Source organism: Deltaproteobacteria bacterium (genome assembly GCA_020848745.1).
Classification (GTDB): domain Bacteria; phylum Desulfobacterota; class Binatia; order UTPRO1; family UTPRO1; genus UTPRO1.
Genome location: JADLHM010000057.1, coordinates 57672 through 115342 on the forward strand (window position 1 = coordinate 57672; position 57671 = coordinate 115342).

The following is a 57671-nucleotide window of genomic DNA, read 5'->3' on the forward strand; positions in this document are numbered from 1 at the left end:
CGACCCATTGGTCGCTCCTCCTCCGCGACGAGGCGACGGGCGAGCTCGTATTCACGCTCGTCCGCGGCGAGGCTCAACCCCAGCTCCTCACGCGCCGCCTCGCGCCGGACGAAGGCATCGCGGGCTGGGTCGCCACCCAGGACGAGGCGCTCCTGATCCCCGACGTCGCCCACGACCCGCGCTTCTCCGCCCGCATGGACACGCTCTCGGGCTTCCGCACCCGCTCCGTCGTGGCGGTGCCGCTCAGGGCGCGGGCCCGCTGCATCGGCGTCCTCGAGATCGTGAATGCGCTGCACGAGCGGGTCTTCGACGCCACCGATCTCGAGATCCTGCAGAGCTACGCCGACTTCGCGGCGATCGCCATCCACAACGCCCGCACCCACGAGGCGATCGTGGAGTTCGCCAAGAACGACCCCCTGACGGGCCTGCGGAACTCCCAGTACTTCATTCGCGCCATCGAGGAGGCCATCGCGCGCGGCGAGCGCTTCGCGATCGTGTTCTTCGACATGGATCGCTTCAAGCGGCTGGTCGACACGCACGGCCACGTGCGGGGCAGCGCCGCCCTCGCGGAGGTGGGCCGGTGGCTCGGCGGCGAGCTCGCGCCCGGCGAGGTCGGCTGCCGCTTCGGCGGCGACGAGTTCGCCCTCCTCTTCGCCGGCGCCGACCGCGCCGCGGCCGACGCCCGCTGCCGCGATCTCGCGGCTCGGCTCCAAGCCCGCACGTTCCTCGCCGACGAGGGCATCCACGCGACGCTCGGCGCATCCTTCGGCGCGGCGGCGTTCCCGGTCGACGGCGACACGCCGGCCGCCCTCCTCCACCTGGCCGACGCGCGCATGTACGTCTCGAAGCGCGCCCGGCAGATGGCACGCGGCGCCGACTGACGCACGCGCCGCCGCGCTTGACCCATGACGGTGAGCCGCTAGAACCGCCGCGCATGGGCCCACCCATCGGCGTCGCCGGCCCGCGCTCGTCCGGGAACGTCCCCGCGTCCCCGAGCGTGCTCCTCGACACCTGGCGCCAGATCGTCCTCAGCGGCAACCTGCCGCGCGGGCGGCCCATGGACGCCGTCTCGCGCTGGCTCCTCATCACCCGCGCCTGCGTGTTCTCGATGACCATCACGTCGGCGCTGATCGGCGGCCTGCTCGCCGCCGCAAAAGCGCCCGCAACGCACTGGGGATGGTTCGCGCTCGCCGCCGTCGGGCTCGTGGTCGCGCACGCGACCAACAACATGATCAACGACTACTTCGACACGATCGGCGGCGTCGACACGGAGAGCTACACCCGCACGCTCTACGCGCCCCACCCGCTCTTCTCGAACCTGATCTCGCGCGAGGGGCTGATCGCGGCGATCCTCGCCTGCAACCTGGTCGACCTCGCGATCGGCCTCTATTTGATGCGGGCGCTCGGATGGCCGGTGGCCGCGTTCGCGCTCGCGGGGCTGTTCGTCAGCGTCTTCTACGTCGCGCCGCCGCTCGCGCTGAAGCGCCACGGGCTCGGGGAGCCCGGCGTGTTCGTCGTCTGGGGGCCGCTCATGATCGGCGGCTCCTACTACGTGACGTCCGGGACGCTGCCGGGATGGATCTGGCTCGCGTCGACGCCCTACGCGCTCGTGGTCACGACGGTCCTGATCGGCAAGCACATCGACAAGTACGAGCAGGACGGGAGGCGCGGCATCCGCACGCTGCCGGTGATCCTCGGCCGCGAGGCGTCGCTACGGCTGAACCAGATCCTGATGATCGCGTTCTACGCGATCATCGCGCTGCTCGTGGTCCGCGGCACGCTCGGCGCCGGCGTGCTCCTCGTCGGGTTCGCGATCCCGCGCCTCCGCATGGTGCTGCGGGCGTACAGCGAGCCGCCGCCCCCGGGGCCGCCGCCGGGATACCGCCTCTGGCCGCTCTGGTACGTGTCGCTCGCCTTCTACCACAACCGCCTCGCGGGCGGCCTCTTCGTGCTCGGACTCGTGGCGAACCTGATCTTCGGGCTGTGACCGCGTGTGCCGCGATGCGCCGGCTCGGCGGCCTGCCGCTCGGCGCGCCCGGCGCCGCCCCGGCGTGGCCGCCGCGAGCCGTCTTCGTTCGGTGTCGGCGGTGGGCAGGTCCGGGACGCCTCCTACGGTCGCCGGGGTCCAGCCACCCAGCGCGTACGGCCCGCCGCAGCCTCCCCATCTTGCGCACGACGCGCGGCGCGGCTCCCCGGAGCCATCCCGGACCTGCCCACCGCCGAGTGCGTCGCAGCACGGAGCGGGTGACGGGCGTGGACTTGCCGCGCCCCATCTGCGATCGGCCTCCCATCGCTGGCCGACGCGCGAGCGGTCGCGTAGCTTCGCCCCATGGACCTCCGGCACGGCGAGCGGCCCGGGCACCCCGACACCCCGGCGTCGGCGGCAGCCGGGATCGTCCCCGCCGGCCCGGCGCGCGCCCTCCCGCCCGCGCGTCGCAGCTACGTCGGCGCCGTGTCGCTGTGCGTCGCGGTCATCGGCGCCCTCGCGTCGCGGATCGCGCTCGCGCACGACGCCGCCGAGACGCTCCCGTGGCTTCCGATCCTCGCCGCCGGCTTCGACGCGGCGATGGTGGGCGGCATCGCCGACTGGTTCGCCGTCACCGCCCTCTTCCGCCATCCGCTCGGCATCCCGATCCCGCACACCGCGCTCATCGTCGAGCGCCGCGACAAGCTCGTCGACGGCATCGTCGCGACGGTCCAGGACGAGTGGCTGTCTCCGGAGGTGATCGGCGCCAAGCTCGCCGCGTTCGCGCCGAGCGCGGTCGTGCGCGACTGGCTCCGCGACCCCGAGCACGTCGGCCGCCTCGGCGGTCCGGTACGCGACGTGCTGCGCGGCGCCGCGCGCCTCCTCACCGAACCCGAGGTCACGGCCTTCGCCGAGCGCACGATCCGGCGCGAGCTCGGCGGGCTGCCGGTCGAAGCGGTCGGGCGCTTCCTCGCGATCGCCGACGCGAGCGCGAGCGCGCGGGCCGCCTTCACGAGCGCCGCGCTCTCGATCGCGAACCTCGCCGACCGCCCCCGCACGGCGGAGGACCTGCGCTTCTGGCTCGACCGCTCCGCCGCGACGCTCCGCGCCGGCGGCAAGCGGCTCGTACCCATGCTGCTGCGCCGGCGCCTCGTGCAGCGGAAGCTCGTGGAGGCGATCTGCAGCTACGCCTCCGCCGAGCTGCGCGCCGCGGCGGCCGACGACGCCCATCCCCTGCGCCGCACGGTCTTCGGCGCGATCCGCGGCTTCGGCGAGCGCATCGTCGCGGGCGACGAGCGGGCCCTCGCGCAAGCGGACGCGCTCCGGCGGGCATTGGTCGAGTCGTTGGACGCCGACCCGCTCGTCCGGAGCGCGCTCGCCGAGCTGCGGCGCCAGCTCGAGGAGGACCTCACGAACGACGCGAGCGCCCTCTCCGACCTCGTCGACCGGCGCTTGCGAACCACGATCGTCGACTGGCTCGACGATCCCGAGCGACGCGCCTGGTTCGACGGCTGGGTGCGCACGATGAGCCAGGATCTCCTGCGCCGGCACCATCACCAGATCGGCCGCACGGTCCGCGACTACCTCGACAAGCTGAAGGACGCGGAGCTCGTCGAGCGCATCGAGGCGCGGGTCGGCGCCGATCTCCAGTACATCCGCCTGAACGGCGCCGTCATCGGCGGCCTGGTCGGCGTGTTGCTCGCCGTGCTGCATGCCCTCTTCGGCCATTGAGACCGCCGGAGGATCGTCCCGCGGGTTCGGCGGGCAATCCTACTGGTTCAACTCGTCGAGGGTCATCGAGAAGCTCGGCGCGAACGTGTCGAGGAAGTAGCGCACCTCGGGCGCGACGAGCGCGCGGACGTCGCGCTCGAGCACCTGCGCGGCCTTCCGGAAGTCGTCGTTGCCGGCGCGGATCTCCTCGAGGCACTTGAGGTACGCCGTGAGCTTGTCGGCGGCCTTCACGAGCGCCCACTCGGCGGCGTCGGCCTCGGCGGGAAAGAGCAGCGCCGTGAAGCTCGGCGCGAGCTCGGCGGGAAGCATGCTCTTCAGCCGCTCGTTGGCGACCTTTTCGATCACGCCATGCGCGGCGCGGATTTCGGGATTGAAGTGCTTGATCGGCGCCACGACGTCGCCGGTGATGACCTCGGCCGCGTCGTGGTAGAGCGCGAGCGTCGCCGCCCGCTCCGGCCGCACGCTGCCGCCGAAGCGCGTGTTGCGGATGACGGCGAGCGCGTGTGCCAGCATGGCGACCTGGAGGCTGTGCTCCTGCAGACTCTCCACGTGGGTGTTCCGCATGAGGCCCCACCGCTTCACGAAGCGCATGCGGGCGAGATAGGCGAAGAAGTGGCTCATGCGTGGCTCCTCCTCGATCGCACGAGGCTAACCACAGCGCCCCGATGCGCGCCAGGCGCGCGACAGCGGCTGCCGCCGCCTCGCGGCCCTACCCGCTCCGCGCGTGGGCGCGGAAGAACTCGAGGATGCGCGCCGTCGCGTCGGCCGGCCAGGTGTGCCCCTGCGCGCCGGTGCAGACCACCACGTCGGCGGCGCAGCCCGCCGCGGCGCGACATCCGACGGCGGCCGTATCGCCCGCGTCCTCGGCGCAGCCGTTCGCGCGCCGCCACCACGCGGCCGCGCCGGTCGTGAGCCGCAGCGGCACCACCCGGTCGGCCGCGCCGTGGAAGAAGAGCATCGGCACCGGCGCGGGCGGCGCGCAGCCGTCGAGCGGACGGGCTCCCGCGACCGGCGCCGCCGCGGCGATCCGCCCGCCGAGCGTGCACGCCAGCAGGTTCGCGAAGAAGCCGCCGTTCGAGAATCCGGTCGCGTAGACGCGTCGCCGGTCGACGCAGCGCTCGGCTTCGAGCGCGTCGAGGAGCGCCGCCACGAAGGCGGTGTCGCGCGTGTCGCCAGGCGCAAGGTCCCAACCGCGACCGACGCCGTCGAGGAGGCGGACGTCGTCGCGGCCGTCGGCGTGCACCGCGATGTAGTCGCCGCGCGCGACCCCGGCGACGAAGCCGTCGCCCGCGCGGAGGCCGGCCGCGGAATGGCGGAAGCCGTGGAAGGCGAGAAGCACGGCGCGCGGCTGGTCCGCCGGTCCCTCCGCGGCGTCGACGAGGTAGCGGCGCTCTTCGCCGTCGACCGTGACCAGGCGCTCGACGCCGACGAGCGCCGCGGCCGCCCCGGCCCGGCACCCGACCGAAAGCTCCGCCGCGGCGCTCGCCGAAGGCGCGCGGCCATGAGCTCCGGGCGTCGTCGACGACCGGCACCCCGCGACGACCGGGACCGCCAGCACGAGCACCGACACACCGAGCAGACGGACCCACGCGAGCCACGGCGCGTCCGCGAAGCGCTCGGCCGCGAGGGCGTGGGCGCGCGGGTCGTCGCCGACGGTCGATCCGAGGAGTGTCACGCGCGGAGCGTGCTCCAGCTCGGCGGCAATTTCAACGAACGCCGCGCGCGCCCGCGCGAGCCGTACCGCCCCGACGAGTACGCGCCCGCGCGCGGCCGAGCCTCAGCCGTGCTCGAGGGCCCCCGGCCAGGCCGCGATCCCCTCGACGACGTTGTAGACGTCGGACCGGCCCCGCCACACCAGGTAGGCGGTCGCGTCGAGGGAGCGGATGCCGTGCTCACAGTGGACGACGAGCGGACCGGCGAGCCCGAGCACCTCGTCGACCCGCGCGACGAGCTCGTGCAGCGGCACGAGCCGGGCGCCCGGCAGACGGTGCGAGCGGAACTCGCCCTCCGTCCGCACATCGACGATGGAGCACGCGCGCCCCGCGGCGAGCCACGCTGCGAGCTCCGCGCAACGGAGCGGCCGCACCTCGGCGGCGCAGGCGCCGAGCTCGCCCGCGGTCGGGAGCGCTTCCGGGTCGCGGGTCGGCCGATCGCGGGGGATCACGCCCGGCTCCGAAAGACGCCGAACGCGCTCGTGTACCCGTGCAGGAACGTCCGCCCGTGCACCGGCCCGATCTCGCCGTTGCAGAAGAACCCGCCGAGCGGCACCCGTCCGAGATGGCGCTGAAAGGTCCGCGTGTCGTGGTCCGGCGTCCCGTAGAGCTGCGCGCCCCGCCCGAGACACGAGAAGATCAGCGCACCCGTCGGGCGGCCGTGCGGACGCTCGCCGTAGCGCGCCAGCACCGCGTCGAGGTCATGGGCCGACGTCGCCGCGTCGCGCAAGTGGAACTGCACGACCATCCCGGTCCTGAGCGCCGCGCCGACCGCGATCGCCCCCGACTTGCCGTCGATACCGAGGAGGTTCCGGATGAGGAAGTCGCCCTGGCGGTACGCCTCCTGCTCCTGCATCACGACCCCGAGGAAGAGCGAGTTCGCGAAGAGCTGCCGATCGCGCGGATCCGCCTCGGCGACGAGTTGCTGCAGCACCGCCAGCGCGGGCTTGCCGTCGAGCGCGTGGAGCACGTTCTGATCGGCGCGGGTCACGAACATCGGCTCGCCTATCGGCCGGCAGCCCTGCGCGACCACCGTGTCGAGCTCGAGGTTACCCATGAGCGCGACGCCCACCGCGCCCGACCGGTGGACCGCGTCGCCGAGAAAGAGCGCGTTCGCTCCCGGCTCGCGGCCGCCGCTCGCGAGGCCGCCGATCTTCGGGCTCGCCGGATACGCGGCGTCGAGACCCGCCACCAGCGTCTCCGCATCGAAGGTGAAGGGATCCGGCAGCAGCACGAAGGCGGGACGGCGGGCCGCCGCGACACCGATGGCGCGCTCCCACGCCTCGGGCGCCGCCGTCCGCGATGGCTGCTCGTCGCTCTCGAGATGGAAGGGCCACACCTCCACCCCCGGAAGCACCGCAGCCGTGAGCGACACACCCGCCTGGCGCTCGACCTCGCGCCCGCCGCCGATCACGCTCCCCGCCGAGCACCCGAGCGCGAAGCGCGGCGCCAGCGTCGCGCGCACGAGCGCCGGCAGCCGCTCGTACTCGCGTTGATGGTGCTCGGACACGAACGCGGCCACGAGATCGGCGGTCGCGCCGGCGAGGTCGGCCGCGATCGCCTCCGCGGCTTCGCGCACCGCGGCGTCGAGCGGCGTCGCCGTCGAGACCGCGGAGATCCAGCGCATGCGAGATCCCTAAGCAGAATACGCGCGAGCCGCAAGCGCGGGCGGGCTTGAGAGTCGCGAGCCGACGGCGTATGCGCCGACCATGCGGAGCGACGTCACGTTTGCGAGCGAGGGCACCACGTGCCGAGGCTGGCTCTACCTCCCTGACCATCGCGCCCCCGGCGCTCGCGCACCGGCGATCGTGATGGCGCACGGCTTCGCCGGCGTGAAGGAGATGCGCCTCGACCGCTTCGCCGAGGCGTTCGCGGCGGCCGGGCTCGCGAGCGTCGTCTTCGACTATCGCGGACTCGGCACGAGCGACGGCGAGCCGCGCCAGGACCTCGACCCGTACGCCCAGGTGCGCGACTACCGGAACGCGATCAGCTTCGCGCGCACGCGCCCCGAGATCGACCCCGGACGCATCGGCGTCTGGGGCTCGAGCTACAGCGGCGGCCACGCGCTCACGGTCGGCGCCTGGGACCGGCGCGTGCGCGCGGTCGTCGCGCAGGTGCCGCTCATCGACGCGTGGGAGTTCGTGACCCGCGGCCTCGGCCCCGCGATGCGGGACGCGCTCGTCGCCCAGCAGATCGAGGAGCGCGAGCGCGTCTACGCGGGCGGCGCGCCCGCGATGGTGCCGGTCGTCGGCGCGCCCGACGCGGCGCTCGGGACGCCCGACGCCGCCGCGTGGTTCCAGAAGGTCGCCGCCGAGGCGCCGTCGTTCCGGAACGAGGTCACGATGCGCTCGTGGGAGCGTATCCTCGAGTACTCGCCGCTGCGCTGGATCGATCGCATCGCGCCGACCCCGGTCGCCATCATCGCCGCCGAGCAGGATGCCCTCTGTCCGATCGCGCTCGCGCGCGAGGCGTTCGCGCGCGCCGGCGAGCCGAAGCGGCTCGTCGTGCTGCCCGTCGGCCACTTCGATCCGTACGAGCCGCCGTGCTTCGCCGACGCCGCCGGCGCCGCGGTCGAGTGGTTCACGGCGCATCTCGGTCGCTGACGATGGCGAAGGCGCGATCGCGTCTCCCCACCTACGGCGCCGCCGGCCGCCTCGCCCGCATCGTGCTGGGACTGATGTCCCGGCCGCACGGCTGGCCGCTCGCGGCGATCACCGCGGAGCTCGGGATCTCCGAGCGCACGCTGCTGCGCTACCTCGCCGTCTGCCGGAACGAGCTCGTCGACGCCCACGGACGCCCGATGATCGAGGTGGTCGGCCAGGGCACCGAGCGCTGCTTGAAGCTCGTCGAGCACGGACCCGCCCCCGACGTCGGCGTCTTCGAGGCGGTCTTCTTCTACTTCACCCAGACGGTGCTCACCTTCCTCGAGGGCACCGTGCTCAAGGACGGCGTCGCCGGGCTCTGGGAGCGCCTGCACCGCGGCCTTCCCGCGAGCCAGCGCACCCGCCTCGTGAACCTCGGCAAGAAGTTCTACGCAGTGCCATTCGCGGCGAAGGACTACCGCGGCCACGACGAGCAGCTCGACCTCGTCGTGCGCTGCCTCATCGACCAGCACCGCATGCGAGTCGACTACCAGGGGCTCGTCGGCGAGGGGAAGGTGCACGACTTCGACCCCTACACGCTCGTGCACTACCGGGGCGGTCTCTACCTGATCGGCTACAGCCACCGGTACCGCAAGAACATCTGGCTCGCGATCGAGCGCATCCGGACCGTGGCGAAGCTGCCCTACCGCTTCGACTACCCGGCCGGCTACAGTCCCGAGAAGTACACCGAGGGCATGTTCGGCATCATCGAGGGGCCGGAAACGACGGTCGAGCTGCTGTTGCGAGGCAAGGAGACGGCCGCCTTCCTCATGTCGCGCCGGCTGCACCCGACCCAGCGCTTCACCACGCGCTCCGACGGCACGACGCTCCTCACCATGAAGGTGCGCGGCACGACGGAGCTCTCGAGCTGGATACTCTCGCAGGCGCCGTGGGTCGAGGTGATGAAGCCGGCGACGCTGCGCGACGAGGTGGCGCGCCGGCTCCGCGAGGGCGCCAAGCTCTACGGCCGCGCGCGCGAGAGCTGAGCGCCCGGACACGGATTGGAATCGGCCGCACGGATCAGACTCCGACGCACTCGAACCCGAGAGCGCGTGCAGCTCGCGCTTGTTGCGGATCGTGGGTTGCGAAGACGAGCTCGGCGTCGTGGCGCTCGCGCCACAAGAGTGCGCTCGCCAGGTGCAGCGCGTCGAGCGTCTTCACGGGTGTCGCCATCGGGAGCGCGGCGCGCCCGAGAACGAGACGCGTCACCCGAATGCAGTCGATGGTCCGCACGATCCGCCCGAGCGCGCGGTGGAACGCGCCGACCTGGTCGTCGTCGAGCGCTCCCTCGAGGCGCAATCGGTCGAGCACCCGCCGCGCCTCGACGCTGAGTAGCTCGCTCGCGCACGCCGTCTCCCACTCGGCCCATGACGACAGGCGCCCGGGCTGGCCGAGCACGACACGCAGCACCGTGCTCGTATCGAGGTAGACGGTCATCGCGCGTCACGGTCCTCACGCAGGAGCTTTACGACGTCGACCGGCGCTTTCGGACGCACCGCTCGAAGCCGCGCGAGATCGCCGACCGGCAGCGACGCCGGTTGCACCTGGAACCCGTCGCTCTCGTCTGCTTCGTAGGGCACGAGGCGCGCGATCGGCGTCCTGCGGTCACACACGACGACCGACCGACCCTGGCGCACCTCCGCGAGGTACGCGCTCAGGTGCGTCTTGAGCTCGGATACGTTGGCCTTTTTCATGGTCTTATCATGACCAGAAATGGTCCCGACGAGCAACCTCCTCGATCTGGCTCGCCGATCGCCGCGAACCGCTCCGCTTCGAAGCGCCGCGCTTGCGCCCGCATGCACCGCCCGCGCGCCTCGAGCGGCGTCCGGCGCAAATCGCGGTTCCGAGCCTTCGCAAACGGCACATCGCGCCGCGCCTGGACCGCATGCGGGGGCTAGCGGGCCGACGCCGACAGTGCTACAGGACCTCAGCGTGACCGGTGTCGTGCCGTACGCTCCGCGCGTACGACGTGACGACCGCCGCCTCGGGCGTGGTGTGATGTAACCCCCAGCGCCGCGGTGAGAACGACTGTACCGAACGAACCTGGCCGCAGGCGTGCGACGCGCTGCCGGACGGGCGGACACCTCGAACGACGGAGGACGAACGGATGCTCGGGAAGATCCAAGAGCTGCTCGGTAGCAACGCCGATTCCTTGCTACGTCATAGCTGCACGACCATTTCGAAGGACCTGCTGCACGCGCCCGGACCCGACTTCCTCGAGCGAGTCTGGATCGATTCCGATCGCAAGCCGCCCGTCCTCCGCAATCTGCAGACGATGTTCGGCCACGGGCGGCTCGCCGGCACCGGCTATCTTTCGATCCTCCCGGTGGACCAAGGGATCGAGCACTCCGGCGGCGCGAGCTTCGCGCCGAACCCGATCTACTTCGATCCGAAGAGCATCGTGGAGCTCGCCATCGAAGGCGGCTGCAACGCGGTCGCCAGCACGCTCGGCGTGCTCGGCGCGGTCGCGAAGCGCTACGCGCACCGCGTCCCGTTCATCCTGAAGTTCAACCACAGCGAGCTCATCACGTACCCGAACAAGTTCGACCAGATCCTCTTCGCGAGCATGCAGCAGGCGTTCGACATGGGCTGCGTCGGCGTCGGCGCGACGATCTACTTCGGCTCGGACGGCGGCAGCCGCCAGCTGCAGGAGGTCGCGCGCGCCTTCGAGCGCGCCCACGAGCTCGGCATGTTCACCGTGCTCTGGTGCTACCTCCGCAACAACGCCTTCAAGACCAAGGAGGCCGACTACCACGAGTCGGCCGATCTCACCGGCCAGGCGAACCACATCGGCACGACGATCCAGGCCGACATCATCAAGCAGAAGCTTCCGACCAACAACGGCGGCTACACGGCGCTGAACTTCGGGAAGACGCACGACAAGGTCTACTCGCAGCTCACGAGCGCCCACCCGATCGATCTCTGCCGCTATCAGGTCGCGAACTGCTACATGGGCCGCAGCGGCCTCATCAACTCGGGCGGCGCGTCCGGGAAGAACGACCTCGCCGACGCGGCCTTCACCGCCGTCGTCAACAAGCGCGCCGGCGGCACCGGGCTCATCTCGGGCCGCAAGGCCTTCCAGAAGCCCATGAAGCAGGGCGTGGAGATCCTGAACACGATTCAGGACGTCTACCTCTGCAAGGAGATCGGCCTCGCCTAGGTACCGCCGACGAACCGGACGCCGATCAGGCGACCCCGAGGGAACGCCCGTCGCCGGAACGTCCGACGGTGCGCCGGAGGCGTCCGCCTCCGAGAGCTCCGCGGCCGCGCCGTCCCCGGAGCCGGCGGCCGCCGCCTTCACGACCGGCGCGGCGCTCCCGAGCGGCGGCGCGCCGATCGACGACGCGCCGGCCGCGCTCGACGCCGCCGTGCGCCCCGAGGGCGGACAACGGCCGCCCGGACCCCGCCGCCGTCGTCGCCGCGGCGGCCGCCGCACGTGCCCGAACGTCGGCGCGGGTAGCAACGGCGAGTCGCCGCCGGTCGAGACCACTGCGGGGCTCGACGCCGTCCAGGCGGCAGAGCAGCCGGCGCCCGAGGGCGCGCCGCAGAACGGCCCACAACCGGGGAGCGGCCGCCGGCGCCGCCGCCGGCGCAAGCGCCGCGGGCACGGCGCCGGCCAGCCGGGCTACGGTGCGCCGTCGAGCGCGGTCGAGGCGGCCGCGCGGCGGCTCGGGCTCCATCGCCTCTACCCCGAGCAGCAACGCATCGTCGCCGAAGCGTCGGCGGGCCGCGACGTGCTGGTGGTGCTGCCGACCGGTTACGGCAAGTCGGCCTGCTACCAGATCCCGTCGATGACGCTGGCGAAGCCCGTCGTGCTCTGCTCGCCGCTGCTGGCGCTCCTCGAGGACCAGCACACCAAGCTCCAGAAGCTCGACGTCCCGGTCATCCGCCTCGACGGCACGATCCGCGGCAGGGCGCGTAAGGCCGCCTTCGAGCGCCTCGAGGCCGGCGGTCCGATCCTCCTCATGACGACGCCCGAGACGCTCGGTTCACCCGAGCTCCTCGCGTCGCTCGGGAAGACCGGCATCGGGCTCGCCGCCGTCGACGAGGCGCACTGCATCTCGGAGTGGGGCCACGACTTCCGCCCGGCGTATCTCCGGATCGGCGAGCACCTGCGGGCGCTCGGTCGGCCGCCGATCATGGCGCTCACCGCGACCGCCACCGAAAAGGTGCGCGAGGACATCAGCCGCTTCCTCGGCCTCGACGATCCCGTGGTCGTGTCGAGCTCGCCACACCGTTCGAACCTGGCCTTCCAGGTGCTCGAATGCCAAGGCGACATGCGCTCACGCGCCCTCATCCGCTTCGTCCGCCGCCTGCACCGGCCGGGCATCGTCTACTGCACGACCACGCGCGAGGTCGACAGCGTCTACCTCGTGATGCGCCAGCTCGACATCCCGGCGCACCGCTACCACGGCAAGATGACCGCCGCGGAGCGCGTGCACGAGCAGGAGATGTACATGAAGTCGGGGCGGCGCACCGTGATGGTCGCGACGAGCGCCTTCGGCCTCGGCATCGACAAGCCCGACATCCGCTACATCATCCACTACCAGGCGCCGGCCTCGCTCGAGCAATACGTGCAGGAGGCCGGGCGCGCCGGCCGCGACGGTCGCCGCTCCGATTGCATCCTGCTCTACGACCCGTCGGACCGCGCGATCCACGAGCTCCTTCTCGGCAAGAGCCGCGTCCGCCCGGATCAGCTCTACAAGATCGGCGAGGCGCTCGCGGCGTGGGGCGGCGAGAACCGCACGCCGACGCTGGAGGCGCTGTCGATGTCGGCGGGCCTCGGTCCGCGCATCGCGCAGGCCCTCCTCGCGATCCTCGAGGAAGCCGAGCTCGTCCGTATGAGCGACGGCACGATCGAGGTGCTGCGACCGGAGACGATCGAGGAGGAGTCCCGCCACCTCGCCGGGCAGTTCGCCACCCTGCGCACACAGGACGGGAGGCGCCTCGACTCCGTCGCCGAGTACGTCCACGCGCCGGGCTGCCGCGCCGTCACCCTGCGCCGCTATTTCGGCGAATCGAACGAGCGTCCCTGCGGCCTCTGCGACGCGTGCCGCGGCGTGGCGAAGCGCCCGGCGAGCTTCTACGAGCCGGTCGTGCGCCCGCCGCGGCGCCGGCGCCGCGAGCGCGAGCGGATGGCGCGGCGCGAGCGCGGCCGGAACCGGCGCCGACGGAAGAACGTCGCGGCGCCGACGGCGGTCGCGGCGCCCCCCGTGCCCGCGCACGAGACGGTGGCAGAGCCGGCCCCGATGCTGCCCCCGCCGCTGCCGCCGATCGACCTGTAGTCCGCGCCGGTCGCGCCTGGCCTGCGCCGGTCGCGCACGACCGAGGGTCCTCGGTGACGCGATGGCGGGGCAGTCGTTTCGCTCCCGCCCCTCCGATCCCCATTCGGCTCAGAGCCGTACGAAGGTGTGCCGGCGGTGGGCTCGCGTCACCAGCCCCAGGCCGACGGCGTCGCCGATGATCTCCACGGCCAGGATGGCGTCGGGGTCGGTGAAGGAGACTTCGGGTGTTTCGCCGCGCGCCTCCAGGGCCTCCACCAGGGCGCCGCCGAGGAGGCGCTCGAGGTGGTCGGACCGGAGGATGCGGCGGTGGCCGCGGCGCTCGACACGAACGTGGAACGAGCGACCGACGAGCGCGTCGACGAACGGCGCGACCTCGGCGACGAGCTGCACGTCGACGTCGCCCGCGAGCGCGAGCGTCCGCTCGACGGGCACCACGCGCGCGAGCACCTCGGCCGCGAGGATCGCATCCCCCTCGATCCGCTCCGCGAGCGCGGCAAGGCACGCGTCGACGTCGCCGGTGCGCCCGACGAGCACCTCGGCGTACCCGGCGCGCCGGAGCTGCACGATCGGACGCACCGCCCGCACGAGATCGTGGCGCCGGCCGCCGTGCGCGGTGACGACGAGGTTCCAATCGAGGCGCGCGAACACACCGCTCCATAACCGATGCCGAGCGGGAATGCTCGCGCCGTGCCGCCGGCACCGGCGTCGGCGCGCGCCTTGACGATCCCGAGGCGAGCGGCCATGGGAGCGGACATGCCGTCTTCCGAGGTCGACGCCGACGCATCGTCCGCCTCGGGGGCGCGCCTGCGTGAACGGCTCGAACCCTATCGCCCCTGGCTCGGCTCCGCCTTCGGCATCGCCCTCTTCGGCGCGGCGCTCTGGGTTCTCCATCACGAGCTCCGCGCCTACTCGTACACCGAGGTGATCGCGGCCCTGCGCGGCCTGCCGCGATCGCGGCTCGCCCTCGGCCTCGCCTGCACCGCCGCGAGCTATCTGCTGCTCACCGGCTACGACGCGCTCGCGTGCCGGTATCTCGCGCACGCGCTTCGCTACCGGCAGATCGCGCTCGCGTCGTTCGTCGGCTACGCGTTCAGCCACAACGTCGGCGCGTCGTTCCTCGGCGGCGGCGCGATCCGCTACCGCCTGTACTCGAGCTGGGGCCTCCAGGCCGGCGAGATCGCGACGATCGTCGCCTTCAACGGCATCACGTTCTGGCTCGGATTTCTCCTGCTGACCGGCGGCGCGCTCCTCTTCGAGCCGGCGGCGGCGCTCTCGGCGCACACCTTCCCGGCCGGTACCGAGCCCGCGATCGGCGTCGTCTGCCTCGGCATCGTCGCGGCCTACGTCGGGTGGAGCGCGCTGCGCCGCACGCCGCTCCGCATCCGCGCCTTCGAACTCCGCATCCCGCCGCTCGATCTCACCTTCGTGCAGCTCACGCTCTCGACCCTCGACTGGGCGCTCGCCGCGAGCGTGCTCTACGTGGTGCTGCCGCCGTCCCCGACGCTCGGATTCCCCGCGTTCCTCGCGGCGTTCCTGCTCGCCCAGGTCGCGGGGCTCGCGAGCCATCTCCCGGCGGGGCTCGGCGTCTTCGAGACCGTGATCCTGGTCGGGCTCGCGCCGTACCTCCCGGGTCCGGCGGTCCTCGGATCGCTCGTCGCGTACCGCGTGATCTACTACCTCGTGCCGCTGCTCGCCGCCGGCGCCCTGCTCGGGGCGCACGAGCTCTGGCGGCGTACGGTGGTCCGGCGCGTCGGCGGCCTCTTCGGCCGCATCGTTCCCGAGATCGTGCCGCAGGCGCTCGCCGTGACGACGTTCCTCGGCGGCGGCGTCCTCCTCGCCTCGGGAGCCACGCCGGCGATCCACGGCCGCCTCGGCTGGCTACAGACCTTCCTGCCGCTCCCCGTCCTCGAGACGTCGCACTTCTTCGGCAGCCTGACCGGCGTCGGCCTCCTCCTGCTCGCGCGCGGCCTGCAGCACCGCCTCGACGCCGCCTACCTCGGCACGGTCGCGCTCCTCGCGGTGGGCATCGTGTTCTCGCTGCTCAAGGGCTTCGACTACGAGGAAGCGATCATCCTGACCGTGATGCTCGCGGCGCTCCTGCCGTGCCGCAAGCACTTCTATCGCCGCGCGTCGCTCCTCGACGAGTCGTTCACGGCGGGTTGGAGCCTCGCGATCGCCCTGGTCGTCCTCGGCTCGCTCTGGCTCCTGCTGCTCTCCCACCGCCACGTCGACTACTCGAGCCAGCTGTGGTGGCAGTTCGAGTTCGGCGGCAACGCGCCGCGCGCGCTGCGCGCGACGACGGCTGCGTCGGTGGTGCTGATGGCGACCGGGCTCGCCCGCCTCCTCCGCCCGGCGCCGCCGCGGTCACCGACGCCCTCCCCCGCCGACCTCGACCGCGCCGCGGCGGTGACCGCGGCGGCGCCCCGCACGTACGCGCACCTGGCGCTCCTCGGCGACAAGACCCTCCTCTTCCGCGACGACGCCCACGGCAGCCCGCGCGCCTTCATCATGTACGGCGTCGCAGGACGCAGCTGGGTGGCGTTCGGCGACCCCGTCGGACCGCCCGAGGACGCCCGCGAACTCGCGTGGCGCTTCCGCGAGCTCAGCGACGCGCACGTCGGCTGGACGGTCTTCTACGAAGTCGGCCCGGAGAACCTGCCGCTCTACCTCGACCTCGGCCTGAGCCTCCTGAAGCTCGGCGAGGAGGCGCGCGTGCCGCTCACGACGTTCGGACTCGAAGGCAGCGCGCGGAAGAGTCTGCGCCAGACCCATCGCCGCGTCGAGAAGGAGGCCGTGACGTTCGCGCTCCTCCCGGCCGAAGAGGTCCCGGCTCTACTCCCCGACCTGCGGCGCGTCTCCGACGCCTGGCTCGCCGAGAAGAGCACGCGGGAAAAGGGCTTCTCGCTCGGTTTCTTCTCGCCGGACTACCTCCGCCGTGGCCCGGTCGCCGTCGCGCGCCGCGGCGAGCGGCTCGTGGCGTTCGCCAACGTCCTCCTCGGCGGCGGTCGCGAGGAGATCTCGGTCGACCTCATGCGCTACGAGCCCGCGACGGCCCCGCCGGGGGTGATGGACTACCTCTTCCTCGAGCTCATGCTGTGGGGCCGGGACGCCGGCTACCGCTGGTTTGGCCTCGGCATGGCGCCCTTCTCGGGCTTCGACGTGCGCACGCTCGCGCCGCTCTGGAGCCGCGCCGGCGCGTTCCTCTTCCGACAGGGCGAGCACTTCTACAACTTCCAGGGTGTCCGCAAGTACAAGGACAAGTTCGATCCGGTATGGGAGCCGCGCTACCTCGCGTCGCCCGGCGGGCTCGCGCTGCCGCGCATCCTGACGAACGTCGCGGCTCTCGTCTCGGGCGGCCTCACCGGCGTGATGCGCAAGTGAGCAGCCCCCCGCCGCTCTCACGTCGGAAACCGTGCCCGTAGGTCTCGGCGAAGAGGCGTCTCGAGGTCACGCGGCGCTCGCCGCCCGCGGCGTAGCCGGGCAGACGAGCCGAACGCGCGTACCCGCACCCGGCGCCGACCGCACCTCCAGGCGGCCCCCGAGCGCGAGCGCACGCTCCTCCATGCCGACGAGCCCGAGCGCCTCGCTCGCCCGTCTCGCCTCGGGCGCGAAGCCGCAACCGTCGTCCACGATCTCGAGCTCGAGCCCGTCCGAAGCGACCGCGAGAACAATCTCGATCGTCCGCGCTCCGGCATGACGGACCGCGTTGACGAGCGCCTCCTGCGCGATGCGGTAGACGCCGATCTCGGTCTCCTCGTGGAGACGGGGGACCGGAGTGCGCACGTCGGTCGTGACCGTCGTCTCGACCGTGCTCATCCCCTCGGCGAGCGAGCAGAGGCTCTCCTCGATGCCGAGCTCGCGGAGCAACATCGGCCGGAGCTCGCGCGCGAGCTGCCGCAGGTGCTCGCCGACCTCACCGACGTAGCGGGCGGCGCGCGCGAGGTCCTCCGTCAATCCGGGCGCCGCTTCGGCCGCGCGGCGTCTGAGCGATTCGATGAGGATGCCGATGCCCACGAGCTCCTGGCACACGTCGTCGTGCAGGTCGAAGCCGAGGCGCTTGCGCTCGTCCTCGCGAATACTCGCCTGGTGCCGCGCGAGGCTGCGCAGCCGCTCCTCGCTCCGCCGGAGCTCGTCGAGAGAGGCGCGCAGCGCGTCTTCCGCCTCGCGCCGCTCGGTGACGTCGCGCACGATGCCGCGCGCGCCGATGACCCGTCCGTCGGCGTCGTGGATCGCGGAGGCGACGCACTCGAGCCAGCGCCGCCCGCGCGGACCTGGCACCCAGTAGACCAGCGGCGGGATGTCCTCCCCCGCGGCCATGCGGACGCGGAGCGCGCGCGAGTCGGGATTCTCCGCGTCCTGGGGCACCAGGGTGTCGGCGGCACGGCCGATCAGCGCCGCCGCGGGCGCGCCGTAGGCGCGGGCGAACGCCTCGTTCGCGTAGGTGATGCGGCCGTCGACGTCGTGCGCGAAGATCATGTCGCGCGCGTGATCGGCGAGGTCGCGATACGCCTCATAGGCGGCGGCGAGTCGCCGGCCGGCGGCGCGCGCGGCGGCGGCCTGCTCGAATGTCCGCGCCGTGCTGCGTGCGAGCGCCTCCGCGACGACGAGCGCGACGCCGGCCCCGAGCGCCGTCTCGATCAGGATGATCGTCGGATCGCTGAAGCGATGAATCGTCGGCACCGCCACCGCCACCGGCAGCGTGATCGCGCCGGCCGCCGCCAGGAGGGCCGCCGCCGGCCGCCAGCCCCAGGCGAACGCCCAGGACGAGCCCATGCAGATGAGCAGCACCGCGAACACCAGAATCTCGACCGAGCCGCCGACGAGCGCGAAGAAGCCCGTCGCCAGCGCCGTCAGCGCCACGCACGCGGCGAACGCGATCCGCGGCACGCGCGGTGCGCGCGGATCGGCGCGACACCAGACGATCGCCGCGACGAGCACGAACGCCTGGAGTCCCAACGACGTCGCCGCGAGCCCGAGTGTGAGCCCCTGGTGCAGGACGAGTCCGGTACGGAGGACGAAGCCGAGGCCGAGCCAGCCGACCGCGAACCACGGCAGGCTCTCGGTGATGCGCTCGCGGCGGGCCTGCGCGAGCGTCGCGTCGCTCGCCCCATCCGCGGCGATCGCCGCGAGCTCGCTCGCTGGTGCCGTCATGGCGGCTTCGCGGCGGACCGCGCCTACAACTGCGCGAGCACCGAGGCGGCGCTCGAGGCGCTCAGGCCCGTGTCGGGCTCGACGAGCAGCTTCTCGACCCGCCCGTCACGCAGGATCATCGCGTAGCGCCGCGAGCGCTGCCCCATGCCGAAGCTCGAGGCGTCGAGCCCGAGCCCGACCGCACGCGTGAAGTCGCCGTTGCCGTCGGCGAGCATGCGCACCTTGCCTCCCGCGTTGCTGCTCTTGCCCCATGCGTCCATCACGAACGCGTCGTTGACCGATACGCACACGATCTCATCGGCGCCCTTGGCCCGCAGCGCCTTCTCCTGCTCCACGAAGCCCGGGAGGTGCTTCATCGAGCAGGTGGGCGTAAACGCCCCCGGCACCGCGAACACCACCACGCGCTTGCCGCGCGAGAGCTCCGCCAACGACACCTGCGACGGCTTGCCGTCAGCCATCTCGGTGAGTTTCACGTCGGGAACCGCATCGCCTTCTTTGATCGCCATGGCGTCCTCGCTGGTCGTGAAATTGGGCGCGCCGCACGCGGCGCACCATGTCCCCATGCCAAAGGGCCGCGGCGGCTGCAACCACGGTGCGGCGACGCGCGCACCAGCGACGTGCGAGTGCGCGCCAGTTGACGCTGCCGGGCCTCGCCACCTACAAAGTCCCGTCGCTGGCCGACCGGCGACCGCGGTGCCGCCTTCGCACCTCGGAATCGAAGAAGGAGCCGACCCCTTATGTCGTTGCTGAAGCTCCTCGGATGGGCGGAAGCCGAGCCGCCCGCGGAACGCCTCGCCGCCACCATCCAGGCGCGCCTGACCGACCTCCCGCCGACGCGCGCGGAGTTCGTCGCGGCGTTCGCCGGGCTGCTCGTGCGGGTCGCGTACGTCGACCGCAGCATCTCGGAGGCCGAGCGCGCGGTCCTGGCGCCGCTCCTGGCGGCGAACGCCGGCTTGCCGGAGGCCGAGGCGGCGACCGTCATGGAGATCGTCGCGCACCGGGCGACCACCCTCGCAGGCATCAGCTACGCGTCCCTGACGCGCGCCTTCAACGCGATCGCCACCGCCGAGGAGAAGGAGCGCCTGATCGACTGCCTCTTCGCGGTCGCGACCGCCGAGGGGTCGATCTCCCTCGTCGAGGACGAGGAGGTCCGCGCCGTCGCGCGGGCTCTCTTGCTGTCCCACCGGCAACTGATCGCCGTCCGCAGCCGCTACAAGGATCAGCTCGAGGTGATCCAGGCGGCGCGCCAAGCACGCGGCGCCTGAGCGCCCATGAGCCATCCCTTCAAGTTCTACGCCGCCGAGATCTCCTACTTCTCGGCGAAGGTCCGGCCGGCCCTCCGGTACAAGGACGTCCACTACCGGGAGCTCCTTCCCGACTATCGCGGCGTGATCCTGCCGCGGACGGGCCTCGCGTTCATCCCGATCGTGATCACCCCCGAGGACGAAACGTGGCAGGACACCAGCGCGATCCTCGACACCCTGGAGGCGCGCCTCCCGGCGCCGCCGCTCTACCCGACGACGCCGGTGCAGCGCGTGGTCGCGTACCTCGTCGAGCTCTACGCCGACGAGTTCATGCTGCTGCCGGCCATGCACTACCGCTGGAGCTTCCCGGAGAGCGTCGCGAAGGCCCGCGCCGACTTCGCCTCCAACTCGCCGGACCCCGCGACGGCCGAGCGTTTCGCGGCCCGCATGCAGGGCTCGCTCCCCTTCCTCGGCGTAACGCCCGCGACCGCGCCCGCGATCGAAGCGCACCTCCGTGATCTCCTCGCCGCGCTCTCGGCGCACTTCGCCGCCCATCCGTATGTCCTCGGCGAACGCATGTCGCTCGCGGACTGCGCGCTCATGGGACCGCTCTACGCCCACCTCTACCTCGACGCCGTACCGGGGCGGCTTCTGCGCGAGACGGCGCCCGCCGTGTGCCGCTGGATCGAGCGCATGAACCACCCCGATCCCGAAGCGCCGGGCGCGTGGCTCGCGGACGACGCGCTCGCGCCGACGCTCCGACCGATCCTCTCGCTGATCGGCGCGGACGCCGTGCCGATGATCCTCGACGGCCTGCGCGCCTTCGAGACCTGGGCGGACGCGCAGCCGCCGGAGATGATCGAGCCGCCGCGCGGCGTCGGCGGCCACGAATCGAAGCTCCGCGGCGTCGCCATGCAGCGCTTCACGAGCGCCTACACGCCGTGGATGGCGCAACGCCCGCTCGATCAGTACCGCGCGCTCGACGCCGCCGCCCGCGCCGCGGTCGATCGCGCCCTCGCCGGCACCGGCTGCGCGGCGCTCCTCGGCCACGCGCCGCGGCACCGGGTCGGCAAGCGGCGCTTCACGCTGGTCCTCGAAGGCCGGGGGGGTCCGGGGTGAGCGACGGCGACCTCGGCACGTTCGACCAGGCGATCGCCGACGCGATGGTGCAGACGCACGGCGCTCCGGGCGGTCTGCCGGGGTACCTCGGCATCCGCTTCGAATCCCTCACGGCGGGACGCCTGGTCGCCACCATGGACGCGCGCCAGGACCTGCTGACGCCGCTCGGCACCCTGCACGGCGGCGTCATGGCGGGCTTCGTCGACCATGCGCTCGGCTGCGTGCTCTACCCGCTCATGCAGCGCGGGCAATGGGCCGCCACGACGGAGTTCAAGCTGAACTACCTGCGCGCCGTGAAGGCTGGAGCGCTCCGCGCCGAAGCGACCGTCCTCGCGATGGGGCGGCGCTCCGCCGTCGTGCGCGTCGAGGTGACGAACGAGGGCACGCTCGCCTGCGTCGCGCAAGGCACCCTCCTCGTCTCCGACCCCCCGCGCTCGAAATAGGACGACTCAGGGAATCAGCAGCACCTTGCCGACGTTGGCGCGGGCCTGGAGGTACGCGTGCGCGGCGGCGGCATCCGCGAGCGGGAAGGCCTTCGCGATGGTCGGACGCACCCGGCCGTCGCTGGCGTAGCCGAGGACCTTCTCCAGATACGTGCGCAGGAGCTCCCGCTCTTCCCACAGGTGGCCGAGGTTGAAGCCGAGAACGCCGCGGTTCTCGTTCATGAGGCGGACCAAGCCGAAGCGCGGCATGCGGGCGAGCTGCCAGAGCGCGGGCAGGATGCGGCGCGACGTCGCCGGCGCGAGCGACGATACGCCGTACGCGACGAGCCGGCCGAGCGGACCGAGCGCGCGGTAGCTCCGGCGGAGATGCGCGCCGCCGATCGGGTCGAGGACCACGTCGGCCCCTCTGCCGCCCGTCACGCGCTTCGTCTCGGCGACGAAGTCCTGGGTGCCGTAGTCGATCACGTGCGCGACGCCCGCCGCCCGGAGCGCGGCGTGCTTCGCCGGCGACGCGGTGCCGATGATCTCGGCGCCGTAGATGCGGCAGAGCTGCACCGCCGCGAGGCCGACGCCGCCCCCCGCGCCGTGGATCAGCACCCGGTCGCCGGCCCGCACGTTGCCGAGCACCTCGAGCATCAGGATCGCGGTGAGGTAGTTCACGGGGAGCGCCGCCCCCTCCTCGAACGAGAGGCCCGGCGGCAGCGCGGCCGCTTGCGCCTCCGGAACGACGACCAGCTCCGTGTAGCCCTTGAAGCGCGTTGGCGCGAGCACGCGGTCCCCCGCCGCGAGGCCGCTCACGCCGGCGCCGACCTCGTCGACGGTTCCCGCGACCTCGTAGCCGACGACACACGGCAGCTTCGGCGCGTCGGGATAGAGGCCCATGCGCGCCATCACGTCGGCGAAGTTCACGCCGGAGGCGGCGACCCGGATCCGCACCTCGCCCGGTCCGGCGTGCGGATCGGGAACGTCGCGGAGCTCGAGGACGTCCGGCGTGCCGACACGCGGAATCCAGACCGAGCGCATCGTCACCTCCCCCGGCTGACCGGCGGCAGTCGCAGCAGCGCGGCCGCCTCGACCCGTGTCGCCACCCGGCGCCCCGCCCGCTCCGCCATTGCGACGACGGCGCGCACCAGCTCCGCGTTTCGCGGCGTCTCCGGGCCCGCATGGTCCTCGAGCCCGACCCGCACGTGGCCGCCGCGCGCGATCGCGAGGGACGCCAGCTCCTCCCTCACGTCGCCGCCGATCACCCCGACCATCCACGGCAGATCCGTGCCCGCCAGCATCGCGAGGTAGGCATCGAGGCTCGCCGCCGTCGGCGGCAGCCCGAACGGCAGCGCATCGCCTCCGAAATAGAGCTGGATCTTCGCGGGCGGGAGCCGGCCGCGCGCGTGGTAGGCGAGCGCCACGCGGAGGAAGCCGGGCTCGAAGATCGACACGTGGGCCGCGAGCCCGCGCGCCGCGCACCGGTCGAACATGTAGCGCGCGTCGGCGAAGGTGTTCTGGTAGACGAGGTCGATCGCCATCGGCAGGCCGTCCGCGTCGAGCGGCCCGAGGCTCACCGACCCGGGATCCACGATGGCGAGCCGCAAGAGGCCGAGGTCGGCGAGCTCCTCGACGTGGGCGTAGCGCTCCCGCACGTCCGTGTGCGGACCGCCGCCGCCCATCGTCGGATAGAGGATCGCGTCCGGAACGCGGGCGTAGATCGCGCGCCAGGCGTCGCGATAGGGAGCGGTCGCATGGCGGCCAACGAGGAGCCCGTCGTCGGCGTGGTGGTGCACGATCGCCGCCCCGGCCTCGAAGCACGCGACGGCATCCGCCACGATCTCCTCCACCGTCCGCGGCACGTGCGGCTGCGCGTCGGGCATCGTGGCGCCGTTGACGGCGGCTTCGATCACGAGCGGCGTCGCCCCGGGCATGGCGCGTTCCTACGCGAAGCGCACTGGATTTGGAATGATCGACTCTCCGTCTTGACTACGCGCGCGGCCGTGGGGGATCTTCACCCGATGGCACCCACCACCCCGCGTCCCTCGACGGCCTCGGCCCGGATCCATCTCGCGATCCTGGCCCTCGCCCTGGCATGGATCCCGCGCGTCGCCGATGCCCAGGTCTTCAAGGTCTGCGGCGACGTCGACGACAACGACGTCGTCTCGGTCACCGACGGCGTGCAGGTGCTCCGCGCCGCCGCCGGGCTCTCGAGCGACTGCACCGACGCCATCTGCGACGTCGACGTGAGCGGCGCCGTCACCGTCACCGACGGGGTGGTGGTCCTGCGCAAAGCCGCCGGCCTCTCGATCACCGAGAACTGCATCCCGGACGACGGCCGCATCAGCCAGCAACTCTCGTATCTGATCCAGTTCACCCAGCCGCTGATCTCGAACGTGCTGCCGACGATCGTGGCCCATCGCGAGGAGAGCATCGACAACTCCTTCACCTGCGACAACGGCGAGGACGGCCTGTACGAGATCTTCGTCACCGACGGCCAGCAGGACAACAGCTTCAGTGATTGCTACTTCGACAATGCCATCGTGAACGGCGACGTCGAGAACGCGAACGACGACCCGATCCTCTCGATCGAGGTCGCCGAGGCGCGCAACGACGACACGGTCACCTTCGACGGCACCGACGGCACGGCGCTGCTCGGCGTCAACATCGAAGGGGGCGTGAAATACAGCGGGCGGCTCGACGCGTCGCCGTCCTTCGAGCGCTTCGATACGAGCGACTTCCTGCTCGTGGTGAGCAATCTGCAGGTGCCCGCGATCGGGTTCCCGCTCGGCGGCTCGATCACCTTCGAGCTCACCGAGGACGCGAACGTCCCCGACGTCCGCCGGGCGCGGATCTTCTACGACGGCTCGAACCTCGCGCGCGTCGAGGTCACGTTCACGAACGGCGCCTTCAAATACTACAAGTTCGAGCTGACCTTCCTGAACTTCATCTAGGGCGGACGACTCGTGACCGACGGCATGAACATCGAGACCGTCCGCGCGCTCGCGAAGAAGCACCGCAACTGGGGCCGCTGGGGCGCGACCGACGAGCTCGGCACCGTCAACTTCATCACCCCGGCGAAGGTCGCCGCCGCCGCCGCGCTCGTGCGCCAGGGCAAGGTGCTCTCCCTCGCCATTCCGTTCGACGCGAACGGGCCCCAGACCGGCGTCGGCGGGCGTGTGAACCCGCTGCACTCGATGCTGCAGGACGGCGGCGACATCGCGAGCGGCGCGCAGGACTTCCTGCCGGGCCTGCGCTACTGCGACGACGCCGTCACCATGCCGCTCCAGTGCGCGACCCAGTGGGACGCGCTCTCGCACATCTACTTCGACGGCAGGATGTACAACGACCGCGGCCCGGAGATGGTGACGTCGAGCGGCGCCCGCGCCAACGCGATCACGGCCCTCAAGGACAAGATCGTGAGCCGCGGCGTGCTGCTCGACGTGCCGCGCCTCAAGGGCAAGCCCTGGCTCGAACCGGGCGAGGCCATCTACCCGGCCGACCTCGACGCCGCCGCGGCCATGGAGAAGGTGCGGATCGAGAGCGGCGACATCGTCCTCATCCGCACGGGGCAGATGCGCCAAGTGCGCGAGCGCGGCGACTGGGGCGACTACGCCGGAGGACCGGCGCCGGGTCTGAGCCTCACCTGCGCGGACTGGCTCGCGGCCCACGAGATCGCCGGGTACGCGACCGACACCTGGGGCACGGAGGTCATCCCCAACGAGACTCCCGACGTCTTCCAGCCGCTCCACTGCGTCGCGATCGTCAACATGGGGATGCTCGTCGGCGAGATCTTCACCCTGGAGGCGCTCGCCGAGGACTGCGCCGCGGACGGAATCTACGCGTTCCTCTTCGTCGCCCCGCCGCTGCCGATCACCGGCGCCGTCGGCTCGCCGATCAACCCGCAAGCGATCAAGTAGCGGGCCGCGGCGCGCTCGCGCGCTGGCGCGCACGGGGCCGACGTGCGACAAGCTCGTCGCCATGTTCTCGTCGCGCGCCGTCACTCGCGGCATCGAGGTCTTCGTCCAATCGAGCTACGTACCCGAGCAGTCCGAGCCCGACCAGGACCAGTGGTTCTTCGCCTACCGCGTCCGCATCACCAACGGCGGCGACGCGGCCACGCAGCTCCTCACGCGCCACTGGGTGATCACCGACGCCAACGGCAAGGTCGAGGAAGTACGCGGGCCCGGTGTCGTCGGCAAGCAGCCGGTTCTCGAGCCCGGTCAGTCCTTCGAGTACACCTCCGCCTGCCCGCTCGGCACCGCCTTCGGCACGATGCACGGCACCTATCAGATGCAGGTCTGCGACGGCGAAGCGTTCGACGCCGAGATCGCGCCGTTCACGCTGGCCGCCCCGAACGCCGTGCACTAGGAGGGCTCCTTCGGAATCGGCCCGGCGGGGCTACGGACAGCCGCCGAGGCTCGTGATCCAGTCCGCGAGGAGCGCGGTGCCGTCCGGATGCTCGATCAGGGTCGCGAGCGGCGGCATCTGCGTCTGGCCCCGCAACGCCGCGCGCAGCCAGAGCACCGATTGCTCGGGGTGGCCCGGCCGCACGATGCGCGCGCCGGAGACGCCGAGGTCGCCCGCCTGCGGCAGCGCGTCGCAGACGAGCGTCGAGGCGAAATCGGGCTCGGCGAGGAGATTGATCTGCACCGGCGCGCCCCCCTGGGGACGGTGGCAGTGGCTGCAGTTCGCGTGCAGGTAGCTCCGCGCCCGCGCGTCGAGGGATGCGTTCGGATCGCTCGGGTCGGCGAGGCGCGGCAGGCTCGCGGGACGCGCCGGGAGACAGCCGCCGAAGAGCCCGACGTACTCGAACGCGCGCAGCTGGTTGTCACTCACTCCGTCGTAGTCGTGGACGCGGTTCATCTGCGAGGTCTGAAGGCCGATGGTGCCGGCCGGGCTGTTGTGGCAGCGCACGCAGTCCCCGCGGCTCGGGAAGTAGTGCGTGTGGGCGATCGGCGTCCCGGGCTGCGCGGGATCCGTCACCTGGAACGTCGTGGTGGTCGCGGCGTCGAGGAGATGGGCCTCGGTCTGCGCGTCGTTCCACCGGTAGGTGTACCCGTCCCAGCCGCTCGCCCGCCGCACCAGGAAACGCGTCTCGAGCGCGCGCGTCGAGGCGGGATTGCCGCGCTCCAGCTCGAGGTCGAACTCCTTCACGAGGATCGTCCCGACCGGCAGACTCCAGCCGCCGATCGCCGTGTAGCCGATCGTGCCGTTCTCGGGCAGCACGAGGAAGCGGCGCTTGCCCGCTCCGTCCGACCAGAGCGGCGACTGCACGTCGTACGGGATCAGCCCCGGCGCGGGATGGCGGGTCGCGAGATCGTCGAAGCAGCCGGTCGCGGAGAGCGTGAGCGGAAAATCGCCGGCCGGCGGCGCCCCGCTCGGGCGGCGCAGGCGCAGGATCTGCCCGTTGGTCACGTTCGTCAGGTAGAGCTCGCCGTCGCGATCCTCCCCGAAGCTCGAGATGCCGAACCCGGAGCTCGCGAGCGGCCGCACCGTGGGCGTGCTGCCGTCCCACCGGAGCGCCGAGATCTTCCCGTTGCAGTAGTCGGCGAAGACGTAGGCCCCGTAGAGCTCGGGGAGCGCCGTGCCCCGGTAGACGACCCCGCCGATGACGGCGCACGCTCCGTTGCTATGATCGTAGGCCGCGAGCGGGTACGTGAACCCGGGATCCTGGCAGCTCGACAGCGGGTTGTAGCAGGCCGCGCCCTCCATCTTGCGCCACCCGTAGTTGGCGCCGCGCTCGATGACGTCGATCTCCTCCCAGGCGTACTGCCCGACGTCGCCGACCCAGAGCGTGTGCGCCAGCCGATCGAACGTCATGCGCCAGGGGTTCCGCAGCCCGAGCGCCCAGATCTCCCCGCGGGCGCCCGCGACGCCGACGAACGGATTGTCCGCCGGGACCGCGTAGGCGAGCCCGGGGTCGGTGCGGTCGACGTCGAGGCGGAGGATCTTGCCGCGGAGGTCGTTCTCGTTCTGCGCGTAGTCGTTCGGGTCGCCCGCGCTGCCGCCGTCGCCGAGCGGCACGTAGAGCATGCCGTCGGGTCCGAAGCCGAGATGACCGCCCTTGTGGTTCTCGTACGGCTGGGCGACGGTGAGCACGATCTGCGCGCTTGCCGGATCGGCGACGTCGGGATCGGCGCTCACCCGGTAGCGCGCCACCACCGAGCGGCGCGGACTCTGCGCCGAATAGAAGACGTAGAAGTAGCCGTTCGCCGCGTACGCGGGGTGGAAGGCCAGACTGAGGAGCCCCTCCTCGCCGTTGGCGTAGGCGACGATGGTGCTCAGGTCGAGGAAGGTCTTCGCCGTGGCGACGCTGTCGTCGTTCGCGAACACCTTGACGCGTCCGGTCTGCTCCACCACGAAGAGGCGATCGCCGCCGTCGGGAGCGTAGGTGATCTGCACCGGCGCGCTGAAGCTGAGGCCGGCGAACACGCGCTCCACCTCCAGCGTCGGAAACTGTTCCGGCGAACCGTCGAGCCGACACGTCGTTGCCGCCGGCCGCCCGGCGAGCCCGTGCGGCGCGGGATCGGCGTCGCACGCCCCGGTCGGGGTGAAGGTCGGGACGGGGGTCGGCGTGACGTCGTTGCCCGGCGTCGCCGTGCGGGTGGCGGTCCGCGTCGGCGTCGCGGTCCGCGTCGGCGTGCGGGTCGGGGTGGCCGTCGGCGTCGCGGTCCGCGTCGGCGTGCGGGTCGGGGTGGCCGTCGGCGTCGCGGACGGCGTCACGGTGCGCGTGGGGGTCGCCGTCGGCGTCGGCGTCCGGGTCGGCACCGGGACGAAGCCCGGGCAGAACGCCGGGAACCGCGAGCGGCCGATGCGCGCGAGCAGCGCGTCGGCGCGCGGGTACACGAAGGTCGTCGTCTCCGCGACGTCGCAGCCGGCCGTGCGCGCGAGGCAGGCACGCCAATCCCCCGCGTCATCGAGCGGCGCGATTCCGACGGTCGCGCAGAGGGATCCGAGCGCCGCGGCATTGGCGCCGTCGGCGCTCGCCAGCGCCGCGAACGGCACCTTGGCCTCGACGCACGCGCCGGCGACGGCGGCCGCCGCCGAATCCACGACGGGCCCCTTGCGGAAGGCGGCGGCGCACGTCGTTGCCGCACGCGCCCAACACGTCTCGTCGCCGCCCGACGGGTCACCGCAAGCGAAGAGCGCGCCGAGACACTTGCCGTACGCGCCGCGCCACGCATCCTGGTCGCGCGCACCGTCTTTCAGCATCGCGGCCGTGCACGGGGCCGCCAGCCGACCCGCCGCCTCGCTCGTGCTTTGCCGCAAGGTCGCCCAGTCCGGCAGGCAGCTCGACCCGACCGGCAGCGACGAGAGCGCCCCCGACGCCGCCAGCAGCGCGGCCGTCCGCGGCACGGAGGCGGCGATCGTCCGCGCCCCCGCGCAGACCTGAGCGTCGGCCAGGCACGCGATCGCGTTGTCGACGTCGTCGACGAGCGGGTTCGGCGCAACGGCGCAGCGGTCGACGACCCCCTCGAACCCGACTCCGTCGATCGGGAGGAGGCTCCCGGCGTCGCAGCGTTTGCGGACGTTCGCGCGCAGCGCCGCCAGGAGCGCCGCCTGCTTCTCGAACGACTTCCCGCAGGTCGCCGAGGCGCGGAAGGTGCAGCCGGTGTCGCCCGGTCGCCCCATGAGGCAGCGCACGAGCCCGCCGACACACTTTCCCGCGTCGCGGTCGCGGGCCCCGGCGTAGCGATCGGCGGCCGAGGCCAGCGCCTTCTGGCACCGCGCCGCCGCCGCGATCCGCGGATCGACGGCGCGGGCCGCTGCGGCCGGACCGACGCCCGCGACGAGCACGAGCAGCACCGCTGCGGCACACGCGACGCGGTGCAGACGAGGCCCCGTCGTGGAGCTGGAGGATGGATCAGGTGTCACGAGCAACCGGTAACCGGCAAGAGCAGCAGTCCGCGGGGAGCCGACGGTCGCTGGTGGTATCGGGAAATACGCCGGGAAGCAATTCACCGGCGCCATACGGTCTGCGCGGGCCGGACGTGCCGCAGCACGCCCGGCCCGCGCGTCTTCTCAGGGGTTGCAGGCGATCTTCAGCGAATCGACGTCCGCCTTGCCGTTGCTGTCCTCGGTGCGGAGACGGATCACCTGGCGGGTCAGCCGGCCGTTGCGGATCGGAATCGACACATACGCGGTCACGCAACGGTCCTGGGTCGTGATCGCGGTGTTGTACTGGATCGTGTTGATGTGGCTCCCGAGCACGTTGTGCGGGCCGAGCGAGCGGAGGAGCGTGCTCAGGTCGCGCCCGATCTTTCCGTCGACCGCCTTCTTGCTGTCGGGCTTCGGGGACTTGATCGTGATGCGCTTCACGTCGTTCGGGAAGCAGGCGCTCCCCTGGAGGCGCGGATCGTTGTTGTTCAGGCAGATCATGACGTGCGCGACGCAGGTGCCGTTCGCCGCGCCGTCGAAGTCCGAGCCGCCGCCGTCGTTGATGACGAAGCTGTTCTGCTTGAGGGCCTTCTCGGTCAGCGGCGCGTCGACGAAGAACTCGGTGGCGCAATCGGTGGTCGGGCTCCCGCCGCCCGGCGCGCAGCGCCCGGGCCCGGCCTCGGTGCAGCCCGGGAACGACGGATACGTTTCGCGCGACGCCGCGTTCGCCACCACGTCCGCCGTGTACAGGTACGTGTCGTGGTAGCCGTTGCCGAGCCAGAGATTCACCTGGTCGCCGTAGTGCGGCCGGCCGACCACCCCGTCCTCGCCGCCGGGAATCACGTTCTTCGCCGAGATGGCGCCGCTCGCCATCTCGACCACGCTCCGGCGATTGGCGCCGCTGCCGAACGCCAGGCTCGTGGCCGAGGTGGGACGCAGCCCGTAATTCGCCACGTCCACCGTGAAGCGCGCGCCGTCGGCGGGCATGCCCGGCGGGAACCCGACCGCCGGCTGCGGCGGGATGCTGTAGGCGCCGCCGCCCGGGACGAGCGTGCCGTTCATGTCGCCGTCGATGAAGCTGTTGAAGACGACGTAGTGGACCTTGCCCCAGAGGTAGTCGTCGACGTTCGTCGAACTCGCGAATGCGGGCGCGAAACCCGCGCCGGCGAGCAGGTTCAGCGCGTCCTGGAGGCTCTTCACCAGGATGATGTCGCGCTCCTCCTCGGCCGAGAGCGCCACGCCCGTGTCGTCGAAGAAGTTCAGGCCGGAGGCGCCGACGCCCGTGAACGGCACGCGTGTGAGCAACCGGATGAGGCCGCGGACGCCCTCGGTCACGCCCTGGCGGTAGCCGATGCCGGCCGCCGCGAGGCGCGCGTCGAACGTGCGGTCCATGAGGCGGCCCACGGCGACGTTGTAGATCGTCGTCGCCACGCTATCGACGAGCTCCTGCGGCGTCGGCGCGCCGGGGTCGCCGGGCGTGTCGAAGCCGGCCGGCGCGTTGTACGTCCAGCCGGCGAGTCGGTTGCGCGCGTCGAGTATCGTCGGATTCAAGAGACCCGCGAGCTCCGGCGGCGCGCCGCCGAGACCCGCGTGGTCCACGGCGTCGACGAAGTACGGCGCGAGCCGCTTGCCTTCCATCTGGTTCACGTCGGCCTGCATGCGCTCCATGTCGGCCATCGAGATCACGCCGTCGCCGGCAGGCGTGCCGGGCGGCGTCGGGATGAGGTTCAGCTCGCTGCGGATCAGCTCGGTGATGCGCGCGGCGCGAAACTCGTCGTAGCCGGGGCTCAGGTAGGGGCCGGTGCCGGCGAGCGCCTCGTTCAGCGCGTCGTTGTCGGCCGTGTTGCCGATCGGATCGTTGTTGGCGTTCACCCACCAGTGCGCCGGCGGGTTCTCGATCTGCGGCATCCCGGCGAACGGCACGATCTCGTACGGCACCGCCTGGTCGGCCGGTTGCGGCCCGCCGAGCGCCTTCCACTCGTTGCCGGTCGTACCGTCGCGAACCAGGTACGGCGGGCCGCCGTGCAGCGTACCGGCGTCGAGGTCTTCACGGATGGGGAACTCGCCGCTCGAGAAGTACGCGATGTTGCCGGCGACGTCGGCGTAGCCCCAGTTCTGCGAGCCGAAGTCGAAGAACTGGAGGCCCTGCTTGAAGGTCGCGAGATCGGTCGCGGTGTTCCAGATGTAGAAGGTATCGAGCTCGCGGGTCGCGTAGGTACCCGTGAACTTCACCGTGAGCGCGCTCCCGACCTGGTTCGCCTGGAAGGGATTGCCGGGCGCCGAGGTGTGCGGGATGGTGAGCGTCTGCGGGAAGATCGCGCCGTGGCGGGTGACCACCATGCGGCGCGGCGGCACGAAGTTCGCGAGGAGCTTGGTGGCGTCGAAGATACCCTTTACGGTGCTGAGCGGCACCGACGACGCGAACGCGATCACGTTGCGCTCGAGCCCGCCGACCGCCTCGTTGCCGTTCTCCATGTTCACCTTCACCTGGATCGGCGACTGCACGACGGCCTCGGGGTTGCCCTGGTAGTGGCTGAAGAGCGTCCCGGACGCGTCGGTCGACATGTCCTCGAGGAACCAGTCGGTGACGTCGGCGGGATTCGTGGTGGAGCCCCACGCGATGCTCTCGTTGTGCCCCTGCACGACGCCGGGCGCGCCGGCGAAGCCGATGCCGGTGACGTTCATGTCGCCGCCCCGGTCCTTGGTGTTCACGTGCAGCTCGTAGAAGGTCGCGGGGCTCCCGAGGCCGAGATGCGGATCGTTCGCGTAGATCGGGTTGCCGGTGTCGGTCACCGACCCGTCGACCGCCCACTGATTCGACCCGACCGTGCCGCGCGCGCGGATCTCGCGCATGACCGGCTGATCCATGAGCTTCGCGATGTACTCGCGCGCCTGCCGCACGGTCTCCTTGCGGGCGGCGGCGATCGCACGCTGCTGGTCCTTGCTGAGCTTCCGGCCCCTGCCGTTGCCGTCCTTGATCGCGGCCTTCGCGGTCTCGGTCCCGGCTGGAGACTTGGCGGCGCGGGCGGCGTCCTTCACGCCGTCGTGCGTCACGACCTCGCTCTTGGCGGCCGCCTTGGCATCGGCGAGCATGGTCGCCGGCGCGGGCGCGAGGCTCGTCAAGGGGATCGGCGCGTTGCTCGCGTCGGGCACCGTGAAAGCGTTCGCCGCGGGCTGCACACGGGCGAGATCCTGGGCGAACGCGGTCGTGCCGGTCGGCACGCCGAGCGCGTCGGTGACGTCGGCGAGGTCGCCCGTCGGGCCGTCCTCGAAGTCGAACGAGAGCTGGAAGGCCTGGAGCTTGCCGAACGCGACCGAGTCGATCGGCGACCACGGGGCGATGGAGGAGATGCTCAGGCTCACGTACTCGGCCGGCAGGTTGCCGGTCGTGTTCACCCGGTTGATGTACTCGTTGACGCCGTCGGCATAGGCCTGGAGGAGGCTCTGCACGGCGGGCGACAGCGCGTTGAACGAGTCGATCGCCGCCTGGCGGAACCCGAGCGACTGGAAGAACAAGTCCTGGGTCACGTTGCTGATGTTCCCGGGAAACGGCGGGTCCTGCGCCTGGAGCAGCGTCGGACCCGTCTTGAAGTCGGGGAAGCCGAGGAGCTCGGAGACGGTGCCGCTCGGCACGCGCCGGAAGACGTCCATCTGGAACATGCGCTCGCGCGCATGGATGTTGCCGAGCGCAAACGCGGCGTCGTTCTGCGTCGAGGCGTAGATGTGCGGGATGCCCTTGGCGTCGCGCACCACGTCGACGGGAGCGCTCAGCTGACCGAACGTCAGCGTCTGCGCGATCGGCAGATCGGTCACCGGATCGGCACAGACGCGACCGACGGTCAGCAGCGGCCATGCGAGCGTAAACGCGAAGGCGACGAGGAACGACGGGCGGCGGCGATGGTGCATCGGGGATCCTCCTGGATGTACGGGTGCGACGGTCTGTACGTACGGACGGCACGCGCGGCCGAAGTGCCGCGACCGCAAGATCGCGGCATTAGACGGCGGCCGGCCCGCCCCTGTCAAGAAAAAATCTGCGCCGCGGCGCCCGCCAGCGCGGCTGCGCGGTGCCCCCGGCCGGGCCGCGGCAGGCAGCCCGCTCGCCGATGCCGCGGAGCGTACGCGGACCGGCCGGCGTTGTGCTCGCCCGGGGCGCGCGGCTAGAACGAGACCGCGAGGAGGAGCGCGGGTGCACGGGATCCACGACCTGGGCGGCATGCACGGCTTCGGCCGCGTCGAGGTGGAGGCCGACGAGCCGGTCTTCCACGCCGCCTTCGAGCGCCGGGTGCTCGGCATGGCCTACCAGGTGGTGGGCTTCGGCTGGATCACCATCGACGCGTTCCGCCACGGCATCGAGCGCATCCCGCCGGTCGACTACCTGACCCTCGGCTACTACGGCCGCTGGCGCGCGGCGCTCGAGCGCCTGCTGATCGAGCGCGGCGTGCTCGCGTCGGACGAGGTCGACGCGCGCGTCGCGAGCCGCACGAGCGCCCCGCCGGCGGCGGCCCCGGCCCCGCCGGCCGCGATCGCTCCCGGCTTCGAGCGCGACCTCGCGCGCCCGGCGCGCTTCGCCGGCGGCGATCGGGTGCGGGCACGCGTGACGAGCTCGCCGGGGCACACGCGCCTCCCCCGCTACGTCGCGGGTCGCGTCGGGACCGTCGTGGTGGCGGGCCCGGCCTACGTCTTCCCCGACGCGAACGCGCACGGACGCGGCGAGGATCCGCAGCACCTCTATACGGTACGCTTCGACGGCCGCGAGCTCTGGGGCGATGCCGCCGAGCCGGCGACGTCGGTCCACGTCGACCTGTTCGAACCATACCTGGAGCCCGTCCCATGAGCGATCGGCACCACCACGACGACCACGAGCACGGCGCCGATCCGATCGCGCGGCGAAACGCGCTCCGCGCCGAGGCGCTCGAGTCGCTCCTCGTCGAGCGCGGCCTCGTCCAGCCCGACGTCGTCGACGCGATCGTGACGCGCTTCGAGCAGGACATCGGTCCGCTGAACGGCGCGAAGCTCGTGGCCCGGGCCTGGACCGATCCGGCCTTCAAGATCCGCCTCCTCGCCGACCCGTGGGCCGCGATCGAGGAGCTCGGTCTCCCGACGGGGCCGGACAAGACGCCGATCGTGGTGCTCGAAGATGCGCCCGATCTGCACCACGTCGTCGTGTGCACGCTCTGCTCCTGCTACCCGTCCTCGCTGCTCGGCCTGCCGCCCACCTGGTACAAGAGCCCGCCGTATCGCTCGCGCGTCGTACGCGAGCCGCGCGCGGTGCTGCGCGAGATGGGCCTCGATCTCCCGCCCGAGGTCGCCGTGCGGGTCTCGGACTCGAGCGCCGAGGTCCGCTATCTGGTGCTGCCGATGCGACCCGCCGGGACCGTGGGCTGGAGCGAGGAGGACCTGCGACGCCTCGTGACGCGCGACACCCTGATCGGCGTGGCCCGCCCGTCCGTCGCGGTGGACGACCCGGCGCCAGGGAAGCCGACATGACCTCCGACGGTCGCGCGCAGGTCCTCGACTGGGACGGCCCCCTGTCGCCGCCGCGCCGGAACGGCGAGCTCGTCTTCGAGGCGCTCTGGGAAAGCCGCGTCTTCGGCATGACGATGACTCTCTACGAGCGCGGCGCGTTCGCGTGGGACGAGTTCCGTGACCGCTTGATCGCGACCATCGCCGCGGCCGAGCGCGCCGCCCATCCGCACGCCGGAGCGTACCGCTACTGGGAGTGCTGGCTTGGCGCTTTCGAGGCGCTGGCGGCCGACAAGGCATGGTGCGCGCCGGGGGCGGTCGACGCGCGGCTCGCGGAGCTCGCGGCGCGACCCGCGGGACATGATCACCGCACGCCCGGCACCTGAGTTGTTTCGCCGCTTTGAGAAGCAGGTGGCGCGATCGCTTCCCAATCTCGCGACGTGTCCGCCATGAAGGGTCCGCCACGTCCCGGCTCGCCGCCTGGCAAGCCGGTTGCTTTCGAGAACGCCATGGACCAACCAGTGCAGATCACCTTTCGCGACGTGCCCCCCTCGGAGGCCGTCGAAGCCCGCATCCGCGAAGAGGCGGATACCCTCCGCCAATACGACGATCGCATCGTGCGTTGCCGGGTGGTCGTCGAGCAGCCGCATCGCCACCAGCACCAGGGGCGGCTCTACGCGATCCGCATCGACCTCACTGTACCGGGACGCGAGATCGTCATTGGCAACGGCTCGCACGCCGACCACGCGCACGAGGACGTCTACGTGGCCATCCGCGACGCGTTCGAAGCGGCGCGGCGTCAGCTGCAGGACCACACGCGCCGCACACGCGAGCGACGCTACGCGCCCGACGGGCCCGCGGCCGAGGGACGGATCGGCCGGCTCCTGCGCGATCTCGGCTACGGGTTCATCGAAACGGCGGACGGTCGCGAGATCTACTTCCACCGCAACAGCGTCGTGGACGGCACCTTCGACCGGCTCGAGGCCGGCGCCGCCGTGCACTTCGCCGAGGAGCTCGGTGAGAAGGGTCCGCAGGCGACCAGCGTCCGACCGCGCCATCCCCGGCCTTCGCACGGGAAGTGACGGACCCGCCGGCGTCGGGAACGAGCCGCTGATGCCCACGATCCTCACGCTCACGATGAACCCCGCCGTGGACGTCAGCACCACGGTGCCGCACGTCGTTCCGGATCGGAAGCTCCGCTGCGAAGCGCCGCGCTACGAGCCCGGCGGCGGCGGCATCAACGTGGCCCGCGCGGCGCACCGCCTCGGCGTCGAGGCCGAGGCGTGGTTTCCGGCCGGCGGCGCCGGCGGCGAGCTGCTGCAGCGGCTCCTCGACGCCGAGGGAATCCGCCACACGACGCTCCCCGCGCAGGGGTGGACGCGCGAAAACGTGAACGTGCTCGAGCAGCTGAGCGGCCGGCAGTTCCGCTTCTGCATGCCCGGCGCCGCCCTTGCGGCACACGAATGGCCGGTCTTCCTCGAGCGCCTGCGCGCCCTCTCTCCGGCGCCCGATTTCGTCGTCGCGAGCGGCAGCCTGCCGCCCGGCGTGCCGGTCGACTTCTACGCGCAGCTCGCCCGCTCGGCGCGCGACCTCGGCAGCCGGCTCGTGCTCGACAGCTCGGGGCCCGCGCTCGCGTGCGCCGTCGAGGCGGGGGTCTATCTCCTGAAGCCGAGCCTCGGCGAATTTCGCGCCCTCACCGGGGGCGGCGAGGAGGACGAGTCGGCCCTGATCGCGCGCGCCGTCGAGGTCGTCGTCCGGCGCAAATGGTGCAGCGTGCTGCTGCTGTCGCTCGGCTCCGCGGGCGCCTTGCTCGTCACCGCCGACGAGCGCCAGCGCTTCTCGGCGCCAGCGGTCCCGACCGCAAGCACCGTCGGCGCGGGCGACAGCATGGTCGCGGGCATGCTCGCCGGCCTCTGCCGCGGCCGCTCGCTCCGCGATGCCGCCCGCTTCGCGGTCGCGGCCGGCGCCGCGGCCGTCATGAACCCCGGCACCGAGCTCTGTCATCGCCGCGACGTCGAGCGCCTCGACGCCCAGGTGCGGGCGTCGGCCGTCTAAAGGAGCATCCATGGACTTCGAGCACTCCGAACGCGCGCGCGACTACATCGCGCATGTCGACCGTTTCGTCCGCGAGCGCATCATCCCGAAGGAAGAGGCCTACCTGGCGGAGCTCTCCGGCTCGCCTGATTGGCGGCAGTGGCGCATCCCGGCCGTCATGGAGGCGCTCAAGGCCGAGGCGAAGGCGGCCGGGCTCTGGAACCTCTTCCTGCCCGACTCCGAGTTCGGCGCCGGGCTCGACAACCGCGACTACGCGCCGCTCGCCGAGATCATGGGGCGGAGCTTCATCGCGTCGGAGGTCTTCAACTGCAGCGCGCCCGACACGGGGAACGCCGAAGTGCTCGTCCGCTACGGCAGCCCCGAGCAGAAGGAGCGCTGGCTCGCGCCGCTCCTCGACGGCCGCATCCGATCCGGCTTCGCGATGACCGAGCCCGCCGTCGCTTCGAGCGACGCGACCAACATGAAGGCGACGTGCGCGATCGACGGCGACCAGGCCGTCCTGAACGGCCAGAAGTGGTGGACGAGCGGCGCCGGCGACCCGCGCTGCGCCTTCCTGATCTTCATGGGGGTCACGGACCCGCGCGCGGAGCGCCACCAGCGGCACTCGATGGTGCTGGTGCCGATGGACACCCCGGGGCTGCGCATCGTCCGCATGCTGCCGGTGTTCGGCCACCTCGACGAGCCGCACGGCCACGCCGAGATCGTCTTCGACGAGGTGCGCGTGCCGCTCGCGAGCTTCATCGCCGGACCCGGGCGCGGCTTCGAGATCGCGCAAGGCCGGCTCGGACCGGGTCGCATCCACCACTGCATGCGGGCGATCGGCGCCGCCGAGCGTGCGCTCGAGCGCCTCTGCCGACGGGCCGTCGGGCGGGTCGCGTTCGGAAAGCCGCTCGCCAACCTCGGCGGCAACCGTGACGTCATCGCGAACTGCCGGATGGCGATCGACCAGGCGCGGCTCCTGACCCTGCGGGCCGCGTGGGCGCTCGACAAGCACGGAACGTTCGGCGCGCTCACCGACGTCTCCGCGATCAAGGTGATCGCGCCGAACGTCCTGCAGACCGTCGTCGACGCCGCGATCCAGATCCACGGCGGCGAAGGCGTCGCCGACCCGGAGCTGTCGCGCCTCATGGGCATGGCGCGCGTGCTGCGGCTCGCGGACGGCCCCGACGAGGTGCATCGCGCAATGGTCGCCAAGCTCGAGCTTCGCAAGTACACCTGACGCATGCCGAGACGCCGAGGGTCGTCGCGGGGACTGCTGCTCGCGGCGGTGTGCGTGCTCGCCGCGTGCCGGCGGCCCGCCGTCGCGCCGCACGACAGCGGCGAATGGGGACCGTACGACCTTGTGCGGCCGCGCGGCGAGGTGCGGGCGCTCGCGTTCCTCCTGTCGACCGCCTCCGGCATCGGCGGCGACGATCGCGCCGCCGCCGCCGATCTCGCCCGCCTCGGCGTTGCGGTCGCGCTCGTCGACACGCGTGTCTATCTGGCGCGCCTGGCCCGCGGCGGCGGCCACGCAGGGAGCGACTGCCTCGACGTCCCGGGCGCGTTCGTATGGACGAGCCACGCGCTCGAGCAGGAGCTCGGGCTCGGCGCGTACCGGCCGCCGTGGGTGATCGGACGCGGCGCGGGCGGCCTCCTCGCCTATGCCGCGCTCGCGCAGTCCCCCGCGCACGCGCTCGCGGGCGGAGTCGGGGTCGACGTCGACGACCGCGTACTCGCGGTCGCGCGGCGGCTCTGCGGTCTCGCCGCGACTCCGATCCGGAGCGGGCGCCGGCTCGGCGTGTACCGGGTCGGCGCGGCGTGGCGCTTCGCCGCCACCAGGCGGCCGGCGGCCGCGCTCCGCACGTGGCGGCAGGGCATCGACGACCGCAACGACGAGCGCGCCGCGATCGCGACGACGCGCGCCCGGACGTATCCGGCGGTCGTCGCCGAGGTGATGGCGCCGCTGCTTCGCGAACAGGCCGCGGCGCCCCCGGGCGGGCGCATGCCCGTCGTCGAGGTGAAGCCGGTGAGCGCGCACGGCGTGCTCGTGGTCATCTTCTCCGGCGACGGCGGCTGGCGCGACATCGACAAGCAAGTCGGCGGCTACCTCGCGGCGCGCGGCTTCGCCGTCCTCGGCGTCGACGCGCTCAGCTACTTCTGGGAGCAGCGAACTCCCGACGAGACCGCCACGGACGCGGCGGCCATGCTGCGCGCCTACCTGGCGCTCTGGCGCCAGCCACGCGCGGCCCTCGTCGGCTATTCCTTCGGCGCCGACATTCTGCCGTTCGTCTACAACCGGCTCCCGGCCGATCTCCGCAAGCGGGTGGTGCTCGTGAGCCTCCTCGCGCCGAGCCGCACGATCGAGTTCGAGATCCACGTCACCGACTGGATCGCCGGCGCGGACGACGGCCTGCCGATCCCCCCGGAAGCATCCCGCCTTCCCGCCGACAAGCTCCAGTGCGTGTACGGCGACGAGGACGCCGAGGACTCGCTCTGCACCGACCCGTCGACGTCGCCAGGCACGGTCGAGCGCCGCCCCGGCGACCATCATTTCGACGGCGACTACGCCGCCCTCGGCGCGGCGGTCGAGGACGCGATCCTGCGGCGCCTGCCGCGGCGCGCGGGGAAGTGAGGGGGCGCCACGCGCACCGTTCCTTGCGTATCCCGGGCTTCGCGAATCCCGGGAACGCCGTAGCCACGAAAAGCGACCGCTGGTTCCGGGCCCGGCACTCGGGCAGGATCCGCACATGCGACCTGCATCCTCGGAGCCCGACCGCATGCCGGCGGAATCGTTCTTGGACGTCAGGAACCACGGGTTCGCGCGCGTCGCCGTGTGCGTCCCCGAGACCCGGGTCGGCGACCCGGACTTCAACGCCGCGGCCCATCTCCGCGTGCTGACCGACGCGCACGCCGCCGGCGCGCACTACGCCGTCTGCCCGGAGCTGGGCCTCACGGCGTACACCTGCGGCGATCTCTTTTTCCAGAGTGTCCTGCAGGAGCGCGCCGTCGCCGCGCTCGCCGCGATCGCCGCCGATACGGCGGCCTGGAACATGGTGGTGTCCGTCGGGCTCCCGCTCGCCGTCGGCGGCATGCTTTTCAACTGCGCCGTCACCCTGGCTGGCGGCCGCGTGCTGGCGGTCGCACCCAAGGCGTATCCGCCCAACTACCGCGAGTTCTACGAGCTCCGCTGGTTCCAGCCCGCCGCGCACGCGACCGCGCGCGACCTCGAGGTGCTCGGGCGCTCCGTACCGTTCGGCACGGACGTGCTGATCGAGCTGCCGCACCTCCCCGGGTTCGTGCTGCACACCGACGTCTGCGAAGACCTCTGGGTGCCGATCCCGCCAGGCGCGCGCGCGGCCCTTGCCGGCGCGACCGTCCTCGCGAACCTCTCGGCGTCGAACCTGACCGTAGGGAAGCACGAGTACCGGCGCGACCTCGTGCGGCTCTCGTCGGCGAAGAATCTCGCGGTGCAGCTCTACAGCGCGGCGGGGTTCGGGGAGTCCACCGCCGATCTCGCCTGGGACGGCCACGGGATCGTCGCCGACCGCGGCGAGATCGTGGCCGAGACACCGCGCTTCACGCTGACCGGCTCCGCGGTCCTCGCCGACGTCGACCTCGCCGCGCTCGCGACCGACCGCCTGCGCATGAGCTCGTTCGGGCACAATGCCGACCGCGAGCGCGCGCCGTACCGTACGGTGGCCGCCGAGCCAGTCCACGACGCGCGCGCGGCGGCGCCGTTCCGCCGCTTACGGCGCGACGTCGCGCCACGGCCCTTCGTACCATCCGATCCCGCGGCGCGTGACGCGCGCTGCCGCGACGTTTTCGACATGCTCTGCACGTCGCTGGCGCGGCGGCTCCGCGCGCTGCCGGCCGACCGGCGCATCGTGCTCGGTGTTTCGGGCGGCCAGGACTCGACGCTGGCGCTGCTCGCCGCCGTGCGTACGATGGACCTGTTGCGCCGGCCGCGCGCCGACGTGATCGGCGTCATGCTGCCGGGCTTCGGCACGTCGGCCCGCACGCACGGCAACGCGCGCGCGCTGATCACCGCGCTCGACGCAACGCCGCGCGAGATCGACATCCGGACCATCGCGAGCAGCATGTTCGACGCCGTCGGCCACGACCCGGGCATCCACGACGTCACCTACGAGAACGTGCAGGCGTGGACGCGGAAGTTCCTGCTCTTCACGCTCGCCTCCGAGGAGAGCGCAATCGATCTCGGCACGAGCGACCTCTCCGAGCTGGCGCTCGGCTGGTCCACGTACGGCGGCGACCACATGTCGCACTACGCGATCAACGCCGGGGTGCCGAAGACGCTGGTCTCCGAGCTGATCCGATGGGCGGGCGACACGGTGTTCGCGGACGACCCGCAGACGACGGCGCTCCTGCGTGACGTCCTGGCAACGCCGATCAGCCCGGAGCTCCTGCCACCCGCCGGCGAGGAGATCACGCAGCACACGGAGCTCGTGGTCGGCCCCTACGAGCTGCACGACTTCTTCCTCTACTACTTCCTACGCTTCGGCTTCGCGCCGCGGCGGGTCGCGCGCCTGGCGCTGCACGCCTTCGACGGACGGTTCACCCTCGCCGAGATCCGCCGCTGGCTGCTGGTCTTTCTGACGCGCGTCTTCGCCAACCAGTTCAAGCGCGACTGTGTCCCGGGGTCGCCGAAGATCGGCTCCGGCGGCTCGCTCTCGCCGCGCGGCGACTGGCGGATGCCCGCCGACGCCTCACCCGAGATCTGGCTCGCCGACGCGCGCGCGATTCCCGAAACCGTCGAGCGTTAGAGCAGCCGGCCAGTACGGCTGCACACCCGATACCGACACGACACTACCGATTCGGGATCAGGCTCCGCGAAGGTGGGGCAGGAGCGCCGCGCATACGGCGTCGGCCGCCTCGGAGGCCGCGGCGTGACCGACGTCTTCGAGCATGCACAGGGTGGCGCCGGGAATCGCGAGGCCCAGGGCCTTGCTATCGGGCGTCAGCAGATCGGCGCCGGCCGCGATGACCAGGGTAGCCACCCGGAGCTCGGAGACGCTCGCGGCGCGCGCCCCCGACCAGGAAGCGATGCCGCGGGCCCACCGGTCGAGCGCGTCGGGCGGGACGACCGACACGGCGGCGGAGAGGCCGCGCCGCATGCGCTCGCGCAGCGGGGCATCGGCGAGCGTGCGCTCGGAGAAGAGCCACGGCAGCAGCGTGCGCGCCAGCACGTCGCTGCCTGCCCGACGCGACACCGCCCTCCAGGCGTCGACGACGGCGAGCAGCCTCGCGGATGCGACGACGAAGGGCGTGACCAGCGCGAGGGAGCGCACGCGCTCGGGAAAGCGCAGCGCCATCTCGAGCGCGATCGCGGCGCCGAGGCTCGCGCCGACGACGTGCACCGGACCCGACAGCGAGGCGGTGAGCGCCGCCGCGTCTTCCGCCGCCGTGGCGACGTCGTAGACGTCTCCCATCGGAGAGTCCGACGCACCGACTCCGCGGGGATGCAGCCCGATGGCTTCGAACTCGCCGCTCTCGGTGAGCGCCTGGATCTGAGGTGCCAGGCTCGCCACACCGACGCCGAAGCCGGGGAGCAGGAGAACGGGTCGGCCGCCGCCGTGGCGCAGCACCTCCAAGCTCACTCCGGCCGCGACGCCGAAAAGCCGCGCGCGCCGCGCCGCGAAGGCGTCGACGTCTTCCCGCGTGATGCGTCCGCCGGGGCCGCTGCCGACCACCGCCGCCATATCGACATCGAGGCTGCGGGCGAGCGCGCGCGCAGCCGGTGTGGCCGGAGCCGCGCCGCCTCGTGGCGGCGAGGCGAGCAGGGACGCGGCCTCGCGACGAACGGACGAGACGTCCGGTGGGTTCCCGGCCGGCTCAGCAGGCGCGAGGGGACGATCGTTGGCGAGGCGGAATGCCTCGGCGTCGAAGGGCTCCGCCATGGACGCGGTGATCGCGGCGAGCAGGCTGCCACAGGGAACCGTCTCACCGGCCTCGACGTAGACGTGGCGCAGCACCCCGGAGTCGGTGGCTTCGATCTCGACCTGGGCCTTCTCGGATTCGATGACGACGACGGTGCGCCCCTTCTCGACGACTCCACCGATGCCGACCGCCCACTCGACGACCATGCCCTCCTGCATCGTCATGCCGAGCTTGGGCATTGCGATCGCGATCGCCACCGCGCCCTCCCTGCTCAAAGAAGCGCGCGCGCCGCTTCGACGATGCGGGCCGAGGAGGGCATGTAGGCTTCCTCGAGGACGCGGGAAAACGGCACCGGACACATCGCCGCGGTCACCCGCTTCACCGGACCGTTCAGGAAATCGAACCCGCGGTCGACGCAGAGCGCCGCGACGTCGCTGGCGATGCCGCAGCGAGGCGTGGCCTCGTCGACGACGACCAGGCGGCCGGTCTTGGCGAGGGTGGCGAGGATCGCGTCCTCGTCGAGAGGCGCCAGCGAGCGCAAGTCCAGCACTTCGGCGCTGACACCGTCGCGCGCCAACTCCGCGGCCGCCGCGAGCGCCATCCCCACCGTCGCCCCCATGCCGACCAAGGACACGTCGCTTCCCTCCCGCACCACCTTGGCCTTGCCGATCGGCACCTCGTAGTCGCCTTCGGGGACGTCGGCGGACAGGAACAGGATCCCCTTGGGCTCGCAGAAGATCACCGGATCGTCGCTGCGGATCGCCGCCAGCAGCAGGCCCTTGGCATCGGCGGCGTTGGAGGGAATCACGGTCTTGAGGCCCGGAATCCCGGCCGTCATCCAGTACAACGACTGCGAGTGTTGCGCCGCCGCCTGCAGGCCCGCGCCCGTCACGGTGCGCACGGTGAGTGGAACGCGGGCCTTGCCGCCGAACATGTAGCGGAACTTGGAGGCCTGGTTCAGCAAGGGATCCAGGCAGGTCCCGAGGAAGTCGATGAACATCAGCTCCACCACGGGACGAAGACCCGTGACCGCCGCCCCGACCGCCGTGCCGAGGATGCCCATCTCGCTGATCGGGGTATCGAGGACCTGGTTCGGAAACTCCCGGACGAGCCCCCGCGTCACGCTCATGATGCCGCCCATCTCCTCGGTGCCTTCGGGACGGCGTCCGCCGCCGGCGACGTCTTCGCCCATGAGGACGACGTCGGAGTCGCTCGCCATGGCGATCCGCAACGCCTCGGCGATGGCGAAGGCGGTGGGAATCTCTCTCATCGCCCCGCCTCCTCCGTGACGTACACGTCCCGCAGGAGCTCGCCGGGATCGGGGAAAGGCGCCGCCTCGGCGACGCCGACCGCTTCGGCGATGCGTTCGCCGACTTCGCGGTCGATCCGCCGCAGGTCTTCGACGGCGATCAGGCCTTCGCCGGTGACGCGGGTCTCGAAGAGCCGCAGCGGGTCGCGTTGGGTGATCCACTCGTCGGCCTCCGCCTTGCTCCGGTAGACGAGCGTGTCACCGACGTAGTGGCCGGCGAAGCGATAGGTCTTGCACTCGAGCAAGGTGGGGCCTTCACCCCGCCGCGCCCTGGCGATCGCCTCTCCGGACTTGGCGTAGACGTCGAAGAAGTCCATGCCGTCGGCGATCAGGCTGTGCATGGCGTAGGAACGTCCGCGTTCAGCGATGTCTTCGACCGGAACGACGAACTCGGTCGGCGTGAACTCTCCCCACCCGTTGTTCTCGCAGACGTAGAGGGCCGGCAGCTTCCAGTTCGCCGCCATGTTCAGCGATTCGTGGAAAGCACCCTGATTGGAGGCCCCGTCGCCGAAGAACGCGACGCCCACGCCGCCGGTCTTCTTGAGCTTGGCGGTGAGCGCGGCGCCGGTGGCGAGCGGAATGCCGGCGCCGACGATGCCGTTGGCGCCGAGCATGCCCTTTTCGAGGTCCGCGATGTGCATGGAGCCGCCACGCCCCCGGCAGATCCCGCTGCTGCTCCCGAACAGCTCCGCCATCATACCGCGAACGTCCACGCCCTTGGCGATGCAGTGGCCGTGGCCGCGATGCGTGGACGCGACGTGGTCGTTCTCCTTCAGGTTGGCGCAGACCCCGGCCGCCACCGCTTCCTCTCCGATGTACGTGTGGAGGAAGCCGCCGAGCTTGCCACGGGTGACCAATTCGACGAGCTTCTCCTCGAAGCTGCGGATCGTACGCATCGTGCGATAGGCGACCAGCAGGATCTCTTCCGTCGGTTCCATGGTCCGCCTCCCTCAGTGGACTTCGCCGCCGCCGGCCACCGTGAGCGTCGTGCCGGTGACGTTCTCCGCCCGACAGAGGAACACGGCCGCGGCGGCGATCTCTTCGGGCGTCTGCTCCCGCTTGGTGAAGGTGCTCCGCGCGATGAACTCTTCGAAGACCCTCTCGACGGGCACTCCGGTCATCGCCGCCAGCATCGGGTTCAGGACTTCGGTCCACATCGCGGTCGCGATGAAGCCCGGACAGAGCGCATTGACGCTGATCCCCGCGGGGCCGAGCTCTTCGGCCAGGGATTGGGTGAAGGAAATGACGGCGGCCTTGGAGGCGCAGTAGGCCGAAAGACCGGCGCGGCCGGTCTTGCCCGCCACCGAGGCCACGTTGACGATGCGGCCTTCTCCTCGCGCGGCCAGATGGGGGATGGCGGCACGGGCGCAGAGGAAGACCCCGCGCACGTTGACCGCGAAGACCCGATCCCAGACGGCCTCGTCCATCGCCGCCACCGGTGCGGCGGCGATGATGCCGGCGTTGGCGACCAGGATGTCGAGACCGCCCATGGCCTCGACGGCGGCGGCCACCATGCGCTCGACGTCCTCGGCCTTGGTCACGTCGGCGCAGACGGCATGCGTGCGGCGCCCACAGGCCCTGACGGCGGCCACGGTGGCGTCGAGATCCCCGGCACCGGCGAGCGCATAGCCTACGCCGCCCCCGCCCGTCGGCGCCAGATCGGAGACGACGACGTCGCAGCCTTCACGGGCGAGGGCCAGCGCGATCGCCCGGCCGAGCCCGCGCGCGGCGCCAGTGACGAGCGCGATCTTGTCGAACAACTGCATGCGATTCCCCCCGGCGGCGTCGTGAAGCCGGGCGCCCCTTAGCACGGGGGCGAAGCACTTGGAATCTTCAGGCGCGTGACGACGGCGGGAAGAAGCGTTCGATCGTCCCGTCGGGGGCCATGCGTGCGGACAGCGGCGGCGCTAGGAACCCGCCCCGGCGCGGTTCCGCGCCACGTCCCCGTGGTCTGCCGCCTCGGGTGCGGCGGCCGGCGCCGTTCGGGCATCCTTCGCGAGCGCGGCGAGGCCGCGGAACGAGCCGTGGATCGCCTTCACGAAGCTCCGCAGATCGGGAACCAGCTCGTAGTCGGCGTTGAATCCCCAGAAGAGCGTGCCGTCGTAGCTGAAGATGGCGACGCCGAGGCCGGTGTTCTCGAGGAGCGGCACCTGCGGGTAGAGCTCGAGGAGGCGCGCGCCCAGCATGTAGAGCGGAAACTGCGGCCCCGGGACGTTGGTGACGATCATGTTGATCGGACCCGCGGCGGCGCGCGCGCCGAGCGACAGCAGGACGGTCGGCGTCCACTCGGCGATCGCCATCATCGTCTCGACCCCGAGCGCCTGGTTCGTCGCTTTGAGGTCCTGGGTCGCGTGCCGGATCGCCGACAAGCGGAGCGCCGCATCGGGCTCGCCGATCGGCAGCCGCAGAATCCACGACGACACGCGATTACCGAGCCGACCCCGCTCGGCCTCGCGCCGGACGCTCACCGGTGCCGAGACGCGGAAATCGACCTCCTCGGGATGGAGGTGGTGTACGATCAGGAACTCACGCACGGCGCCGGCGACGGTCGCCAGCACCAGATCGTTGATGGTGCAGCCGAGCGCCTTGGCCACCGCTTTGAAATCCGCGAGCGGCATGCTCAGCCAGTCGAAGCGCCGGTGGGGGCCGAGGCGGCCATTGAGCGGCGTCTCCGACGCCGAACGTACGGCCCACCCGAGGAGATCGGCGACGGCACGCACCCGCACCAGAAGCTCGCTTCCCATGTTCGCGGTCTCGCTCCACAGCTGGCCGAGACCCCGGATCGCCTGGAGCGGCAGCATCAGACGCCGGAGCGCGGCGTCGCGCAGGAGCTTCGCGCCGGTCGGCGGCGTTCGTGGGACATATTGCGGCGCTTCTTTCGGCTCGTATTCGGCGAACGGCGATAGCAGGATCTGCGCCAGGTCGACGCCCGCTTGTCCGTCGAGCATGCAATGGTGGATCTTGTTGATGACCGCGAAGCGATCGCCCTGAAGACCCTCGACGACCCAGGTCTCCCAGAGCGGGCGCGCGCGATCGAGCTGCTGCGCCATCACCCGGGCCGAGAGCCGCCGCAGCTCCTCCTCTCCGCCCGGACGCGGCAGCGCCGTGTGACGGATGTGGTAGTCGAGGTTGAACTGACGGTCGTCCACCCAGACCGGATGAGCCTCGATCGGGATCCAGGCCAGGCGTTGGCGGTAGCGCGGGATCCGATGGAGGACCGCGGCGATGGCGCGCTTGAACGCGCCGATGTCGATCCCCCCCTCGGCGGTCTTGAGCGGTCCGGCCTCGAAGATCTGCGTCGCCGCGACGTGCATGTGCACGGTCGGCGTCTCGAAGACCAGAAACGAGTAATCCTGCGCCGACAGGCGCGCATAGTACGGGGAGCTCACGGCGCGGGCGTAAGACAGCGTGGTGCACGAGTCAAGGACGACGAGCGTGCCGCGACGCCCATTGCCGGGCCGGCGCCGACGATGCTAGACGCGTCCTCACATGTCCTCGTGGGTGAGCCACGGTGCCGAGTTGATGGTGCGGTCGGTGGCATTGCCGTTCGTCCTCGGCCTGCGCTGGCTCGCCGAGCCCGACGACGAGGCCGGTGCGGCTCCCAACGCGACGGGTCACGGGTGGAGCCGGCGCCTCAAGATGGCGGCCGACGAGTTGTTCTTCGCGAGCGAGCTCCTGGCGGGGGGACCGTCGGCGTTTTTCGACGGCGTACGGTTGCGTTCGGAGATGCAGCAGAGCGTCGCGTTCTTCCATGCGCACGGCTGGCTCGACGACCCCGCCGCGTATCATCGAACTCCGCCCCCGCTGCACGAAGTCTCCCTCGTCGATCTCGCGACACGCCGCGGGCCCTACCAGCATCTGCGCTTCGAGAGCGGCTACGAGCCGGTCGAGGGTGAGCCCGGACGCGAACGCTGGCTCGGGATCGAGCCCAATCGAACGGCGCACGCGTGGCTGCTGCGCCATCCCGGTCCGCCCCGGCCGTGGGTCGTCTGCGCGGCGGCCTATCGCATGGGGGATCCGGCCGTCGATTTCCTCGGCTTCCGCGCCCATTGGCTGCATCGTTCTCTCGGCGTCAACGTGGCCATTCCGGTCGTCCCCTTCCACGGTCCGCGCCGCGCCGGACGTCGTGGCGGCGACGGGTTCATGACCGGCGATTTCATCGACACCGTGCACGCCGTGGCGCAAGCGGTGTGGGACACGCGCCGCCTGATCGACTGGCTGCGGCGCGAGGGGGCGCCCGCGATCGCGGTCTACGGCCTCTCGCTCGGCGGCTCCACGGCGGCGCTCCTGGCGTCGCTCGAGTCGGCGCTCGACTGTGTGATCATCGGCATTCCCGCCGTCGATTTCGGCGAGTTGATGCGCTGGAACTTGCGCGGGCCGTTGGTGCAGGCAACCGAGCGCCTCGGATTCCCGTGGGACCACGTGGCGACCGTGCTGCGCGTCGTGTCGCCGCTCGCCATGGCTCCGCGCGTCGCGAAACCGCGCCGTTTCGTCTTCGGCGCCGCCGGCGACACGCTCGCCCCGCCCGGTCAGACGCGCGCGCTCTGGCGTCATTGGGGCGAGCCGCGCTTGCTGCTCTACAACGGCGGCCACGTGTCCTTCCTCTTCGAGAACGCCGTGCGCGATCTCCTGGTGGAAGCGTTGGCGACGACCGGGCTGCTGCCCGCGCACCCCGGCGCGGCGTGACGATACGCCGCCGCTGACCACGAAGAAGGATTGATCGCCCGCCGCCGCAAACTGGCGGAGACGCGGCGAACGAAGTAGGAAGGCCCGATGCGATCCCCTCGTGACTTCTTCAAGCCCCTCGCCCTCGGCGCGCCGGAGCCGGTGCGCGAGATCCCCATCAAGCCGTCGCGGATGATCCATTTCTTCGATCCGTCGAACCCGAAGATGCTGGCCAAGGTGCCCGAGCTGGCCCTCCAGGCGGACATCCTCCTCGGCAACCTCGAGGACGCGACCCCAGCCGACCGCAAGGTCGCGGCGCGCGAGGGCCTGGTCACGATCGGGCGCGAGGTCGATTTCCGGGGGACGCCGCTCTGGACCCGCGTCAACTCGCTCGATTCGCCGTGGTGCCTCGACGACGTCTCGGCGCTCGTCGCGGGCATCGGCAACCGGCTCGAGGTCATGCTGATCCCGAAGGTCGAGGGCGCGTGGGACATCCACTACATCGATCGGCTCCTCGCCCAGCTCGAGGCGAAGCACAAGGTGCAGCGGCCGATCTTGATCCATGCCATCCTCGAGACCGCGCTCGGCGTCGCCAACGTCGAAGAGATCTGCGCCGCGAGTCCGCGCATGCAGGGCGTGAGCTTCGGTCCGGCCGACCTCGCGGCGTCGCGCCGCATGAAGACGACGCGCGTCGGCGGCGGCCACCCCGCGTATCTCGTGCGCAACGATCCCGATCCGAAGAACCCGGATGCGCCGCGGCCGACCGCGCAACAGGATCCGTGGCACTACTCGATCGCGCGCATGGTCGACGCCTGCGCCGCGACGGGAGCGCTGCCGTTCTACGGCCCGTTCGGCGACATCGCGGACTCGCTCGGATGCGAGGATCAGTTCCGCGCGGCGTTCTTGCTCGGCTGCGTCGGCGCGTGGTCGCTGCACCCGAACCAGATCGCGATCGCGAAGAAGGTGTTCAGCCCGCCGCCGAACGAGGTGGCGTTCGCCAAGAAGGTACTCGAGGCGATGCCCGACGGCCGCGGCGTCATGATGCTCGATGGCAAGATGCAGGACGACGCGACCTGGAAGCAGTGCAAGGTCATGGTGAACCTCGCCAAGATGCTGGCCGAGAAGGACCCGGAGCTGAAGGCGTCGTACGGGTTCTGAGCGTGGCGTCGCCGGTCGCGATCGACGTCGTCGATCTGCGGCGCCGCTCGGATCGGCGCCGCTTCCTCGACGTGGCGGCGCCGATCTATCGCGACCATCCGTGCTACGTCGAGCCTCTGCGCGGCGAGCGCCTGAAGTTCCTCGACCCCGACGTCAATCCCGGGCTCGCGAACCTCGAGATCCAGGCGTGGATCGCGCGCCGCGACGGCCGCGACGTCGGCCGCATCACGGCTCACGTCGACCGTCTGTACGACGGCCTCCACGGCACGGGCACCGGGTGGTTCGGCTTCTTCGAGAGCATCGACGACCCCGCCGTAGCGCACGCACTCCTCGCGGCGGCCGTTCGCCGGCACGCGGCGCGGGGGGCAACGGAGATGATCGGCCCGATGAGCTTCACGACCAACCAGGAATGCGGCCTCCTGGTCGAGAACTTCACGCGTCGTCCCACCTTCGGCACGAGCTACAATCCGCCGTACTACGAGGCGCTGCTCACCAGTTTCGGCTGCCGCGGCGTGAAGGATCTCTACGGGTGGTGGATGGACGTCACGACCGGCTTCGAGGAGCCGGGGCGTGCGCGGATCGCGGCGTTCGCCGAGCGCCTGAAGGCGCGCGCCGACGTCGTGATCCGCCACGCCGAGCGGCGCCGCTATCGCGACGAGTGGGCGCTGATGTTCGACATCTATCAGGAGGCGTGGCGCGACAACTGGGGGTACAGTCCGATCACCAGGGAGGAGTTCGGGTGGACGGCCGAGAGCGCACGCCCGATCCTCCGCGAGGAGCTCGCGCTGATCGTCGAGGTGCACGGTCAGCCCGTCGGCTTCGCGATCTCATTGCCCGACGCCAACGAGATCGCACCGCGGAACGGCCGGCTCTTTCCCTTCGGATGGGTGCGCTTCGCGTTCGGCCTCCGTCACATCCGTCACGCGCGGCTGATCCTGCTCGGCATCCGTCCCGCGTACCGGAAGCGCGGTCTCGAATCGCTGCTCTGCATCGAGACCGCGCTCCGCGCCCGGCAGATCGGATTGGGCGGCGGCGAGGTGAGCTGGACGCTCGAAGACAACGTCCTCATCAACCGGGCGATCGAAGCGATGGGCGGGAGGCGAGATCGGACCTGGCGTCTGTACCGGATGCCCCTCGCCGCATCGGTGTGACGGGAGGCCAGAGCGGCGCCGCCCCGCGCGCGCGGCGCCGGGCCGCCTCGGCGGCCGGCAGACGGACCGCGGCGACGAACGCGCCGAGTCCGAGGGCGGCCCCCGCTACGACGTCGATCCCGTAGTGCCAACGAAGGAGCAGCGTCGCGACCACGATGTTGGCGGCGAAGAAGCCGGTCGGCGCCCACGCGATCCGCAGCCAGCGCTCGCGGCGGTGGCGGAAAGCGAACAGTGTCAGGAAGAGCGGCCCCGCCGTGTGAAGCGACGGGAAGATGTCTTTTTGCGACCCGCCGGCGGCGACCGTCCGCAGCAGGGCATCGTGCCACGGCCCGCGCGGCAGCGGGTGCGCGAACAGCTCCGGAAACGTGGTCGACGGACCGAATCCCGGAACCAGGAGATAGAGCGTCTGCCCGAGGCAGTAGACGAGGAGCATGCCGGTCGCGAACTCGGCGATCAGCGGCTCGTGGTCGACCCGGAGCGCAATCGACAGCGTGTAGAAGGCGAGCAGCCAGAAGTAGCTCAGATAGAAGAACGAGAACCACTCCGTCGTCGCCGGCGTGACGAAGCGCTGGATCCACACCGCGGGCTCGCCGCCGAACAGCGCCACGTCGAGCGCGAGCAAGCGCGCGTCGAGGGCGCGCGGATTCACCACCGGAGCCAGATCGCGGAGCACGAAGTAGGCTCCGAGGACGCCCCCGATCGTGCCCGCGCGGTAGACGAGAGGGGCGAACGGGGCGGCCGTCACCAGGCCGCCCCGGACGCCGGCGATGGCGCCGAGAGCCACGACCGCCAGCAGGGCCATCCGGCCGGCGGCCCGCGCCTTCAGTGGATGAGGGTGGGCGGCGAGGGCCGCCAGGGCGAGCATGGTCACGAAGCCGCCGACCAGCCAGTCGTGCACCGCGAGCTCACGGCGCCATCGCGACCCCGCCACAAAATCTCCTTGGCTGGGAACGGCGTTCTTTGCTACCTCTGGCCTCACGTCCCAACCGTGCCATCCGGAGGCAACATGCGTAAACTCCTCACCGCCCTACTCCTCGTCCTCTCCTACTCGATCTGGTTCCGGCCCGAGCCCGCGCAGAGCGTCGGGCCGTCGTTCGTGTTCCCGCTGTCGATCAAAGGCAAGGCGGTCCAGACCGACATCGCGGTCGGACCAGGCTTCAAGCCGGCCCGGGGAAAGGTCAATGACAAGATCCTGGCGGCGATCCTGCGCGGGGAGAACGCGACGGACTACTCCGTGCAGTTCCTCGACGTCCTGGGTCACGACGGGTCGGGCCGTTTCTACCTCTTCTTCGACGGCCGCGGGATGGACGGCAGCCTCACCCTGCGTGTCGCGACCAATCCGAACGGCAACCTGGCCGCGTCGCTGACGGGCGCGATCACCCAGGACGGCGAGTTCTGGGTGGCCGGCAAGTACGATCTTCCGCTGATCGGGCCGCTCGCCGACGTGTTCGCCCAGGGCAAGGTGAAGTTCGTCAAGGGCACGTTCAACCCCGCGAAGATCAGCGGCGTGCTCCACTTCGTGAGCAACGCGATCGGCGAGGGCTTCACCGTCAAGTTCAAGACGGTCGGCGGCCCGCTCTCCTGAGCCGGGAGGCGGCCGCCACGCACGACCGCCGTCGTTGCGCCCGGCCATCCCCGTCGGCAACGTCGGATCAGATGTCGCTACTGCCCCTTCGCGACGAACTGTGCAATCACGCTCGAGCTCAATGAAATCCATGTGAGGGTGGAACCTGGCCCTCGATCTCGATCTGCACGACTGCCCGACCGAGGACGTGCACCACCCCATCGACGCTCTGGAGTAGCCCTTCCACACGCAACAATCGCGCCGTGTGTAGCACCCCACGATATACACGGAATACTTCCGGGCGAATTGCGACGTTGCAGATCCCGGTCTCGTCCTCGAGCGTCAGGAACAACATGCCCTTGGCCGTGCTCGGGCGCTGCCGGACGATGACGTGCCCAGCGACTCGCACGTATCGCCCGTGAGGAATATCACGGATGTCGGCACAGGAGACGACGCGCTGCCGACGCAATTCCGCACGAAAATGCGCCATGACGTGCGGACCGATTGTAAGGCCCATGCTCGCATAGTCGGCGAGCGTCTCCTCGATCGGCGACATCGGTGGTAGCGGCGACCTACGCTCCACACCGACCGACCGAGAACTCGCAACGTTCAACAATGCGCCCGGATGGCGATCGAGCGCCGCCAACTGCCAGAGAACGTCTCGACGTCGAGATCCGAAGGCTGCGCACGCACCAGCAAAAGCGAGGCGGTGACGTTCATCCTCCCGCAATCCTGACCGCGTGACGAGATCTCCGAGCGTCGCGAACGGAGCATGTCGGCGTTCGTCCTCGATGCGACGACCCACCGACTCGCGGAGACCACCGACGTAACGCAAGCCGATCCGCAGCGCACCGCCTTCGATCGTACACCGCCACGCCGAATGCATCACGTCGATCGGGCGCAGCGCAACTCCATGTCGTTCGGCATCCTTCAGCAACGTCGTCGGGTGATAGAACCCCATCGGCCAATTGTTCAGCATGGCGCAGTAGAACGCCGCGGGATGATGGACCTTCAGATACGCCGACGCGTACGCGAGCAGCGCGAAGCTCGCGCTGTGCGACTCGGGAAAACCATAGAGCGCAAACGACGTGATGCCGCGAACGATCCTCTCGGCCGTCTCGCCGATGATTCCTCGCTCCGCCATGCCGGAGCGCAATCGCCCCTCGATCTGCGCCATGCGCTCGACGGATCGCTTGAATCCCATGGCGCGGCGCAGCTCCTCCGCCTCGCCGCCGGAGAATCCTGCGACTGTCATCGCGATCCGCAGCAACTGCTCCTGGAACAGCGGCACCCCGAGCGTACGCTCGAGAATCGGCTTCAGCGAAGGATGGGGATACGTCACGGGCTCACGTTCGGCGCGTCGTCGGAGATACGGATGCACCATCTGCCCAACGATGGGACCCGGACGAATGATCGCGAGCTCGACCACGAGATCGTAAAAGCATGCGGGCTTGAGGCGCGGGAGCGTCGCCATCTGAGCCCGGCTCTCGACCTGAAACACACCGATCGTGTCCGCCCGCTGCAGCATCGCGTACACCGCAGGATCGTTTTGCGGAAGCCGCGCGAGATCGAGAGCGACACCGTCGTGCTCGCGCACCAGCGGGATCGCGTCCTCGAGCACGGCCATCGTGCCGAGTCCCAACAAATCGACTTTGATGATGCCGAGATCGGCGCAATCGTCCTTGTCCCACTGCACCACGATCCGCCCGGGCATTGCCGCAGGCTCGAGGGGAACGACCTCGTCGAGCCGCCCCGCCGCCAGCACCATACCGCCGGAATGTTGCCCGAGATGCCGGGGCAATCCCTGCATGCGTCGCACCAAGTCGACCAACAGGCGGACGCGCGGCGCTTTTGGATCAAATCCGGCGGCGACGAGCTGGCTCGGCACCTCGTCGTCCCGGTCTCGGAACTCGAACTCCCCAAGGAGTGACGCCAGCCGAGCCACCGGCTCGGCCCCAAGCCCGAGCACTTTGCCGACCTCGCGAACGGCACTCCGCGAACGATAGGTGATGACATTGGCGGTCATCGCAGCCCCGTGCGCACCGTAGCGCCGATAGACGTATCGAATGACTGCCTCGCGCCGATCCCCGCTCGGCAAATCGATGTCGATGTCCGGCCATTCACCACGTTCCTCGGACAAAAATCGCTCGAAGAGCAGGTCCATGCCGATCGGATCCACAGCCGTGATCCCGAGCGCGAAGCACACCACGCTGTTGGCAGCCGATCCACGCCCCTGTGCGAGAATTCCCTGTTGCCGGCAAAACTCGACGATGTCCCAGACGATCAAGAAGTACCCAGCCAGATCGAGGCGCCCGATGACGGCGATCTCGTGTTCGAGCTGCCTGCGTATGCGTGAGGTGATCACGCCGTAGCGACGACGCGCGCCTCGCTCCACCAACGCCCGCAAATGCGAGATCGAGCTCGCGGCGCAAGGCAATGGGACGCTCGGGAACCGATACCCGAGGTTCTCCAGGGTGAACGTACAACGTTCGGCGATCTGTCGGGTATTGCGAATCGCTTCCGGAACATCGCGGAAGATCTCGCCCATCTCACGTGCCGACTTAAGATGACGCTCCGCATTGACAACCAACGATCGGCCCGCATCGTCGAGCGTCGTCTTGAGACGCACGCACCGGAGCATATCGAGAAGCCGTCGATCTTCCGGACGTGCATGCATCACGTCGTTGGTGGCAACGAGCGGCGCACGACACGACTCGGCCATGGCGATCAACCGGCGCGTCACACGAGCTTGACGGCATTCGAAATGACGATGGATCTCGACGTAGACATTCTCGACCCCGAGAATGGCACGCAACCGATCGAGGCGGGCGTTGGCACCCGTCGCGTCGGCGAGGTCGGCGAGCATCGTGCCGTCGTCGCCTGGAACGAGACCAATCATGCCGCCGGCGTGCTCCTCGAGATCCTCCCAGCCGAGCGCACAGTGCCCCTTCGGCGCGCGCATCTTGCCGCGACTCAGCAGCCGGCAGAGATTCCGATACCCACACCGCTCCGCGACGAGCAGTGCGAAGCGGCGACCATCGATTGCCACGTCCGCTCCCACCAACGCTCGCAATCCTCGGGCACGCGCGGCACGGAAAGCCCGCGGAGCAGCGTACACGCCGTCGCGGTCGACGATCGCGACGGTATCGATGTCGAGCGCAGCCGCCCGGGCCACCAGATCCTCCGGCAACGAAGCCCCCGCCAGAAAGCTGAATGCGCTTCGAACGCGAAGCTCGACATAGTCGTCAGTCATACACGCCGTCGACCACCCAGGTGCTGGATCGCACGTCGCGATAGAGCCGGTAGACCCCTCCGTCGCTCAGCTCGACGTCGTAATACTCCCTCGCGTAGGGATCGTCGGTCCACCATTCGCCTCGCACGCGCCACGGTCCCGCCCAATGGAGCACACGTCCGCCCAGGCGACCGGCACCGCGCACGTGCTCGAGACTGTCACGCCCCTTGAAGACCTCGACCGACACAGGCGGACGAAACGCACGGAGGGCCAAACGAACGACCGCCACCATGGGCGATGCCGACGACGACTCGACCCGAGCGGCAGCCGGCGACGAGAATGACCGGACCCCAGCGGCCGACGAGGTTGCACCGGGAAAAGGCTCGATCCTCAAGGCTTCGAGACGATGAGTGCCCGCATCCCTCAGGACACCCACGCGATCCTGTCCGCACAGTATCGACAATCGAGCGACGACAGCCGCGAGCGCAGCAGGCGTCGGATCGGCCGCGCGAAACAGCTCGAGCTGCGTCGGCCGCAAATGGGAAGCGACGCAGGCGACCGCGACCGTGGCGATGGCGAACGATGGCGGATGCGATTCCAGTTGGGCTCGCACCAGGATGAGCAGCGTTCGCCGATCCGTCGTCGGCGTAGCAAGAGGTATGCTTCGCACGTCGCGCCCCCCCCGGTCCGAACCGAGCACGACACGAACCTCTTGGCATCCCAACCCGTAGAGTTCGAGTCGAGCCAGGAGACATTCGAACAGCCGCCGCAACACGAAGAGCAGTGGCTCGATGCGATCGACCGGATACTCGACCTCGAGAGATTCCTCGAACACACAGGGCAAGGACCGCGCCGTCACCGGAGCATCGTCTTTGCCACGCGCACGCCGAATCAACCCGACACCCGCCGCGCCGAGGCGATGCACCACCGCAGCGGTCGGCAACGCGAGAAGATCGCCGATCGATCGGATGCCCCAAGTGGCCAACGCGTGAGCCGTGGCAGGATCCGGGCCCAACAGTGCAATCGCCCGCGGAGCCAAGAATCTCCGGACGTCCCCCACGGGGACGATACACACACCGCCGCCCTCCCGCGCAGCGATCGACGCTCCAAGCTTGGAGTCGGCGATGCCAACCCAGGCCTCCAGTCCGCACCGACGAGCCCGTGCGATCATGGTAGTCGCAAGCGCCGATTCGGATGGCCACAACACAGCCGATCCCCGGCAATCGACGAAAACGCAATCGATCCCTTCGCGCTCCGTTTGCGAGCTGACGGTTTGCGCGACATCGCCTAGAGCCGATGCAGCCGCAGCAAGAACCTCCCGACGAGCTTCCCGCACCACGAGGCCGTCGCACAGCGCCCGCGCCTGGGATGCCTTCATTCCGATGAGGATTCCAGCCTGTTCGGCAGATTCCGATGTCGCGACTACCACGCTCCGCGAATTGCCGGTTTCGACCATCACCAGCGGCACGCCAACCAACTCGGGTTCCACGCGAAGATGCGCGACGAGTGGCGCCCGAGGAATCCAAAGACACGCAATGCGCGGCACGCCTCAGCCCTTCGTCGAGAACAACGACAACGGCTGATCGGGAAGACTCCCCCCCTTGAGCTTCCGAACACGCACGCAGCTCGCAGTGCCTTCGAACGAGGGACATGGGCCGCCTTCTCCAGCGAAGACTCGGCGATCGGCACTGATTTCGAGCGACATCATGGCGAACGTCCCCACCGAACGTACGGCGTCGAGCACGATGATCGCGGCATGTCGAAGGGCGGCAGCGCGATTGATGCGCCACCACGCGGCCATCGAGAGTCGTGACCGCCCGGGAGCTCCCCGACCAGCGAGGTCGAGCACGACTACACGGAAGCCTCCAGCATCGAGCACGTGCTCGGCGGCACGTACGGCGGCAACATCGTCGACGGGCGCGACCCAAAGCACCCGATCTACGTCGATTCCCGCCTCTCGAGCGAAGCGCGGATCGAACATATTCGACACATCGATCCAGGCAACAAAACCACCGGCACGAAGCGCAGCTGCAATGATGGCGTA

The 57671-nt window shown here is 71.0% G+C and carries 48 protein-coding genes (2 of these 48 cut by a window edge); 26 read left to right on the forward strand and 22 right to left on the reverse strand.

All coding sequences use genetic code 11. The features are described 5' to 3' along the window. The 3 genes from IT293_08660 to IT293_08670 form a co-directional block, all read left to right on the forward strand. A protein-coding gene (locus IT293_08660; GenBank protein ID MCC6764719.1) for a sensor domain-containing diguanylate cyclase crosses the window boundary here: on the forward strand, window positions 1–881 show its 3' portion. 124 nt of this gene lie to the left of the window's left edge; 881 of the gene's 1005 nt are visible here — the last part of the coding sequence; the start codon falls outside the window, past its left edge; it ends in the stop codon at window positions 879–881. Window positions 882–934: 53 nt separating this feature from the next. Continuing rightward, the gene (locus tag IT293_08665) at window positions 935–1987 is read left to right on the forward strand and encodes a prenyltransferase (GenBank protein MCC6764720.1); all 1053 of its coding nucleotides are present in this window, start codon (window positions 935–937) and stop codon (window positions 1985–1987) included. 342 nt (window positions 1988–2329) lie between these two features. Continuing rightward, window positions 2330–3697, forward strand: a complete 1368-nt coding sequence (locus tag IT293_08670) for a DUF445 domain-containing protein (protein ID MCC6764721.1) — start codon at window positions 2330–2332, stop codon at window positions 3695–3697. Window positions 3698–3736: 39 nt separating this feature from the next. Here IT293_08670 and yfbR read toward each other — a convergent pair whose 3' ends face one another. The 4 genes from yfbR to IT293_08690 all read right to left on the reverse strand — a co-directional run bounded on the left by yfbR (window position 3737) and on the right by IT293_08690 (window position 7036). Next, window positions 3737–4318 carry a 5'-deoxynucleotidase gene (gene yfbR, locus IT293_08675; protein MCC6764722.1) on the reverse strand — a complete coding sequence of 194 codons (582 nt, stop codon included), beginning with the start codon at window positions 4316–4318 and terminating at the stop codon, window positions 3737–3739. Between the two features lie 88 nt (window positions 4319–4406). After that, on the reverse strand, window positions 4407–5372 hold the full coding sequence (locus IT293_08680) for a hypothetical protein (GenBank protein ID MCC6764723.1): 966 nt from the start codon (window positions 5370–5372) through the stop codon (window positions 4407–4409). Between the two features lie 102 nt (window positions 5373–5474). Further along, window positions 5475–5861: a hypothetical protein gene (locus IT293_08685; GenBank protein ID MCC6764724.1), complete on the reverse strand. Its 387-nt coding sequence runs from the start codon at window positions 5859–5861 to the stop codon at window positions 5475–5477. Next, window positions 5858–7036 (reverse strand): FIST C-terminal domain-containing protein, encoded by a 1179-nt coding sequence (locus IT293_08690; protein MCC6764725.1) that lies wholly within the window; start codon window positions 7034–7036, stop codon window positions 5858–5860. Before IT293_08690 ends, IT293_08685 begins: the two co-directional genes overlap by 4 nt. 82 nt (window positions 7037–7118) lie before the next feature. Between IT293_08690 and IT293_08695 the strand changes: the two genes are divergently transcribed. Both IT293_08695 and IT293_08700 read left to right on the forward strand, forming a co-directional pair. Beyond that, entirely contained in the window at window positions 7119–8012 is an 894-nt protein-coding gene (locus IT293_08695; GenBank protein MCC6764726.1) for an alpha/beta hydrolase, read from the forward strand. Window positions 8013–8014: 2 nt separating this feature from the next. Then, window positions 8015–9037 (forward strand): WYL domain-containing protein, encoded by a 1023-nt coding sequence (locus tag IT293_08700; protein ID MCC6764727.1) that lies wholly within the window; start codon window positions 8015–8017, stop codon window positions 9035–9037. A gap of 34 nt (window positions 9038–9071) precedes the next feature. Here the strand turns inward: IT293_08700 and IT293_08705 are convergent, their stop codons facing one another. Both IT293_08705 and IT293_08710 read right to left on the reverse strand, forming a co-directional pair. Further along, window positions 9072–9488: a type II toxin-antitoxin system VapC family toxin gene (locus IT293_08705; protein ID MCC6764728.1), complete on the reverse strand. Its 417-nt coding sequence runs from the start codon at window positions 9486–9488 to the stop codon at window positions 9072–9074. Then, window positions 9485–9745, reverse strand: coding sequence for a type II toxin-antitoxin system prevent-host-death family antitoxin (locus IT293_08710; protein ID MCC6764729.1), 261 nt, complete (start codon window positions 9743–9745; stop codon window positions 9485–9487). The genes IT293_08705 and IT293_08710 overlap by 4 nt, the downstream gene beginning before the upstream one ends. A 413-nt stretch (window positions 9746–10158) precedes the next feature. On the opposite strand from IT293_08710, the gene IT293_08715 reads away from it, so the two are divergent. Together IT293_08715 and IT293_08720 are read left to right on the forward strand one after the other, a co-directional pair. Further along, complete coding sequence (locus tag IT293_08715) at window positions 10159–11211, forward strand: class I fructose-bisphosphate aldolase (protein MCC6764730.1); 1053 nt, start codon at window positions 10159–10161, stop codon at window positions 11209–11211. A 208-nt stretch (window positions 11212–11419) separates the two neighbouring features. Next, a complete protein-coding gene (locus IT293_08720) occupies window positions 11420–13336 on the forward strand; it encodes an ATP-dependent DNA helicase RecQ (protein MCC6764731.1) in 1917 nt (638 codons plus the stop codon). 108 nt (window positions 13337–13444) lie between these two features. On the opposite strand, the gene IT293_08725 is transcribed toward IT293_08720, so the two are convergent. Beyond that, a complete protein-coding gene (locus IT293_08725) occupies window positions 13445–13984 on the reverse strand; it encodes a hypothetical protein (GenBank protein MCC6764732.1) in 540 nt (179 codons plus the stop codon). Between the two features lie 105 nt (window positions 13985–14089). Between IT293_08725 and mprF the strand changes: the two genes are divergently transcribed. Then, window positions 14090–16717: a bifunctional lysylphosphatidylglycerol flippase/synthetase MprF gene (mprF, locus tag IT293_08730; protein ID MCC6764733.1), complete on the forward strand. Its 2628-nt coding sequence runs from the start codon at window positions 14090–14092 to the stop codon at window positions 16715–16717. A gap of 66 nt (window positions 16718–16783) precedes the next feature. Here the strand turns inward: mprF and IT293_08735 are convergent, their stop codons facing one another. Together IT293_08735 and IT293_08740 are read right to left on the reverse strand one after the other, a co-directional pair. Beyond that, window positions 16784–18487 carry a PAS domain-containing protein gene (locus IT293_08735; protein ID MCC6764734.1) on the reverse strand — a complete coding sequence of 568 codons (1704 nt, stop codon included), beginning with the start codon at window positions 18485–18487 and terminating at the stop codon, window positions 16784–16786. A 23-nt stretch (window positions 18488–18510) separates the two neighbouring features. Further along, window positions 18511–18993 carry a peroxiredoxin gene (locus IT293_08740; GenBank protein ID MCC6764735.1) on the reverse strand — a complete coding sequence of 161 codons (483 nt, stop codon included), beginning with the start codon at window positions 18991–18993 and terminating at the stop codon, window positions 18511–18513. A gap of 231 nt (window positions 18994–19224) precedes the next feature. On the opposite strand from IT293_08740, the gene IT293_08745 reads away from it, so the two are divergent. Genes IT293_08745 through IT293_08755 form a run of 3 tightly spaced genes read left to right on the forward strand, consistent with a single transcriptional unit; the run spans window position 19225 to window position 21293 of the window. Continuing rightward, the gene (locus IT293_08745) at window positions 19225–19752 is read left to right on the forward strand and encodes a TerB family tellurite resistance protein (protein MCC6764736.1); all 528 of its coding nucleotides are present in this window, start codon (window positions 19225–19227) and stop codon (window positions 19750–19752) included. Window positions 19753–19758: 6 nt separating this feature from the next. Further along, window positions 19759–20850 (forward strand): glutathione S-transferase family protein, encoded by a 1092-nt coding sequence (locus IT293_08750; protein MCC6764737.1) that lies wholly within the window; start codon window positions 19759–19761, stop codon window positions 20848–20850. 44 nt (window positions 20851–20894) lie between these two features. Next, window positions 20895–21293, forward strand: a complete 399-nt coding sequence (locus IT293_08755; GenBank protein ID MCC6764738.1) for a PaaI family thioesterase — start codon at window positions 20895–20897, stop codon at window positions 21291–21293. 6 nt (window positions 21294–21299) lie between these two features. Here the strand turns inward: IT293_08755 and IT293_08760 are convergent, their stop codons facing one another. Together IT293_08760 and IT293_08765 are read right to left on the reverse strand one after the other, a co-directional pair. Further along, window positions 21300–22316, reverse strand: coding sequence for a zinc-binding dehydrogenase (locus tag IT293_08760; protein ID MCC6764739.1), 1017 nt, complete (start codon window positions 22314–22316; stop codon window positions 21300–21302). A gap of 2 nt (window positions 22317–22318) precedes the next feature. Further along, window positions 22319–23209 (reverse strand): 3-keto-5-aminohexanoate cleavage protein, encoded by an 891-nt coding sequence (locus IT293_08765; GenBank protein MCC6764740.1) that lies wholly within the window; start codon window positions 23207–23209, stop codon window positions 22319–22321. 87 nt (window positions 23210–23296) lie between these two features. Here IT293_08765 and IT293_08770 point away from each other — a divergent pair, with 87 nt between their 5' ends. The 3 genes from IT293_08770 (at window position 23297) to apaG (ending at window position 25646) form a co-directional block, all read left to right on the forward strand. After that, complete coding sequence (locus IT293_08770) at window positions 23297–24229, forward strand: hypothetical protein (protein MCC6764741.1); 933 nt, start codon at window positions 23297–23299, stop codon at window positions 24227–24229. A 24-nt stretch (window positions 24230–24253) separates the two neighbouring features. Then, window positions 24254–25195, forward strand: coding sequence for a cyclase family protein (locus IT293_08775; GenBank protein ID MCC6764742.1), 942 nt, complete (start codon window positions 24254–24256; stop codon window positions 25193–25195). Window positions 25196–25256: 61 nt separating this feature from the next. Further along, window positions 25257–25646: a Co2+/Mg2+ efflux protein ApaG gene (apaG, locus tag IT293_08780; protein ID MCC6764743.1), complete on the forward strand. Its 390-nt coding sequence runs from the start codon at window positions 25257–25259 to the stop codon at window positions 25644–25646. 30 nt (window positions 25647–25676) lie between these two features. Here apaG and IT293_08785 read toward each other — a convergent pair whose 3' ends face one another. Both IT293_08785 and IT293_08790 read right to left on the reverse strand, forming a co-directional pair. Beyond that, window positions 25677–29084: a PQQ-dependent sugar dehydrogenase gene (locus IT293_08785; protein ID MCC6764744.1), complete on the reverse strand. Its 3408-nt coding sequence runs from the start codon at window positions 29082–29084 to the stop codon at window positions 25677–25679. 216 nt (window positions 29085–29300) lie between these two features. Further along, window positions 29301–33062, reverse strand: a complete 3762-nt coding sequence (locus IT293_08790) for a penicillin acylase family protein (GenBank protein MCC6764745.1) — start codon at window positions 33060–33062, stop codon at window positions 29301–29303. 280 nt (window positions 33063–33342) lie between these two features. Here IT293_08790 and nthB point away from each other — a divergent pair, with 280 nt between their 5' ends. The 8 genes from nthB to IT293_08830 all read left to right on the forward strand — a co-directional run bounded on the left by nthB (window position 33343) and on the right by IT293_08830 (window position 41434). After that, on the forward strand, window positions 33343–33990 hold the full coding sequence (nthB, locus tag IT293_08795) for a nitrile hydratase subunit beta (protein ID MCC6764746.1): 648 nt from the start codon (window positions 33343–33345) through the stop codon (window positions 33988–33990). Continuing rightward, the gene (gene nthA, locus IT293_08800; GenBank protein ID MCC6764747.1) at window positions 33987–34643 is read left to right on the forward strand and encodes a nitrile hydratase subunit alpha; all 657 of its coding nucleotides are present in this window, start codon (window positions 33987–33989) and stop codon (window positions 34641–34643) included. Before nthB ends, nthA begins: the two co-directional genes overlap by 4 nt. After that, entirely contained in the window at window positions 34640–35005 is a 366-nt protein-coding gene (locus tag IT293_08805) for a nitrile hydratase accessory protein (GenBank protein MCC6764748.1), read from the forward strand. Before nthA ends, IT293_08805 begins: the two co-directional genes overlap by 4 nt. Before the next feature lie 123 nt (window positions 35006–35128). After that, the gene (locus IT293_08810; protein ID MCC6764749.1) at window positions 35129–35701 is read left to right on the forward strand and encodes an HPF/RaiA family ribosome-associated protein; all 573 of its coding nucleotides are present in this window, start codon (window positions 35129–35131) and stop codon (window positions 35699–35701) included. A 31-nt stretch (window positions 35702–35732) separates the two neighbouring features. Next, entirely contained in the window at window positions 35733–36674 is a 942-nt protein-coding gene (locus tag IT293_08815) for a 1-phosphofructokinase family hexose kinase (GenBank protein MCC6764750.1), read from the forward strand. Window positions 36675–36684: 10 nt separating this feature from the next. Further along, complete coding sequence (locus IT293_08820) at window positions 36685–37893, forward strand: acyl-CoA dehydrogenase family protein (GenBank protein MCC6764751.1); 1209 nt, start codon at window positions 36685–36687, stop codon at window positions 37891–37893. Between the two features lie 3 nt (window positions 37894–37896). Then, on the forward strand, window positions 37897–39285 hold the full coding sequence (locus tag IT293_08825; protein ID MCC6764752.1) for a virulence factor family protein: 1389 nt from the start codon (window positions 37897–37899) through the stop codon (window positions 39283–39285). 145 nt (window positions 39286–39430) lie between these two features. Then, entirely contained in the window at window positions 39431–41434 is a 2004-nt protein-coding gene (locus IT293_08830) for an NAD(+) synthase (GenBank protein MCC6764753.1), read from the forward strand. A gap of 57 nt (window positions 41435–41491) precedes the next feature. Here IT293_08830 and IT293_08835 read toward each other — a convergent pair whose 3' ends face one another. The 5 genes from IT293_08835 to IT293_08855 form a co-directional block, all read right to left on the reverse strand. Then, window positions 41492–42805, reverse strand: coding sequence for an alpha/beta fold hydrolase (locus IT293_08835; GenBank protein ID MCC6764754.1), 1314 nt, complete (start codon window positions 42803–42805; stop codon window positions 41492–41494). A 14-nt stretch (window positions 42806–42819) separates the two neighbouring features. Further along, a complete protein-coding gene (locus IT293_08840; GenBank protein MCC6764755.1) occupies window positions 42820–43818 on the reverse strand; it encodes an alpha-ketoacid dehydrogenase subunit beta in 999 nt (332 codons plus the stop codon). After that, window positions 43815–44795, reverse strand: a complete 981-nt coding sequence (locus IT293_08845; GenBank protein MCC6764756.1) for a thiamine pyrophosphate-dependent dehydrogenase E1 component subunit alpha — start codon at window positions 44793–44795, stop codon at window positions 43815–43817. Before IT293_08845 ends, IT293_08840 begins: the two co-directional genes overlap by 4 nt. A 12-nt stretch (window positions 44796–44807) precedes the next feature. Further along, a complete protein-coding gene (locus tag IT293_08850; GenBank protein MCC6764757.1) occupies window positions 44808–45617 on the reverse strand; it encodes an SDR family oxidoreductase in 810 nt (269 codons plus the stop codon). 147 nt (window positions 45618–45764) lie between these two features. Further along, window positions 45765–47246: a wax ester/triacylglycerol synthase family O-acyltransferase gene (locus IT293_08855; GenBank protein ID MCC6764758.1), complete on the reverse strand. Its 1482-nt coding sequence runs from the start codon at window positions 47244–47246 to the stop codon at window positions 45765–45767. Between the two features lie 100 nt (window positions 47247–47346). Here IT293_08855 and IT293_08860 point away from each other — a divergent pair, with 100 nt between their 5' ends. The 3 genes from IT293_08860 (at window position 47347) to IT293_08870 (ending at window position 50831) form a co-directional block, all read left to right on the forward strand. Beyond that, entirely contained in the window at window positions 47347–48543 is a 1197-nt protein-coding gene (locus tag IT293_08860; protein MCC6764759.1) for an alpha/beta hydrolase, read from the forward strand. 87 nt (window positions 48544–48630) lie between these two features. After that, window positions 48631–49680, forward strand: a complete 1050-nt coding sequence (locus IT293_08865) for a CoA ester lyase (protein ID MCC6764760.1) — start codon at window positions 48631–48633, stop codon at window positions 49678–49680. Window positions 49681–49682: 2 nt separating this feature from the next. Next, on the forward strand, window positions 49683–50831 hold the full coding sequence (locus IT293_08870) for an N-acetyltransferase (protein ID MCC6764761.1): 1149 nt from the start codon (window positions 49683–49685) through the stop codon (window positions 50829–50831). Here IT293_08870 and IT293_08875 read toward each other — a convergent pair. After that, entirely contained in the window at window positions 50749–51762 is a 1014-nt protein-coding gene (locus IT293_08875; GenBank protein MCC6764762.1) for a phosphatase PAP2 family protein, read from the reverse strand. The genes IT293_08870 and IT293_08875 overlap by 83 nt on opposite strands. A gap of 75 nt (window positions 51763–51837) precedes the next feature. On the opposite strand from IT293_08875, the gene IT293_08880 reads away from it, so the two are divergent. Continuing rightward, on the forward strand, window positions 51838–52416 hold the full coding sequence (locus IT293_08880; protein MCC6764763.1) for a hypothetical protein: 579 nt from the start codon (window positions 51838–51840) through the stop codon (window positions 52414–52416). A gap of 118 nt (window positions 52417–52534) precedes the next feature. Here the strand turns inward: IT293_08880 and IT293_08885 are convergent, their stop codons facing one another. The 3 genes in view from IT293_08885 to IT293_08895 are tightly spaced (at most 60 nt apart) and all read right to left on the reverse strand, a layout consistent with a single transcriptional unit that may run on beyond the window. Then, complete coding sequence (locus tag IT293_08885) at window positions 52535–55648, reverse strand: error-prone DNA polymerase (GenBank protein ID MCC6764764.1); 3114 nt, start codon at window positions 55646–55648, stop codon at window positions 52535–52537. Next, window positions 55641–57116, reverse strand: a complete 1476-nt coding sequence (locus IT293_08890; protein MCC6764765.1) for a DNA polymerase Y family protein — start codon at window positions 57114–57116, stop codon at window positions 55641–55643. Before IT293_08890 ends, IT293_08885 begins: the two co-directional genes overlap by 8 nt. Before the next feature lie 60 nt (window positions 57117–57176). Further along, window positions 57177–57671 carry the 3' portion of a hypothetical protein gene (locus tag IT293_08895; GenBank protein ID MCC6764766.1) on the reverse strand. The gene runs 75 nt beyond the window's last position, so only the last 495 of its 570 coding nucleotides appear in the window; its start codon lies off the right edge, out of view; its stop codon occupies window positions 57177–57179.

Bases quoted from the DNA above. Each gene is read 5' to 3' on its own strand.
- IT293_08665 (MCC6764720.1), top strand. From the start codon at position 935: ATGGGCCCACCCATCGGCGTCGCCGGCCCGCGCTCGTCCGGGAACGTC.
- IT293_08670 (MCC6764721.1), top strand. From the start codon at position 2,330: ATGGACCTCCGGCACGGCGAGCGGCCCGGGCACCCCGACACCCCGGCG.
- yfbR (MCC6764722.1), bottom strand. From the start codon at position 4,318: ATGAGCCACTTCTTCGCCTATCTCGCCCGCATGCGCTTCGTGAAGCGG.
- IT293_08690 (MCC6764725.1), bottom strand. From the start codon at position 7,036: ATGCGCTGGATCTCCGCGGTCTCGACGGCGACGCCGCTCGACGCCGCG.
- IT293_08695 (MCC6764726.1), top strand. From the start codon at position 7,119: ATGCGGAGCGACGTCACGTTTGCGAGCGAGGGCACCACGTGCCGAGGC.
- IT293_08700 (MCC6764727.1), top strand. From the start codon at position 8,015: ATGGCGAAGGCGCGATCGCGTCTCCCCACCTACGGCGCCGCCGGCCGC.
- IT293_08705 (MCC6764728.1), bottom strand. From the start codon at position 9,488: ATGACCGTCTACCTCGATACGAGCACGGTGCTGCGTGTCGTGCTCGGC.
- IT293_08710 (MCC6764729.1), bottom strand. From the start codon at position 9,745: ATGAAAAAGGCCAACGTATCCGAGCTCAAGACGCACCTGAGCGCGTAC.
- IT293_08715 (MCC6764730.1), top strand. From the start codon at position 10,159: ATGCTCGGGAAGATCCAAGAGCTGCTCGGTAGCAACGCCGATTCCTTG.
- mprF (MCC6764733.1), top strand. From the start codon at position 14,090: ATGCCGTCTTCCGAGGTCGACGCCGACGCATCGTCCGCCTCGGGGGCG.
- IT293_08735 (MCC6764734.1), bottom strand. From the start codon at position 18,487: ATGACGGCACCAGCGAGCGAGCTCGCGGCGATCGCCGCGGATGGGGCG.
- IT293_08740 (MCC6764735.1), bottom strand. From the start codon at position 18,993: ATGGCGATCAAAGAAGGCGATGCGGTTCCCGACGTGAAACTCACCGAG.
- IT293_08745 (MCC6764736.1), top strand. From the start codon at position 19,225: ATGTCGTTGCTGAAGCTCCTCGGATGGGCGGAAGCCGAGCCGCCCGCG.
- IT293_08750 (MCC6764737.1), top strand. From the start codon at position 19,759: ATGAGCCATCCCTTCAAGTTCTACGCCGCCGAGATCTCCTACTTCTCG.
- IT293_08755 (MCC6764738.1), top strand. From the start codon at position 20,895: ATGGTGCAGACGCACGGCGCTCCGGGCGGTCTGCCGGGGTACCTCGGC.
- IT293_08760 (MCC6764739.1), bottom strand. From the start codon at position 22,316: ATGCGCTCGGTCTGGATTCCGCGTGTCGGCACGCCGGACGTCCTCGAG.
- IT293_08765 (MCC6764740.1), bottom strand. From the start codon at position 23,209: ATGCCCGGGGCGACGCCGCTCGTGATCGAAGCCGCCGTCAACGGCGCC.
- IT293_08770 (MCC6764741.1), top strand. From the start codon at position 23,297: ATGGCACCCACCACCCCGCGTCCCTCGACGGCCTCGGCCCGGATCCAT.
- IT293_08775 (MCC6764742.1), top strand. From the start codon at position 24,254: ATGAACATCGAGACCGTCCGCGCGCTCGCGAAGAAGCACCGCAACTGG.
- apaG (MCC6764743.1), top strand. From the start codon at position 25,257: ATGTTCTCGTCGCGCGCCGTCACTCGCGGCATCGAGGTCTTCGTCCAA.
- IT293_08790 (MCC6764745.1), bottom strand. From the start codon at position 33,062: ATGCACCATCGCCGCCGCCCGTCGTTCCTCGTCGCCTTCGCGTTTACG.
- nthA (MCC6764747.1), top strand. From the start codon at position 33,987: ATGAGCGATCGGCACCACCACGACGACCACGAGCACGGCGCCGATCCG.
- IT293_08805 (MCC6764748.1), top strand. From the start codon at position 34,640: ATGACCTCCGACGGTCGCGCGCAGGTCCTCGACTGGGACGGCCCCCTG.
- IT293_08810 (MCC6764749.1), top strand. From the start codon at position 35,129: ATGGACCAACCAGTGCAGATCACCTTTCGCGACGTGCCCCCCTCGGAG.
- IT293_08815 (MCC6764750.1), top strand. From the start codon at position 35,733: ATGCCCACGATCCTCACGCTCACGATGAACCCCGCCGTGGACGTCAGC.
- IT293_08820 (MCC6764751.1), top strand. From the start codon at position 36,685: ATGGACTTCGAGCACTCCGAACGCGCGCGCGACTACATCGCGCATGTC.
- IT293_08825 (MCC6764752.1), top strand. From the start codon at position 37,897: ATGCCGAGACGCCGAGGGTCGTCGCGGGGACTGCTGCTCGCGGCGGTG.
- IT293_08830 (MCC6764753.1), top strand. From the start codon at position 39,431: ATGCCGGCGGAATCGTTCTTGGACGTCAGGAACCACGGGTTCGCGCGC.
- IT293_08840 (MCC6764755.1), bottom strand. From the start codon at position 43,818: ATGAGAGAGATTCCCACCGCCTTCGCCATCGCCGAGGCGTTGCGGATC.
- IT293_08845 (MCC6764756.1), bottom strand. From the start codon at position 44,795: ATGGAACCGACGGAAGAGATCCTGCTGGTCGCCTATCGCACGATGCGT.
- IT293_08860 (MCC6764759.1), top strand. From the start codon at position 47,347: ATGTCCTCGTGGGTGAGCCACGGTGCCGAGTTGATGGTGCGGTCGGTG.
- IT293_08865 (MCC6764760.1), top strand. From the start codon at position 48,631: ATGCGATCCCCTCGTGACTTCTTCAAGCCCCTCGCCCTCGGCGCGCCG.
- IT293_08880 (MCC6764763.1), top strand. From the start codon at position 51,838: ATGCGTAAACTCCTCACCGCCCTACTCCTCGTCCTCTCCTACTCGATC.
- IT293_08885 (MCC6764764.1), bottom strand. From the start codon at position 55,648: ATGACTGACGACTATGTCGAGCTTCGCGTTCGAAGCGCATTCAGCTTT.